Annotated in this window: 81 protein-coding genes (1 of these 81 running past the window's edge); 71 read left to right on the forward strand and 10 right to left on the reverse strand. The window is 67.5% G+C overall.

Features of this window, described 5'->3' with window-relative positions; translation table 11 throughout:
• Positions 1-137 precede the first annotated feature (137 nt).
• Positions 138-1397 (reverse strand): tyrosine-type recombinase/integrase, encoded by a 1260-nt coding sequence (locus tag HD593_RS59430; RefSeq protein WP_185112788.1) that lies wholly within the window; start codon positions 1395-1397, stop codon positions 138-140.
• 531 nt (positions 1398-1928) lie between these two features.
• On the opposite strand from HD593_RS59430, the gene HD593_RS59435 reads away from it, so the two are divergent.
• The 25 genes from HD593_RS59435 to HD593_RS59555 all read left to right on the forward strand — a co-directional run bounded on the left by HD593_RS59435 (position 1929) and on the right by HD593_RS59555 (position 18583).
• The gene (locus tag HD593_RS59435) at positions 1929-3002 is read left to right on the forward strand and encodes a hypothetical protein (protein ID WP_185112789.1); all 1074 of its coding nucleotides are present in this window, start codon (positions 1929-1931) and stop codon (positions 3000-3002) included.
• Positions 3003-3056: 54 nt separating this feature from the next.
• A complete protein-coding gene (locus HD593_RS59440) occupies positions 3057-3602 on the forward strand; it encodes a hypothetical protein (protein WP_185112790.1) in 546 nt (181 codons plus the stop codon).
• Between the two features lie 413 nt (positions 3603-4015).
• Positions 4016-5074 carry a hypothetical protein gene (locus HD593_RS59445; RefSeq protein WP_185112791.1) on the forward strand — a complete coding sequence of 353 codons (1059 nt, stop codon included), beginning with the start codon at positions 4016-4018 and terminating at the stop codon, positions 5072-5074.
• Between the two features lie 23 nt (positions 5075-5097).
• Positions 5098-5247, forward strand: coding sequence for a hypothetical protein (locus tag HD593_RS59450; protein ID WP_185112792.1), 150 nt, complete (start codon positions 5098-5100; stop codon positions 5245-5247).
• A gap of 33 nt (positions 5248-5280) precedes the next feature.
• The gene (locus HD593_RS59455) at positions 5281-5847 is read left to right on the forward strand and encodes a hypothetical protein (RefSeq protein WP_185112793.1); all 567 of its coding nucleotides are present in this window, start codon (positions 5281-5283) and stop codon (positions 5845-5847) included.
• Positions 5848-5999: 152 nt separating this feature from the next.
• Positions 6000-6164 (forward strand): hypothetical protein, encoded by a 165-nt coding sequence (locus tag HD593_RS59460; protein WP_185112794.1) that lies wholly within the window; start codon positions 6000-6002, stop codon positions 6162-6164.
• A gap of 6 nt (positions 6165-6170) precedes the next feature.
• Positions 6171-6425 carry a hypothetical protein gene (locus HD593_RS59465; RefSeq protein ID WP_185112795.1) on the forward strand — a complete coding sequence of 85 codons (255 nt, stop codon included), beginning with the start codon at positions 6171-6173 and terminating at the stop codon, positions 6423-6425.
• A 13-nt stretch (positions 6426-6438) separates the two neighbouring features.
• Positions 6439-6717 (forward strand): hypothetical protein, encoded by a 279-nt coding sequence (locus HD593_RS59470; RefSeq protein WP_185112796.1) that lies wholly within the window; start codon positions 6439-6441, stop codon positions 6715-6717.
• An 11-nt stretch (positions 6718-6728) separates the two neighbouring features.
• Complete coding sequence (locus tag HD593_RS59475) at positions 6729-7457, forward strand: protein phosphatase 2C domain-containing protein (protein ID WP_185112797.1); 729 nt, start codon at positions 6729-6731, stop codon at positions 7455-7457.
• Complete coding sequence (locus tag HD593_RS59480) at positions 7454-7858, forward strand: hypothetical protein (protein WP_185112798.1); 405 nt, start codon at positions 7454-7456, stop codon at positions 7856-7858. The genes HD593_RS59475 and HD593_RS59480 overlap by 4 nt, the downstream gene beginning before the upstream one ends.
• Entirely contained in the window at positions 7855-8304 is a 450-nt protein-coding gene (locus HD593_RS59485; protein WP_185112799.1) for a hypothetical protein, read from the forward strand. The genes HD593_RS59480 and HD593_RS59485 overlap by 4 nt, the downstream gene beginning before the upstream one ends.
• Positions 8301-8471, forward strand: a complete 171-nt coding sequence (locus HD593_RS59490; protein WP_185112800.1) for a hypothetical protein — start codon at positions 8301-8303, stop codon at positions 8469-8471. Before HD593_RS59485 ends, HD593_RS59490 begins: the two co-directional genes overlap by 4 nt.
• Positions 8449-8781: a hypothetical protein gene (locus HD593_RS59495; RefSeq protein WP_185112801.1), complete on the forward strand. Its 333-nt coding sequence runs from the start codon at positions 8449-8451 to the stop codon at positions 8779-8781. Before HD593_RS59490 ends, HD593_RS59495 begins: the two co-directional genes overlap by 23 nt.
• An 87-nt stretch (positions 8782-8868) precedes the next feature.
• Positions 8869-9519: a hypothetical protein gene (locus HD593_RS59500; RefSeq protein WP_185112802.1), complete on the forward strand. Its 651-nt coding sequence runs from the start codon at positions 8869-8871 to the stop codon at positions 9517-9519.
• Positions 9516-11117 carry a DUF3560 domain-containing protein gene (locus HD593_RS59505; protein WP_185112803.1) on the forward strand — a complete coding sequence of 534 codons (1602 nt, stop codon included), beginning with the start codon at positions 9516-9518 and terminating at the stop codon, positions 11115-11117. Before HD593_RS59500 ends, HD593_RS59505 begins: the two co-directional genes overlap by 4 nt.
• A 58-nt stretch (positions 11118-11175) precedes the next feature.
• Positions 11176-12348, forward strand: coding sequence for a hypothetical protein (locus HD593_RS59510; protein ID WP_185112804.1), 1173 nt, complete (start codon positions 11176-11178; stop codon positions 12346-12348).
• 104 nt (positions 12349-12452) lie between these two features.
• The gene (locus HD593_RS59515; protein ID WP_185112805.1) at positions 12453-12656 is read left to right on the forward strand and encodes a hypothetical protein; all 204 of its coding nucleotides are present in this window, start codon (positions 12453-12455) and stop codon (positions 12654-12656) included.
• Positions 12650-14569, forward strand: a complete 1920-nt coding sequence (locus HD593_RS59520; RefSeq protein WP_185112806.1) for a DNA cytosine methyltransferase — start codon at positions 12650-12652, stop codon at positions 14567-14569. The genes HD593_RS59515 and HD593_RS59520 overlap by 7 nt, the downstream gene beginning before the upstream one ends.
• Positions 14570-14642: 73 nt before the next feature.
• Entirely contained in the window at positions 14643-15431 is a 789-nt protein-coding gene (locus HD593_RS59525) for a hypothetical protein (RefSeq protein WP_185112807.1), read from the forward strand.
• Complete coding sequence (locus tag HD593_RS59530; protein WP_185112808.1) at positions 15431-16189, forward strand: hypothetical protein; 759 nt, start codon at positions 15431-15433, stop codon at positions 16187-16189. The genes HD593_RS59525 and HD593_RS59530 overlap by 1 nt, the downstream gene beginning before the upstream one ends.
• A 12-nt stretch (positions 16190-16201) precedes the next feature.
• Complete coding sequence (locus HD593_RS59535; protein WP_185112809.1) at positions 16202-16477, forward strand: hypothetical protein; 276 nt, start codon at positions 16202-16204, stop codon at positions 16475-16477.
• Complete coding sequence (locus HD593_RS59540) at positions 16470-17042, forward strand: hypothetical protein (RefSeq protein ID WP_185112810.1); 573 nt, start codon at positions 16470-16472, stop codon at positions 17040-17042. The genes HD593_RS59535 and HD593_RS59540 overlap by 8 nt, the downstream gene beginning before the upstream one ends.
• Complete coding sequence (locus HD593_RS59545) at positions 17039-17551, forward strand: XF1762 family protein (RefSeq protein ID WP_312904482.1); 513 nt, start codon at positions 17039-17041, stop codon at positions 17549-17551. Before HD593_RS59540 ends, HD593_RS59545 begins: the two co-directional genes overlap by 4 nt.
• A 97-nt stretch (positions 17552-17648) precedes the next feature.
• Complete coding sequence (locus HD593_RS59550) at positions 17649-17927, forward strand: HU family DNA-binding protein (RefSeq protein WP_185112811.1); 279 nt, start codon at positions 17649-17651, stop codon at positions 17925-17927.
• Between the two features lie 71 nt (positions 17928-17998).
• Complete coding sequence (locus tag HD593_RS59555; RefSeq protein WP_185112812.1) at positions 17999-18583, forward strand: YkgJ family cysteine cluster protein; 585 nt, start codon at positions 17999-18001, stop codon at positions 18581-18583.
• A gap of 10 nt (positions 18584-18593) precedes the next feature.
• Here HD593_RS59555 and tilS read toward each other — a convergent pair whose 3' ends face one another.
• A complete protein-coding gene (tilS, locus tag HD593_RS59560; protein WP_221526842.1) occupies positions 18594-19595 on the reverse strand; it encodes a tRNA lysidine(34) synthetase TilS in 1002 nt (333 codons plus the stop codon).
• Positions 19596-19616: 21 nt separating this feature from the next.
• On the reverse strand, positions 19617-20033 hold the full coding sequence (locus HD593_RS59565; RefSeq protein WP_185112814.1) for a hypothetical protein: 417 nt from the start codon (positions 20031-20033) through the stop codon (positions 19617-19619).
• Between the two features lie 356 nt (positions 20034-20389).
• Here HD593_RS59565 and HD593_RS59570 point away from each other — a divergent pair, with 356 nt between their 5' ends.
• From HD593_RS59570 to HD593_RS59600, 7 genes are all read left to right on the forward strand, one after another.
• Positions 20390-20878, forward strand: a complete 489-nt coding sequence (locus HD593_RS59570) for a hypothetical protein (RefSeq protein ID WP_185112815.1) — start codon at positions 20390-20392, stop codon at positions 20876-20878.
• Positions 20875-21249 carry a hypothetical protein gene (locus HD593_RS59575; protein WP_185112816.1) on the forward strand — a complete coding sequence of 125 codons (375 nt, stop codon included), beginning with the start codon at positions 20875-20877 and terminating at the stop codon, positions 21247-21249. The genes HD593_RS59570 and HD593_RS59575 overlap by 4 nt, the downstream gene beginning before the upstream one ends.
• A 68-nt stretch (positions 21250-21317) precedes the next feature.
• On the forward strand, positions 21318-22022 hold the full coding sequence (locus HD593_RS59580) for a hypothetical protein (RefSeq protein ID WP_185112817.1): 705 nt from the start codon (positions 21318-21320) through the stop codon (positions 22020-22022).
• On the forward strand, positions 22019-22327 hold the full coding sequence (locus HD593_RS59585) for a DUF6197 family protein (RefSeq protein ID WP_185112818.1): 309 nt from the start codon (positions 22019-22021) through the stop codon (positions 22325-22327). The genes HD593_RS59580 and HD593_RS59585 overlap by 4 nt, the downstream gene beginning before the upstream one ends.
• Positions 22324-22653, forward strand: coding sequence for a hypothetical protein (locus HD593_RS59590; RefSeq protein ID WP_185112819.1), 330 nt, complete (start codon positions 22324-22326; stop codon positions 22651-22653). The genes HD593_RS59585 and HD593_RS59590 overlap by 4 nt, the downstream gene beginning before the upstream one ends.
• A gap of 48 nt (positions 22654-22701) precedes the next feature.
• Positions 22702-22917 carry a hypothetical protein gene (locus HD593_RS59595; RefSeq protein ID WP_185112820.1) on the forward strand — a complete coding sequence of 72 codons (216 nt, stop codon included), beginning with the start codon at positions 22702-22704 and terminating at the stop codon, positions 22915-22917.
• 231 nt (positions 22918-23148) lie between these two features.
• The gene (locus HD593_RS59600; protein WP_185112821.1) at positions 23149-23607 is read left to right on the forward strand and encodes a GntR family transcriptional regulator; all 459 of its coding nucleotides are present in this window, start codon (positions 23149-23151) and stop codon (positions 23605-23607) included.
• An 80-nt stretch (positions 23608-23687) separates the two neighbouring features.
• Here HD593_RS59600 and HD593_RS59605 read toward each other — a convergent pair whose 3' ends face one another.
• Positions 23688-23936 (reverse strand): hypothetical protein, encoded by a 249-nt coding sequence (locus HD593_RS59605; protein WP_185112822.1) that lies wholly within the window; start codon positions 23934-23936, stop codon positions 23688-23690.
• 296 nt (positions 23937-24232) lie between these two features.
• Between HD593_RS59605 and HD593_RS59610 the strand changes: the two genes are divergently transcribed.
• From HD593_RS59610 to HD593_RS59620, 3 genes are read left to right on the forward strand one after another with little or no spacing between them, the layout of a single operon-like run.
• Complete coding sequence (locus tag HD593_RS59610; RefSeq protein WP_185112823.1) at positions 24233-24424, forward strand: hypothetical protein; 192 nt, start codon at positions 24233-24235, stop codon at positions 24422-24424.
• A gap of 50 nt (positions 24425-24474) precedes the next feature.
• Positions 24475-24762 (forward strand): hypothetical protein, encoded by a 288-nt coding sequence (locus HD593_RS59615; RefSeq protein WP_185112824.1) that lies wholly within the window; start codon positions 24475-24477, stop codon positions 24760-24762.
• Between the two features lie 38 nt (positions 24763-24800).
• Positions 24801-25754 carry a helix-turn-helix domain-containing protein gene (locus tag HD593_RS59620; protein ID WP_185112825.1) on the forward strand — a complete coding sequence of 318 codons (954 nt, stop codon included), beginning with the start codon at positions 24801-24803 and terminating at the stop codon, positions 25752-25754.
• Between the two features lie 3 nt (positions 25755-25757).
• Here the strand turns inward: HD593_RS59620 and HD593_RS59625 are convergent, their stop codons facing one another.
• Positions 25758-26282 (reverse strand): hypothetical protein, encoded by a 525-nt coding sequence (locus HD593_RS59625; RefSeq protein ID WP_185112826.1) that lies wholly within the window; start codon positions 26280-26282, stop codon positions 25758-25760.
• 284 nt (positions 26283-26566) lie between these two features.
• Here HD593_RS59625 and HD593_RS59630 point away from each other — a divergent pair, with 284 nt between their 5' ends.
• The 28 genes from HD593_RS59630 (at position 26567) to HD593_RS59770 (ending at position 43855) form a co-directional block, all read left to right on the forward strand.
• The gene (locus HD593_RS59630) at positions 26567-26872 is read left to right on the forward strand and encodes a hypothetical protein (RefSeq protein ID WP_185112827.1); all 306 of its coding nucleotides are present in this window, start codon (positions 26567-26569) and stop codon (positions 26870-26872) included.
• Between the two features lie 16 nt (positions 26873-26888).
• Entirely contained in the window at positions 26889-27095 is a 207-nt protein-coding gene (locus tag HD593_RS59635; protein ID WP_185112828.1) for a hypothetical protein, read from the forward strand.
• Positions 27092-27295: a hypothetical protein gene (locus HD593_RS59640; protein ID WP_185112829.1), complete on the forward strand. Its 204-nt coding sequence runs from the start codon at positions 27092-27094 to the stop codon at positions 27293-27295. The genes HD593_RS59635 and HD593_RS59640 overlap by 4 nt, the downstream gene beginning before the upstream one ends.
• Complete coding sequence (locus HD593_RS59645) at positions 27292-28269, forward strand: hypothetical protein (RefSeq protein WP_185112830.1); 978 nt, start codon at positions 27292-27294, stop codon at positions 28267-28269. Before HD593_RS59640 ends, HD593_RS59645 begins: the two co-directional genes overlap by 4 nt.
• Positions 28269-29948, forward strand: coding sequence for a recombination directionality factor (locus HD593_RS59650; protein ID WP_185112831.1), 1680 nt, complete (start codon positions 28269-28271; stop codon positions 29946-29948). The genes HD593_RS59645 and HD593_RS59650 overlap by 1 nt, the downstream gene beginning before the upstream one ends.
• Positions 29948-30367, forward strand: coding sequence for a serine/threonine-protein phosphatase 2A activator family protein (locus HD593_RS59655; RefSeq protein ID WP_185112832.1), 420 nt, complete (start codon positions 29948-29950; stop codon positions 30365-30367). The genes HD593_RS59650 and HD593_RS59655 overlap by 1 nt, the downstream gene beginning before the upstream one ends.
• A gap of 58 nt (positions 30368-30425) precedes the next feature.
• A complete protein-coding gene (locus HD593_RS59660; RefSeq protein ID WP_185112833.1) occupies positions 30426-30680 on the forward strand; it encodes a hypothetical protein in 255 nt (84 codons plus the stop codon).
• A gap of 12 nt (positions 30681-30692) precedes the next feature.
• The gene (locus tag HD593_RS59665) at positions 30693-30962 is read left to right on the forward strand and encodes a hypothetical protein (RefSeq protein ID WP_185112834.1); all 270 of its coding nucleotides are present in this window, start codon (positions 30693-30695) and stop codon (positions 30960-30962) included.
• A 7-nt stretch (positions 30963-30969) separates the two neighbouring features.
• The gene (locus HD593_RS59670) at positions 30970-31353 is read left to right on the forward strand and encodes a hypothetical protein (RefSeq protein ID WP_185112835.1); all 384 of its coding nucleotides are present in this window, start codon (positions 30970-30972) and stop codon (positions 31351-31353) included.
• On the forward strand, positions 31350-31703 hold the full coding sequence (locus tag HD593_RS59675; protein WP_185112836.1) for a hypothetical protein: 354 nt from the start codon (positions 31350-31352) through the stop codon (positions 31701-31703). The genes HD593_RS59670 and HD593_RS59675 overlap by 4 nt, the downstream gene beginning before the upstream one ends.
• Positions 31700-32083, forward strand: a complete 384-nt coding sequence (locus tag HD593_RS59680; RefSeq protein ID WP_185112837.1) for a hypothetical protein — start codon at positions 31700-31702, stop codon at positions 32081-32083. Before HD593_RS59675 ends, HD593_RS59680 begins: the two co-directional genes overlap by 4 nt.
• The gene (locus HD593_RS59685; protein WP_185112838.1) at positions 32080-32313 is read left to right on the forward strand and encodes a hypothetical protein; all 234 of its coding nucleotides are present in this window, start codon (positions 32080-32082) and stop codon (positions 32311-32313) included. Before HD593_RS59680 ends, HD593_RS59685 begins: the two co-directional genes overlap by 4 nt.
• Positions 32310-32861 carry a hypothetical protein gene (locus HD593_RS59690; RefSeq protein WP_185112839.1) on the forward strand — a complete coding sequence of 184 codons (552 nt, stop codon included), beginning with the start codon at positions 32310-32312 and terminating at the stop codon, positions 32859-32861. The genes HD593_RS59685 and HD593_RS59690 overlap by 4 nt, the downstream gene beginning before the upstream one ends.
• A complete protein-coding gene (locus tag HD593_RS59695; RefSeq protein WP_185112840.1) occupies positions 32858-33784 on the forward strand; it encodes a hypothetical protein in 927 nt (308 codons plus the stop codon). The genes HD593_RS59690 and HD593_RS59695 overlap by 4 nt, the downstream gene beginning before the upstream one ends.
• A gap of 46 nt (positions 33785-33830) precedes the next feature.
• The gene (locus HD593_RS59700; RefSeq protein ID WP_185112841.1) at positions 33831-34127 is read left to right on the forward strand and encodes a hypothetical protein; all 297 of its coding nucleotides are present in this window, start codon (positions 33831-33833) and stop codon (positions 34125-34127) included.
• Positions 34127-34420 carry a WhiB family transcriptional regulator gene (locus HD593_RS59705; RefSeq protein WP_185112842.1) on the forward strand — a complete coding sequence of 98 codons (294 nt, stop codon included), beginning with the start codon at positions 34127-34129 and terminating at the stop codon, positions 34418-34420. Before HD593_RS59700 ends, HD593_RS59705 begins: the two co-directional genes overlap by 1 nt.
• Complete coding sequence (locus HD593_RS59710) at positions 34417-34686, forward strand: hypothetical protein (RefSeq protein WP_185112843.1); 270 nt, start codon at positions 34417-34419, stop codon at positions 34684-34686. Before HD593_RS59705 ends, HD593_RS59710 begins: the two co-directional genes overlap by 4 nt.
• Positions 34676-35041 carry a hypothetical protein gene (locus tag HD593_RS59715; RefSeq protein ID WP_185112844.1) on the forward strand — a complete coding sequence of 122 codons (366 nt, stop codon included), beginning with the start codon at positions 34676-34678 and terminating at the stop codon, positions 35039-35041. Before HD593_RS59710 ends, HD593_RS59715 begins: the two co-directional genes overlap by 11 nt.
• Positions 35034-35624, forward strand: a complete 591-nt coding sequence (locus tag HD593_RS59720; RefSeq protein ID WP_185112845.1) for a hypothetical protein — start codon at positions 35034-35036, stop codon at positions 35622-35624. The genes HD593_RS59715 and HD593_RS59720 overlap by 8 nt, the downstream gene beginning before the upstream one ends.
• Positions 35624-36226: a hypothetical protein gene (locus HD593_RS59725; protein WP_185112846.1), complete on the forward strand. Its 603-nt coding sequence runs from the start codon at positions 35624-35626 to the stop codon at positions 36224-36226. The genes HD593_RS59720 and HD593_RS59725 overlap by 1 nt, the downstream gene beginning before the upstream one ends.
• Positions 36223-36645 carry a hypothetical protein gene (locus HD593_RS59730; RefSeq protein WP_185112847.1) on the forward strand — a complete coding sequence of 141 codons (423 nt, stop codon included), beginning with the start codon at positions 36223-36225 and terminating at the stop codon, positions 36643-36645. Before HD593_RS59725 ends, HD593_RS59730 begins: the two co-directional genes overlap by 4 nt.
• On the forward strand, positions 36645-37190 hold the full coding sequence (locus HD593_RS59735) for a hypothetical protein (protein ID WP_185112848.1): 546 nt from the start codon (positions 36645-36647) through the stop codon (positions 37188-37190). The genes HD593_RS59730 and HD593_RS59735 overlap by 1 nt, the downstream gene beginning before the upstream one ends.
• Positions 37187-38335, forward strand: coding sequence for a coiled-coil domain-containing protein (locus tag HD593_RS59740; RefSeq protein WP_185112849.1), 1149 nt, complete (start codon positions 37187-37189; stop codon positions 38333-38335). The genes HD593_RS59735 and HD593_RS59740 overlap by 4 nt, the downstream gene beginning before the upstream one ends.
• Before the next feature lie 33 nt (positions 38336-38368).
• On the forward strand, positions 38369-38902 hold the full coding sequence (locus tag HD593_RS64940; RefSeq protein WP_312904483.1) for a J domain-containing protein: 534 nt from the start codon (positions 38369-38371) through the stop codon (positions 38900-38902).
• A gap of 82 nt (positions 38903-38984) precedes the next feature.
• The gene (locus HD593_RS59750) at positions 38985-39986 is read left to right on the forward strand and encodes a hypothetical protein (protein ID WP_185112850.1); all 1002 of its coding nucleotides are present in this window, start codon (positions 38985-38987) and stop codon (positions 39984-39986) included.
• Positions 39987-41519: 1533 nt separating this feature from the next.
• Complete coding sequence (locus tag HD593_RS59760; RefSeq protein ID WP_185112851.1) at positions 41520-42158, forward strand: hypothetical protein; 639 nt, start codon at positions 41520-41522, stop codon at positions 42156-42158.
• 90 nt (positions 42159-42248) lie between these two features.
• Positions 42249-42935: a hypothetical protein gene (locus tag HD593_RS59765; RefSeq protein WP_185112852.1), complete on the forward strand. Its 687-nt coding sequence runs from the start codon at positions 42249-42251 to the stop codon at positions 42933-42935.
• A 527-nt stretch (positions 42936-43462) separates the two neighbouring features.
• On the forward strand, positions 43463-43855 hold the full coding sequence (locus HD593_RS59770) for a TFIIB-type zinc ribbon-containing protein (protein WP_185112853.1): 393 nt from the start codon (positions 43463-43465) through the stop codon (positions 43853-43855).
• Between the two features lie 24 nt (positions 43856-43879).
• On the opposite strand, the gene HD593_RS59775 is transcribed toward HD593_RS59770, so the two are convergent.
• A complete protein-coding gene (locus tag HD593_RS59775; protein WP_185112854.1) occupies positions 43880-44554 on the reverse strand; it encodes a hypothetical protein in 675 nt (224 codons plus the stop codon).
• A 537-nt stretch (positions 44555-45091) separates the two neighbouring features.
• On the opposite strand from HD593_RS59775, the gene HD593_RS59780 reads away from it, so the two are divergent.
• Positions 45092-45319 carry a helix-turn-helix domain-containing protein gene (locus HD593_RS59780; RefSeq protein ID WP_185112855.1) on the forward strand — a complete coding sequence of 76 codons (228 nt, stop codon included), beginning with the start codon at positions 45092-45094 and terminating at the stop codon, positions 45317-45319.
• Here the strand turns inward: HD593_RS59780 and HD593_RS59785 are convergent.
• Entirely contained in the window at positions 45312-45746 is a 435-nt protein-coding gene (locus HD593_RS59785) for a hypothetical protein (protein ID WP_185112856.1), read from the reverse strand. The genes HD593_RS59780 and HD593_RS59785 overlap by 8 nt on opposite strands.
• A gap of 175 nt (positions 45747-45921) precedes the next feature.
• Between HD593_RS59785 and HD593_RS59790 the strand changes: the two genes are divergently transcribed.
• The 3 genes from HD593_RS59790 to HD593_RS59800 all read left to right on the forward strand — a co-directional run bounded on the left by HD593_RS59790 (position 45922) and on the right by HD593_RS59800 (position 47340).
• A complete protein-coding gene (locus HD593_RS59790; protein WP_185112857.1) occupies positions 45922-46125 on the forward strand; it encodes a hypothetical protein in 204 nt (67 codons plus the stop codon).
• 72 nt (positions 46126-46197) lie between these two features.
• The gene (locus HD593_RS59795) at positions 46198-47166 is read left to right on the forward strand and encodes a tyrosine-type recombinase/integrase (protein ID WP_185112858.1); all 969 of its coding nucleotides are present in this window, start codon (positions 46198-46200) and stop codon (positions 47164-47166) included.
• A gap of 9 nt (positions 47167-47175) precedes the next feature.
• On the forward strand, positions 47176-47340 hold the full coding sequence (locus HD593_RS59800; RefSeq protein ID WP_185112859.1) for a hypothetical protein: 165 nt from the start codon (positions 47176-47178) through the stop codon (positions 47338-47340).
• Between the two features lie 248 nt (positions 47341-47588).
• Here the strand turns inward: HD593_RS59800 and HD593_RS59805 are convergent, their stop codons facing one another.
• Positions 47589-48464 (reverse strand): hypothetical protein, encoded by an 876-nt coding sequence (locus HD593_RS59805; RefSeq protein WP_185112860.1) that lies wholly within the window; start codon positions 48462-48464, stop codon positions 47589-47591.
• Positions 48461-48802: a PadR family transcriptional regulator gene (locus tag HD593_RS59810; protein WP_312904485.1), complete on the reverse strand. Its 342-nt coding sequence runs from the start codon at positions 48800-48802 to the stop codon at positions 48461-48463. Before HD593_RS59810 ends, HD593_RS59805 begins: the two co-directional genes overlap by 4 nt.
• 69 nt (positions 48803-48871) lie before the next feature.
• On the opposite strand from HD593_RS59810, the gene HD593_RS59815 reads away from it, so the two are divergent.
• Positions 48872-49501: a ParB/RepB/Spo0J family partition protein gene (locus tag HD593_RS59815; RefSeq protein ID WP_185112861.1), complete on the forward strand. Its 630-nt coding sequence runs from the start codon at positions 48872-48874 to the stop codon at positions 49499-49501.
• A 77-nt stretch (positions 49502-49578) separates the two neighbouring features.
• Positions 49579-50616, forward strand: coding sequence for a GNAT family N-acetyltransferase (locus tag HD593_RS59820; RefSeq protein WP_185112862.1), 1038 nt, complete (start codon positions 49579-49581; stop codon positions 50614-50616).
• Here the strand turns inward: HD593_RS59820 and HD593_RS59825 are convergent.
• A complete protein-coding gene (locus tag HD593_RS59825) occupies positions 50613-50981 on the reverse strand; it encodes an ASCH domain-containing protein (RefSeq protein WP_246549861.1) in 369 nt (122 codons plus the stop codon). The two genes, HD593_RS59820 and HD593_RS59825, sit on opposite strands and share 4 nt — an antisense overlap.
• Positions 50982-51019: 38 nt before the next feature.
• On the opposite strand from HD593_RS59825, the gene HD593_RS59830 reads away from it, so the two are divergent.
• Positions 51020-51505: a hypothetical protein gene (locus HD593_RS59830; RefSeq protein WP_185112864.1), complete on the forward strand. Its 486-nt coding sequence runs from the start codon at positions 51020-51022 to the stop codon at positions 51503-51505.
• Positions 51502-52586, forward strand: the 5' portion of a protein-coding gene (locus HD593_RS59835; protein WP_185112865.1) for a PBSX family phage terminase large subunit. The gene runs 202 nt beyond the window's last position; the window shows 1085 of its 1287 coding nt (coding positions 1-1085); its start codon is at positions 51502-51504; its stop codon lies beyond the right edge, outside the window. The genes HD593_RS59830 and HD593_RS59835 overlap by 4 nt, the downstream gene beginning before the upstream one ends.

Below are 52586 nucleotides of genomic sequence, written 5' to 3' on the forward strand. Positions count from 1 at the left end.
CGCCGTCACGGGGTTGCCGGTTCGCTGAGAACTCTGCACGTCAGAGGGGCAGCAGTCCGCAGAACTAGCATCGCGCCACGCCGCCCCTCATTGATCCCTCGCCACTGCGCGGACCCCAGTTCTGTCTCAGTTCTGTCTCAGCGGCCATCGGGTTGCCGGAACTGCCGATCAATGGCTTCGCGGACCCGGTCGTGAGACGAAGGCAGCATATGGGCGTAGACACGCAGAGTAAGCGCTGGATCGGCGTGACCCAAGTACTCGGACAGGTCCTTGATCGTCACACCACCTGCCAGGGTCACGCTGGCGAAGTAGTGACGGAGCTGGTGTGTGCCTTGCTGCCGCGTGGTGAGGTAGCGTCGCCGGCCTTGTGTGTCCTTGACCGGCTCTGGAATGACTCCGGCCGCGACGAGCGCGGGTTTCCAGACGGTCTCGTCGTAGTTGCGATGTCGAACGTGTAAATCGTCGGTCGCCCACCGGAACAGCAGGTCGTGAGTACGCGGCTTCCCAGCGGGTTTCTCCCAGGGCAGGGTGTATGGCCGTGGCGTGTGGGCCTCGATGTGCGCACGCAGATGCTCTGCAACCCATCGAGACATGGGAATCGTGCGCTCCTTGTCCCTTTTCGGCAGGGCGAAAACGAAGTCACTCCTCAGCTTCTTGACCTGGCGCCGCACATGAATGGTCATCTCCTCGAAATCCACGTCCTCGAGGGCGAGGCCGAACCACTCGCCTGCCCGCATGCCGCATCCAGCCCCGAGAACGGGCATGGCTCGCAGGTGCGCCGGATGGGCGGCGATGATCGCGAGAACCACCGAGTCCGCCCACGGGACCACCTTCTTGTACGCGTGCGCAGGTGCCTTGACGATGTCGGCCTTTGCTGGGTTCTTCTTAATCTTCTCGTCGGCAACGGCGAGATCGAGGATGCCCTGCAGAACGAGGAGTGCCGTAATCGGTGTTGAGGCCTCGTACCGCTCGCCGAGTTCAGCCAGGAACTCCTGGACTTCGGACGGCTTGATCGACCCAACCTTGCGTTTCCCGAACTTCGGGCCGATGTGAAGCCGGTACATCGACTCGTATCGGATGAGAGAGGCCGGGTCGATGCCGGTACGGGAGGATAGCCATCGCTGCCCGTAGGCGTCGAACTGGGCATTGCCAGCGGCGGGGTCGATGTACTCGCCTCGCTCCAGGTCCTCTTCCATCTTCCGGGCGTACTTCCTGGCGGCGTCCTTGACGCGCCGCGTGGCGGTCTTCTCCCTACCGTCCGGGCCGATCCACACGCCCTGCCACCGGTTCGCGTCCGGGTTGCCGCCGTTGTCGGGGTGCTTCGCGGTCTTCTTCCGGACGGGCTTGCCGTCAGGTCCTTTGACCGTCGTGAACCACAGGTCTCTGACACGGGCCATCGTGCATCTCCTGAAGGGGTTGTGGCGATGCGCATCGAACGGATCTACCGAGGTGTTTCGCCTGGTCCCGGACGTGCAGGCTCGCGGCGATCAGCAATTCGGAAGTCTCTCGTGATGCGTGTGGTGATCTTCGTAGACGCGTCTCGTGCAAGCGCACGCGTCGCGCTATGGTGTTTCTGACGCGTCTGACACGTCGAATAACGCTGTTTGTATCACACGATTCCGCCACGACAGGGCGAAAGCCCGCAACGGAGGCTTCGTCTTCAGGAGTAGCCCAGCCACACAACGAGAAAGGCGCCCCCCGCCGTAGCGGAGAGCGCCTCACCACATCACCAGCGACACCGCACCCCTGACCGGCTTCGAAGGTTGGTCGCCCAGACAAGCCGATCGGGTGGTGCCCCTAGATGCTTGGAGTCGAAGATATCACCTCGCCAAGCGTTCGCCCCGGCGCGCCAGGACCACCGGCGCCCGCCAGAGCCGAACGTCTTACAGCCCTCGCCCAAGCCGTCCCGCACGGCGGTCCTGTCGGCCGTGCCCGAGGGCATGCGCCGCGCCCCCTCCCAACAGGCATTCATCCGCGCCGTCAAGCAGCACGCCGACGCGCTCACCCTGAAGTGCCACGCCTACCGCAACCTCACCGAGGTCGCGGGCAAGCTCGCCGACTGGGCCGACTGGACCACCCTGACCACCCGTCCCACCGAACAGCGCATCGCAGATGACCTCGACCTGGCGCTGTCCACCGTGAAGCGCTGGATCCGGTGGCTGCGCGAACACGGCTTCCTCGGCGTCGTCGAGGAGGGCACGACCGTCCGCTTCCGCAGAGGCAACCGGTGCGGGCTCGACGACGACGGCCACGGGAACCGGGCGGCTGTCTGGGTGCTGTGCGTCCCGGCTCCCGAGCTGGACGACCACTATCTGCGTACCGACAAAACGACAACTGAACCCCCTTCTTGTACTTCCCGTAGGGGAGTACAAGAAGGTCCTACGCACGCGCGCGAGGAAAGATCAACTCCGCGCCGCCGAAACCGAATCTCGACGACGACCGAGGCCACCGCCACGCCGGGGACTCGCAAGCACGCGCTCCAGATCGCCCAGAAGATCCACGACGCGAGCACCACGCTGCGGCGGCTGTCCCCCTGGTACATCCGGCACCTGACCAGGGTCTTCGTCGCTGCTGGGTGGACCGCTGGCGACGTGCTGCACGCCCTCGACCACCAGCCGGACGGCGCGGCCTGGACCTACACCTGGACCAGTCGCGACCAGATCCGCAATGTTCCCGGCTGGGTGCGGTTCCGGCTGTCGATGTGGCTGGATGAGCACGGCCGGCCCCTGCCCGGCAAGTCGCAGCGGCTCGCGGCCGCGGCCGCCAAGCTCCGTGCTGAGCAGGCGGTCATGCGGGAGCAGTTCGAGGCGATGAACGCTCGTCGCGTTGGCGGGCCAGTCGAGCTGCCACCGAGACTGAGCAGGGCGGAAGCGCTCGCGCCGCCACCTGTGAGAGTCCGAGGAAGTGGCTCCGGTCCAAGCGCGGCTTACCGTGCGGCCCGGACGGCACTGGATGAGAAGCGGCTTGGGGAGGCTCACCGCGTTGCCGCTTCTACATCATGAGGCGCTTGGTAGACAGGGCTTTCGCCCTTGGGCGTGCTGTGGTCAACTCGGGTTGTGCAGGCAGTCCTCACCAGCTTGGTCGCCATTCTCGGCACGGTCGTGGGATCCGTCATCACCTTCATCTTTCAGCGCAAGGCGGCTGAGCGAGCGGAGATATTTGCACGGAATGAGTGGCTTCTGCAGCAGCGGATGGAGACCTACAGTACCTTCAGCCAGCTTCTGATGGATCTTCGGGCTGCTCAGTACAACCGCTGGTATCGCCTTCGTGATGATCCTGACGGAGAAGGCGGAGCTTCATTCATTGCTGCCCGAGACGAGTCCTATCGCCTCCGGGCAGCCGCTGGCCATGCCTTGTTCCGAGTTCAGCTTCTCGCTCATGACCCGCGTCTTGTGAATCTGGCCAACGAGGCGGTCCGTCTGGCCGCTGAAATGCCTAAGTGTCGGGACAAGGGTGACTTGGAGGCCCGAGGTGACGAGGTCAAGCTTGCGCTGGAAGCGTTCGTAAAGGCGGCGGCAGGCATTGTCTCGCTGGCCGGGCAGGCGTCTCATCCCCCGCTTCCTGCGGTGACGATGGGGCACCGACAAAACGACAAATCCTGATCTACGTAGTAAAGCCGGATGCTTAGGGCGGGCGACTGGTCAGAATCAGCGCTGTACGCGCGTCAGATCGACGCAGACGCGCGCATAGTTCGTGTCTGGTGCATCTGACGCGTCATGTGCATGCAACCTCTTAGAACGCGTCTGACGCGTTAACCAAATCGTTACATCGGGGGAGAGTCGTTGGACCCCCATATGTATAGGTATCCCCCCTGTATATGTTAGCGTCGAAGACGTAACTCCACGAAACACCGCACCTGACCAGCCGAAACGCCGAAGAGGGTGCCGCACCCTGGCCCCGCCCGGCTGGACAGACCCGACACCATGTGCTGATAGCGGCACCGCAATCAACAAACAGGCTCCGGCCCCGCAACCGCCACGGTCGCGGGGTCGCGGCATGTCACAAGGGAAACGACATGACCACGATGATCACCCGAACGCACGCCGAACTGCTCATCACAGTCAAGGCAATCCGCTACGCGGGCGGAACCACCAGCCAGATGCTCGCGACCATCGCCCGGATGCTGACCAACCCGGCCACCCCCGAGCAGTACGAGGACAACCTGCACACCGTCACCGCGACGGCCGCCCACCACTTCGCCTACGAGAAGGACACCGGCCCCACGTCGTACCCGGAGGACGCCACGTACGACGACCTCACCCCCGAAGGACAGATGGTCGTCATCCGGCACGTCATCTTCGACCTCGGCGAGCGCGACCAGCCGGCCGAGACGGCTGTCACCACGGCCCAAACGACAACCCCGACCACTCGCTACCTGGCCATCGCGATCGACGAGTCCGACACCTTCGCGCTCGGCCTCGACGGTGCTCCCCTCCCCGCGCACCACCTGGTGGCCATCGCCGAAGCGGAGGAGGACACCGAAGACGGCGAGACGACGCTGTTCCCCCTGCCGAAGATCGTCGCGATCCTCGACTCCGGCGTCCCCCTCGACAACGACGCCCCCGAGCTGGACGGCCTGCTCGACCGTCACGGCTGGAAGCTGATCGGCGAGAGCGACGGTTACCCCGACAACGACGAGCACGAGGTCACCCCGACCAACCCGACGACGACGCCACCCGCCATCGAGTACCACGACGGCCGCCCGATGCCGTACTACGTCGCCGGCCGGAAGAAGCTCGACGAGCGCGGCTCGCTGGTGGACGCGCTCCTCGTGACCACGTTCACCGCCGCCCAGGCCACCGACCCCGGCAAGTGGGGCCTCGACCACACCGGCGTCGAGCTGCTGCTGACCGGCGCCGTCCGCGCCGCCGTGGACGACCGGCTCGACTTCGAGCAAGTCGTCCGGGGCAACGCCGGGCATGACTGCAAGCGACGCCTGCTCATGGCCGCGTGCGCGGCGATCGACACCGCGCTCGAAGTGATCGGGGAGCGCGCCACCTGCCGCACCTGCGACGGCCCCGCCGTCTCCCGCACGACGGACGGCAAGCCCGTCTGCGCCAACACCGGCCACTGAGCCAGGACGAAAGGACCAGGAACATGCTGCGCGACCTGATCGACCTGCCCGAGGGCTGGGAGTGGAGCATCTACGGCGACACTCCTGTCTGCCCGGACGGCTACGAGATCGAGGTGGACGGCACCTGCCCGGACGGGCACGTCTCGCCCCTCCTTGACATGGGCCTCATCTGACCTTCGCTCCCGCCACCCCGAATGGAGCCCACCATGGACACCACAACCCGCGGCATCGCCGAAGACCTGCTGCTCCTCATGCGCCGCCTCAACCAGGCCGATGACCAGAAGCTCGCCCGCGACCCCGGACCGTACGGGCACGCCCAGCGCGCGCTCATCGCGATCCTGGAGACCGCCGACTGGGGGCCCGCCCACGCCAGCGAAGCCATCCAGCACGCCATGCAGGAAGGCTGCACGCTGTTCGACGCGATGATGGCCACCCGCGCAGATGAATGCGGTACCGCAATCAACGGCGCGAGCACAGTAAACGCGTCTATCGCCGAGATCAGTGACGAGCTGGCGCAGCAGATCGCTGACGCGATCGGTGAGCACTTCCACGGCGACCGCAACTACTGGCCGAAGGTCATGGACGCTGACTGGGACGACGGCGACGGCCGCGTCATCGTCTGGGAGCACGGCGTGGACGAGTGGACGTTCCTCGTCTCCCACGGCGGCCGGCCGGACTATTCGCCGATCGAGTACGAGCCGGTCCCGCTGCCCGCGGGCGTGTGGGTCGAGGCGGTCAACCACTGCGCCCTGCGGGTCATGTCCCGCGAGTAGGCCCGACAACGCCGATGGCCGGGCCCGCCACAGGCCCGGCCATCCCAACACCACAAAAAGCCCCGGACCCTCGTCGCCACAACGAAGACCCGATGCGTTTCAGCGTAACGCACCCGCCCGGCCGCGACAGACCGCCCAGAAGGGGAGCAATCGTGACCCGTCCCGCCAACAGCCACCACGACGACCTTGAGCACGAGCCGGTGAGCATTACCGACGTCTTCCCCGTCGAGATCCACGACCAGTGCAACGACTGCCCGGCCCACGCCGACGCGCCCCCGGCGCAGCACAGCTACTCCTGCTCCACCAACTGGCGGTAGATCGCCATGCGTAACGACAACCTCGACCAGGAGCGCGGCTACGCCTACATGGCCGTCAGCCCGAACGGCGGCGGCAACATCTACGTCACCGGCCGCCCCTGCATCGCCTGCGCCCCTCCTCAGCCCGACCCCAACAACCGGCACCCCGTGCCCTGCGAGTGGGCGCGAGCACACGCCTGGAACACCGTCCGCAACTGGGGCGCAGGCGCCCACGTTCGCCGCATCCCCATCACCGAGCTTCCGCCCGAGCTCCAACCCTGAAGGGAACCGTCCCATGCCCATGCAGCCCAACCGCAGCGCCTCCGGAATCATCCAGCGGCTGCGCAACGACGGATTCACCGTCAACGTCCCCGACAAGCCGTACCGCCGCATCTACCAGCTCCGGCTCAGCCGCGGCTGGTACTTCGGCACCCTCGACGTCTCCGCTGACAAGGGCCGCGCCCTGCGGATCTCCCTCACCTGGCAGCCCAACCGCAGCACCCGCAAGCGCGACGGCGCCACCCACATCATCGGCCTCCTCAACACCCTGCCTCAGCACGGCTGGGACAACTGAAAGGGAACCTCATGCCCCTCATGTACGTGCCAGGCATCGCCCGCGTCCACTACGACAGCATCCAGAATGGCCGCCACACCCAGGCCGACTACGTGGCCGTGCTCGACGGCGCGTGGGCGCTGGCCGTGGCGGTGTGCGACGGCGCTGGCGACGACTGCGACGCGGCCGACGCCGCCCAGATCAGCGCACAGATCGCCGCGGCGGTCACCGGCTCCACCAACAGCGGCGTCCAGGGCCTGCACGCTGCTCGCACCTACCTGCAGCAGCGCAACGAGGACGCTCCGCCCGGACAGGAGGGCATCACCACGGCGGTCGTAGCCGCGATCACCCCGGGCTTCCTCGACATGGCGTGGGTCGGCGACTCACCCGCCTGGGCGGCGCGCCTGGACGGCAAGGTCGTCCCCCTGACCGTCCCGTCCTGCCATCCCTGCGGCACCCCGTGCAACGTCGAGGAGAAGCACGAGGCGGAAGGCCGCTGGCCGCACCGCCTGCTCACCGACACCGGCGACTACGCCCGCCTCATCATCGCGACGGACGGTCTGACCGCGCACCTGCCCCTCGCAGGCCGGGCCGACCACATGAACGCGATGCTCGACGACCTGGCGCGCCTCGCCTCGCCTGACCTGTCCGGCGAATATGTCGCGGCATCGCTGCTCGACATGGCCAGGCAGAGCCGCGACCCCGACAACACGACAGTCGCCGTGATCGACCTCCTGACGCACGAGGGCGAGCCAGCGTGACGAGCACTCTCATCGGGCTGCTGCTCGCCGCGAGACCAGCCTGGGTCACCCGCGTGCAGCTCCGGACGGCCGAGGACGGTGACTGCTTCGACCTCCGGCACCTGACCGCCGCGCTGACCCTCGGCGATGGCGACAACGACGCCGAGATCTCCGAGGTCGAGGAGTACCCCGCCGCCCGCCTCATCGTCGGCCGGCTGTCGCACCCCGGCGACCGGCCCCGCAACGAGCTCGCCGCGGCGCTGCTCAGCCACTACTTCCCGCCCGCCGCCAACCGGTGGTGGCTCGACATCCGCGGCGGCGTCATCATCACCGGCCTGTGCCAGTGCGGCGCCCCCGCGGACCTTCCCAACCCCGTCTACGACACGGCACGCGTCGTGTCTGCACTGAGAGGAACGCGATGAGCAGGAGAACCAGGCCCGCCACCAACCCGAATACCAGCCACAGCGTCATCACTACGAAGGCGCGGGTCTGCGGGTGGGCCATCGAGCCCGGCGAGACCAGCGACGACGGCACGACGGAGCTGATCCTGACCCGCGACGACTGGAAGATCGTCGTGGCGTTCAAGGGGAGCACCGCGCTGGCGGCCGCCCTGCAGTACCCCGGCCGGTCGGAGCCCTCGGAGCTGATCGGAAGCGAGCAGTTGGCTCGCTTCCTGCGCGGCAACCGGGAGCAGATGGGGCGGTTCCGCATCGACCAGCGGGTCCTCGTCGGCGTCCAGGCCGGGACGGTGAAGGACATCAGGCCCGACGACGAGACGAAGGTTCGGCTCATCGTCCGCTACGACGGCGGCACTACGGGCGACCCGTTCACCACGCACGTCCGCGCCGAGGTCAAGGCGGCGGTGTGACCTCGCGCGCAACACCCGTCAAGGCCGCGGACGTCGTCAAGGGCCGGGACGGCTCGTACGTCGTGCTGCGTGTCCGCGAGAACGGCGGCCTCATCAAGGCTCGCCACTCGGCCACCAACACCATCTGGCACCTGGAGGTGAGGGATGGAGCCTGGGCCCGGATCTGAACTGGCCATCCCGTCCCAGGTGGTCGAGCCCGACACGATCGCACTCGAAGGCGTCCTGCTCAGCCCGGACGAGCCGAACGCCCTGGTGCGTGAGGGCGTGATGGTCTGCCCGTACCCCGACTGCGGCACGGCGGACCACATCGTCGAGCTTGACGTTGCCACCCGCACCAACCAACTGCGGATCGTCGCGCCCGGCGAGGTCACGGCGGGCACGGGCGACGGCACGTACGAGACCGACGGCTACGAGTGCGAGGTGTGCTGCCGCCGGGTGAGCCTGCCGGACGGCTACGAGATCGTCTCCTGGGACTGATCTATCCACGCTGGCCCTGCCATATGGCAGGGCCAGCACGTCAATAGCGCTACCGCAATTAGCCAACTGAACAGGGAGAATGCCACCATGGCGACCACGAAGAGGGGCCGGCGCCGCCCCGTCACGCAGGCCATAAAGGACCGCAGCGCCGCCAGCCGTACGGCGGCGCGAGAGGCGCTGCACGCCTATGCCGTGCTGTGCCTGAACGACCCGGCCGAACTGGAGCGGTTCCGCGACATCGCGGCCAGCATCGGCTGGAAGCTCGACCCCGCCAGCGACGAGCCCGGCTACTCGCTGCAGAACGCGCTGCTCCTGGCCGCGCAGCGCCGACCGCTCACCCACTGCGGCGGCTTCGACTACTGGCTCAGCCAGGGCCGTGCCGTGGCCGAGGGAGAGAAGTCGCTCGGCACCTTCCGGCACATCGGCCGGAAGAAGACCGACGAGGAGAAGGCCAAGGAGAAAGAGCTGGCCGACGACGGCTGGCAGTCCTCCAAGCGCGGGCCCCGCTACTACGTGAAGAAGGGCACGTTCGACGTCTCCCAGACCGTGCCGCGCGAGCGGTGCCCGCACTGCGGCACCATCCCGGCCAGCGAGGACGACCGCACCACGCAGTGCCCGCCGGACTGCGCCGCGTTCGCGCCCAGGCCCGGGTCCAAGCCGCCCCGCGTGATCGTCGTCGAGCTGCTGCAGGCCCAACTCCTCGACGCCGACGAGGCCGAGGGCGAGGCCAACCAGTGATCACGATCAGCCACACCCACGAGGAAGGCACCCTCGTGGACGGCACCGTCAAGGGCGACGGTGCCTGGGAGATCCTGCGCAAGCACGGCTTCCACTTCTTCCCCTCCATCAAGATGATCGGGATTCGGCAGTCCCGGGACCAGGTGGCCAAGCGGTGGAAGATCAACGGCGCGGCCCAAGCCCTGCGCGAGGCCGGGTTCGAGGTCGTCGTCGAGATCGACGACGCCCCGCGCGACCGCGCCCAGGTCCTCGCCGACCAGGCGGAACGGCTGGACGACCGGCGCGACGCGCTCGCGGCCAAGGCGCAGCGCCACGCAGGCAACGCAGCGGCGGCTGCCGACCGGGCCAACCAGATCTCGGAGCGGTTCGCGGGCGGGCAGCCGATCCTCATCGGGCACCACTCCGAGCGCGGAGCCCGGCGCGACCAGAAGCGCATGGACTCCGCCATGCGCAAGAGCGTCGAGGAGGACAGGACCGCGCAGGAGGCAGCCCGCCGCGCCAACGCGGTCGGCAGTCAGGCCGCCTACTCCGCGAGGCCGCGCGTGACCGCCCGCCGGATCAAGCGGTTGGAGGCGGACCTGCGGCGGGTGGAGCGCGGCCTCGACGGCTACACGCGAACGTTCCGCAAGCACGACGGCACGCCGTACTACGTCGAGGAGCACAAGCCCGCGACGGGCGAGTACCGCGAACAGCTCCTCGCGCAGAAGGAGCACATCGAAAACCAGCTCGCCTACGACCGGCAGCAGCTCGCCGCCGCCACCGGCCAAGGCGAGTTCGTCGAGTGGGGCAAGCACAACATCCACGTCGGCGACCGCGTGTGGGCCTGGGGGTACAACGGGCTCGCCCTCAAGACGAACCCCACCACGGTCAAGCTCGACTTCCGGGATCACTGGCAGCCGAAGGTGAACTACACCGACGTTCTGAAGGTCGAGTGCCCGCACGGCGACGAGCCCGCGGTGACCGCTCCGAACGAGCCTGCGCGCGTCCGGCCGGCGGCGTCGAAGGTGGACGTGCCGAAGCTCGACACGGACAAGCTCAAGGCCGCAGCGAACGTGGCCGACAGCGTGCGCGTCGGCCGGGGCCGGGAAGCGTTCGTGTCCCCGCCCGCCGTGGTGGACACGCTCATGGACCTGGCCGACATCTGGCCCGGCATGACGGTTCTGGAACCCTCAGCAGGCACCGGGAACATCGCACTGGCGGCCGTCGAGCGGGGCGCTGTCGTGGATTGCGTCGAGATTGATTACAACCTGGCGACCGTCCTGACCAGCCGCGTCCCCAGCGCGAACGCCACCTCTGTCCGTGACTTCCTGGACGTCGATCCGGCCGAGCGTGACGGCTATGACCGGGTTGTGATGAATCCGCCGTTCTCTGGCGGCAAGGACATCGCGCACGTCACCCACGCGCTCGGCTTCCTCAAGCCGGGCGGGCGTCTCGTCGGGGTGATGGCCGCTGGGGTGCTGCACCAGAAGTTCAAGGCCGCCGAGCGGTTCCGCGCCCTGGTCGAGGGGCGCGGCGGCTGGTTCGAGGAACTGCCCGAGGGGTCGTTCGCCCCCGCGACCGGCGTCAACACGGTCGTCGTGGTCATCCCCGCGCAGTAGCCGCCGACCGTACGCGCCCCCGCCCCGAGCGAGGGGCGGGGGCCTCCCCGGAGACCCCGTGAAGATCATATTTTCGTACGGGCTCGGCCTGGACTCGACGGCGATCCTGCTGCGGTGGCTCACCGATCCTGCGTCGCGCTGGTTCGACCTGCGTGACCTCGTGGTCGTGACGGCGCAGACCGGAGACGAATGGGTGGAGACCGCCTACCTCGTCGAGCAGCACATCTACCCGCTGCTCGCCCGCCACGGCGTCCGCACCATCCAGGTCGCCCGCACTGGCCGCCGCCAGGCGGACGGCATCGTGATCCTCGACGACACCACCCACCCGATCCTGTGCCTGACCTCAGCGCCGGGCGCCTACCGGCTCAGCGAGGAACTGCTGTCGGTGGCGACTGTGCCTCAGTCCGGCGGCATCAGGAAGTGCTCGCTGAAGTTCAAGGGCTGGGTCCTGGACCAGGTCATCGCCCAGATCGTCGGCGACGAGGAGTTCGTCCACGTCGTCGGCTTCGAGGCGGGCGAGGTCAAGCGGATGTTCCGCGACATGCCGCTCGGCCCCGGCACGCGGATCCCGTCGTACCCGCTGATCGAGTGGGGCTGGTACCGCGATGACTGCGAGCAGTACGTCCTCGACCAGCTCGGCGTGAGATGGCCCAAGTCGGCGTGCGTCCAGTGCCCTTACGCATTTTCGCTGGCAGAAGGCCGTGACCGGACCATCCCGCGCTACCTGGCCAACCCTCATGAAGCGCTGCTCGGACTGACGATGGAGCATCTGGCCGTCGCGATGAACCCGCGGCAAGGGCTCCTCGCTGGCCAGCAGTTGTACGACCTGATCGCCTCGGACCCCGACAGCGGGCCGCTGCTGGACATGTTCGACCGGCACCTTGACCGGATGCCGTGGGCGATCTACGACGTGCGCCGCGCCATGGCGGCCAAACCCGGCGACGCGATGGCGCGCGGCCAGACCCACCGGTCGCTCGAACTGCTGGTCGAGGGTTCGCGGGCCGACGTGCTCGCTCACCTTGACCGGGCCGCGTACCTGCTCGGCCGCGACGTCGAGACGGACGGCCGACACCACCGGGTGTGGCTGCGCACCCGGAACCTCTACTACCCGTGCGTCGAGCACGTTCTGACCGCCGCGCCCGCGCTGGCGCACGACAAGACCTATCGCTCCTTCGAGACGGCATGGCTGGCCGGGCTCAATGGACCCGCCCAGCTCTCGCTCTCGTTCTAACTCCTCGCTATCTGCGAAAGGCAACACCACAGATGAACCGCCACTCTGCAGTACCCCCTGCCCAGAATCACTCCGCGAGGGCGCTCAACCCCGGGCTTCGAGCCATGGGGGCTGTGTCCGTGCTCTGGACGTCCTCCGACGGCTACGAGGCGATCCTGATGTCCTCCGGCATGATCTTCCTCCGCAAGGTCGAGGAGATGATCCGGATCCCCTTCCTCACGGAGGACGAGCTGGCCAAGGCCGTCGCGCAGACTCGCGCCGCGCGGGCCGCCGCCGAGACGTCCGCCCGCGGGGAGGGCTCGTGCTGAACCGGCTCTTCCCCGACGACATCGACGTTGTCGAGATGTTCGCGGGCGGTGGCGGCTCCGGTACTGGGATCGCCGCCGTCCCCGGCACCAAGATCAAGTTCGCCGCCAACCACGCCAAGCCCGCGAAGTGGACGTACGTCCAAAACCACCCTGACGTGGACTTTTGGCTAGGAGACGTCCAGGCGGCCGACGCGATCGAGCGGTTTCCCTACGCGAGCTTTTTCTGGGCAAGTCCCGCATGCCCCGCGTTCTCCACGGCCTCGGGCGAGACGCGGTACTTCGACAAGGAAAACCAGATGGCCCTCTGGGCCGACGACCTGGACAACCTGACCGAGCACCAGAAGACCCGCATCCGGTCCCGGGCGCTCATGGAGGAGGTCGTCACCTATCTGCGCCACTGCCAGGAGAAGCACGGCAAGCCGGTGCTCGGGTTCGGCGTCGAGAACGTCGTCCAGGCGAGGTTGTGGGCGCACTGGGACCGGTGGATCCGCGAGCTGCGCAAGCTCGGCTACATCATCCAGATCCACGCCGTCAACGCCGCCCACGTCCAGGGCCGCACTACGCTGCCGACCCCGCAGTCCCGCGACCGGATGCTTATCTCCGGCATCCACGAGTCCGTGGGCCGGACGCCGAACTACCGCAAGTGGTTCGACCCGTACGCGTTCTGTCCTCGCCACGGCGGATGGGTGCAGGCCGTTCGTGCGTGGAAGAAGCGCGGCACCGACATGGGCGTCTACGGCATCAAGAACGGCCAGTACGTGTGGGTGTGCCCCGAGGTCGCCTGCCAGGGGCAGCTCATCGAACCGCCCCGTCTACCGGCCGCGTACACGATCGACTGGACCGACCTCGGCACCCCGATCGGGTCCAGGAAGAGGACCAAGAAGAAGCCCGAGGGCCTGGCCCCGAAGACGATCGCCCGCATCCGCGCCGGAGTCGAGGAGCACTGGATCAAGCCGTTCATCACGCCGGCGGGCGGCACCTGGAACGACGGGCCCAGGGGAGTGGACGAGCCGATCCCCGCGCTCACCACGCGCGAAGCCAACGCGCTCGTCGTGCCATGCGAAGGCCGGGACGGGAAGGTGGCGCGGCCGGTCAGTCTGCCGAAGCGGACCAGCACCACCCGGAATGAGGACGGCATCGCTTTCCCCCCGGACGCGCAGCCAGGCGTGTTCCCCTCGTTCCTGTCGCTGATGCGCTCGGGTAGGCCGCGTAACACTGACCCGACCACGGACACGCTGGCGACCCTCGTGTCGAACGGCTCCAACCACGGGCTGGCCACTGACCCGGCATTCAAGGACGACATGTTGCCGCTGGTGTTCCCGTTTCGAGGCGGTGGCGACGAGTTCAAGTCCAGGCCCGCGTTCGAGGACCCAGCGCACGCGGTCACGGCCGGCGGCTTCCATCACGGGCTCGGCGTCCCTCCCGGCTGGCAGCCGCCGCCAGCGCTGATCATGCGGAACAACGGCAGCCGGGGCGACGGTCGCGAGCACGTCACCCCGACGAGCGAGCACATGCGCACGGTCACCACGACCGGGCACCAGTCGCTCGTCACCGCGCCGCCCGGCCTGCCCCTACCCGAGACGCTGCTCATGGCGTACTACGGCAACGGCCGCACGCAGAGCGTGCACGAGCCGATGGGGACGGTCCCAACCCGCGACCGGTGGGCGCTGCTCACCCCGGACGGCCAGATCGACGTGTCGTCCATCCTGTTCCGGATGCTCCGGATCCCGGAGCTCCAGCGGGCCCAGTCGTTCCCGGACCGCTACGTGTTCGTCGCCGACTCCGCCCGCGACAAGGTCAAGTTGATCGGCAACGCGGTCCCACCGCCGATGGCCGAGATCCTTACCTGCGCCCTCATCGAGGCGTTCCTGGGCATCGAGCTGTCCCGCTTCGAGTACGGCCTCGCAGCCTAAGCCGCTAACTGCGGTACCGCAATTCGCTCCGCCGCACCCGTGCGGCGGGGCTCCCTCACCGAAGGAGACCGTCTTGGCCACCCGCCATGTCGTCCAGATGAGCGGCGGCATTGGGTCATTTCACGCCGCCGACCGAGTCAAGGCCAAGCACGGCACGGACAACCTTGTGCTGCTGTTCGCCGACACCCTCACCGAAGACGAAGACCTCTACCGGTTCATGGACGACGCCAGCGCACACCTGGGCGTCGCGCCGACCATCGTGAAGGACGGTCGCACGCCGTTCGAGGTGTTTTTCGACGTCAAATGGCTCGGCAACTCCCGGCTTGCGCCCTGCAGCAAGCACCTCAAGCAGGTGCCCTGCCGCCGGTGGATGACCGAGCACTGCGACCCGGCAGACACCATCGCCTACGTCGGGTTCGACCATGCAGAGAAGCGACGCCTGCCCGGCACTGTGGCTGGCTGGTCGCCGTGGCAAGTCGAGTTCCCGATGTGCGACGAGCCGCACTGGTCCAAGGACCGGATGCTCGACGAGTGCAGAGCCCTCGGCATCGCCGTGCCCCGGCTCTACGAACTGGGCTACGAGCACAACAACTGCGGCGGCCTGTGCGTGAGGGCCGGGCGCGAGCAATGGCTGCTCACGCTGGAGACCTTCCCAGAGCGGTACGCCTACGCCGAGGAACTGGAGGAGAAGTTCCGCATCACGCACGACAAGGACGTGGCGATCCTCACCGAGACCCGCGCCGGGGTGAAGTATCCGCTGACGCTCGCGGAGCTGCGCCGCCGACATGAGGCCGGCCTCGTCCGTCGTCGCAAGAAGGCCCGGCAGCCGCCCCTGTTCGACACCGCGGCGGCCTGCTACTGATGCACGCGCCGCTGTACCTGGCGCCACCGTCCACTGCCCGGATCCGAGAGCACATCCACGCGCGCCGGCTCGGCGCCATCGTCACGCCCTCCTCGGGCAACCGCGTCCCAGAGCACGGCTGGTGGGCCGCCGACTCCGGGATCTTCGGCAGCACGTACGTTGGCGACGAGGCGTACATGGACTGGCTGGAGGAACGCGCGGAGTTCGCCGACCGGTGCCTGTTCGCGACCGCCCCCGACGTCCCCTTCAACGCGTTCACCAGCATCAACCGCTCATACCCGTACCTTGACCGCATCCGGCGAATGGGATACCCGGTCGCCCTGGTCGCCCAGGACCATCTCGAATTGTGCGACTGGTGGCGCTGGGAGGACTTCGACTGCCTGTTCATCGGCGGATCGACGAGCTGGAAGCTCAGTCCCGCGGCCGCCGTGCTCGCGCGGGCCGCGTGCGCTGCCGGGCTGTGGGTGCACGTCGGCCGGGTCAACTCGTTCAAGCGGATGCGGTACGCGTCGCTCGCGATGGACGCCGACTCGGCGGACGGAACGCTCCTCACCAACGGCCCCGACAAGCACCTGCCGTCCGTCCTGCGCTGGACGTGGCAACTGCTGCTCGATGACGCCCCCGCGCTCATCGACCCGGAATACCTCACCAGCGCCTGGGACAACGGACGCTACGACCTCGCGCCCAGGCGCACCGTTCAGGCCTTACCGCGCACCCCCGCGCGTGCCTCCGAACCCTTACAACTCACCCTGATCTGAAAGGGGCTCTTGATGTCCGTCATGTGCTTCCACTGCCGTGAACCGCTCGACCAGTGCAGGCGCGCCCTGCTGCAGGACGCCACCGACAAGGCCGTGGAGGAGATCGGCTTCGCCGCGCTCGTCGCCGAGTCCGACGAGGACCAGGCCGTGCAGGTCGTCTCCGCGTGGGACGCCGCCCGCGCGGTCAACAACCTCGTGGACCTCATCGTCGCCCAGAACTACGGCATCGACGTGGACGAGGCGTATGAGCGGGCCCGCGCGCTCATCGAGGAGACCGCCTGTGCCTAACCGCAAGCCGGCCCGGACGCCGAAGCCGAAGACGTACCAGATGGGCGACCGCGTGCAGATGCGGCGCGCGTACGGCGTGGTCGGTCGAGTCGTGAAGGTGATCTACCGTAACAGGCCCGCGTTCTTCGGCTACCTCGTGGACTTCGGCGACCACCAACGCGAGCTCGCCGGGACCGATGTCGTTGAGCCGCCTCGGCTGCTGCTGGAGGAGTACCGGAAGTGGCAGGACGACTTCCTCGGCTGGGAGTTCATCGCGCTCCTCGATGACGCGCGGCTCGCCCAGCTTCGCATGGAGTGGTGCGAGGTGAACAAGACGCTGGCCAGGCTGCGGCCCGACTGGATCCCGCACCGGCGGGAGGGCGTGCAGCCGGTCCACCGGGTGACCGTCACGAAGACGACGGAGCGGCACAAGAACGTCTCGTCCAATGGGGCGTTCATCCGGACGATTGATCGGCACTTCTGGTGGCTGAAGTGCCCGTGCGGACTGCACGAGGTGGCCGAGTCGTCGCAGGAGGCCCAGCGGCGAAAAGGCGGACATGACACCCCGCTCGGGGAGGTCGAGTGAGCCTGCGCATCGTCCCCGTGAGCTTCCGCGACGCCTGCGGTTTCGTCTCGATGTGGCACCGGCACCTTCAGCCGCCCCGCGGCCACAAGTTCAGCGTCGGCATCGCGGACAGCGCCGATCGTCTCATTGGCGTCGCGATCGTCGGCCGGCCGGTCGCGCGCCGCCTCGACGACGGCATGACGCTGGAGGTCATCAGGACTGCGACGGACGGGACACGCAACGCCAACTCGATGCTGTACGGCACGGCCTGGCGGGCGGCGAAGGCTCTCGGGTATCGCCGTCTGATCACCTACAACCACACCCGCGTGTCCGGCCCGGTCTGCGGCGGCTCGTGTCTGCACTGGTCCTGCCGTTCTATACGCGCAGGTGAGAGCGGTGCCAGCCTGCGCGCGGCGGGCTGGCGCGTCATCGCGCAGCGTCGGCCCAAGCCCGGCTGGGACCGGCCCTCCCGTCCTCGGGCGGCCAACGGCAGCGAAGGGATCCCGCGCACGTTGTGGGAGGCGGTCTAGGGAAAGTTGCGCATCTGGCGCACTTGTTGTGTCATATGCGTCTGACGCGTGCCTTACCGTTCTGTACCAACAGAACCGTCACACGGGGGAGTGCAGCGTGAACAAGGCAGACGTCATCGAGGAGTTCCGCCAGCGGACGGACGCGCCGTCGCGAGCCGCCGCAGCGCGGAGCGTCGAGGCGTTCATCGACATCATCGTCGGCGCCGTAGCCGCCGGTGGAGAAGTCCGCATCGGCCGGCTCGGCGTCTTCGACCGCAACTACCACAAGGCCACGGCCCGCCGGAACCCGAACACCAACGAGGTGATCGACGTGCCCGGCAAGTGGGTCATGCGGTTCCGGCCGGCCAAGGCCGTCAAGGCCGCCGTCAACAAGTAACACCACCAGCTCGTCGGCGGTCCGCTGCGGGGGCGCGGACCGCCGACGTTTCCATTTGCGAAGGACACCACATGCGACGATCTGACATGGACGCAGCCCTCGACGAGCTGTACGCCAAGGTGCCGCAGCCCGGCTGTAAGGGATTGTGCGTCGATAGCTGCGGCCCGGTAGGGATGAACCCGCGCGAGCACCAGCGGATCCGCGAGCGGGGCGTGAACATCCCGCACCACCGGGACGCGCTCGCCCAGCTCGCCGAGACCGGCGATTACACCTGCCCGGCGTTGAAGGACGGACAGTGCAGCGTCTACGACGTGCGGCCGATGTCCTGTCACCTGTGGGGCGCGGTCGAAACGATGCCTTGCCCGTACGGCTGCCGCCCGGAGGAGGGACTACTACCGGACGCGGAAGGGCACGCGCTCCTCGCGCAGTCCCTTGACGTTGGCAAGCCGGACGCGCTCGACGCTGAGCAGTTGGGGCGTCTCAAGCAGCGGTTCGACGATCCGCAGTTCCGGCAGACCGTACGACAGTACGTGCAGGAGAACCGGCCTGCTGCGAACCCCGGACAGGCCATCGAGCACTGGCGGAGCAAGGCCGCCGGGTACGGCCTCAGCGTGCCCACTGGGCCGAAGAAGCGGCCGCGCCGCCGGCGCGGATAGGGTGCGAGGCTCACGCGGTGGGATCGGAAGCGATCACCAGAACACCACGACGCCGGACGGCCGACCGGCCCCCGGGCAAGTTCACGGCCTTCTGCCCGTGCCAGTGCGTCACCAACCGGTCCAGGGCCCGCACGTGAGTGGCCGACAGCACGCCGGACGGGGAGCCCGCGGCGATGGCCGCTCGCCGCAGTACCCGTCGTCTTACCGCGTCGGGAAGCTTCTCAAGCTCGGCCACGGCCAGCGTCACCGACTCGCCGAGGTCGCCTCGTACAGAGTGCTGGTAAGCCGAGTCGGCCCACTCGTCGAGCGCGTCGGCGTCTTCCCGCGCGAGCGCGGCGGTTCGAGCCAGCGCCTCGATCACCCCCGGCCCCAGCTCTTGCTCCAGGAGTGGAAGGATCTTGTGGCGCACTCGGACGCGTGTGTAGCGCGGGTCGGCGTTGTGTGGGTCGTCCCACAGGTCGAGGTTCTGCGCCCGGCAGGCGGCCACGGTGGTAGCCCTGGGAAGGTGCAGGAGGGGGCGCCGGTAGCGTCCCGTCGTGGCCGCCATGCCGGACAGGGACCGGGGTCCGCTGCCCCTGGCCAGCCCGAGAAGCACCGTTTCGGCCTGGTCGTCGCGGGTGTGTCCGAGCAGCACGGCCTCTGCGCCATGCCGGTCGGCTGCCTCGCTGAGCGCGGCATATCGGGCCTCTCGTGCTGCCGCCTCTGGGCCGCCCTCCCCGCCCACGGTAACGGTGAGGACTTCCGAGGGGGTGAGGCCGAGGTCCGTGCCCAGGGCTGCCACGGTTTCCGCCCTCTGGCGCGAGCCCTCTTGGAGTTGGTGATCCACGGTCAGCAGGCCGGCGCGCAAGCGGAGGCGGGGGGCGACGAAGGCCAGTGCTGCGGCCAGGGCCAGCGAGTCGGCCCCGCCGCTGCATGCGGTGAGAATGAGCGCGTCCTTCTGGACGTCGGCCAGGGCTTCGCGGACGGCTCGGCGGACGTCGGCTACGGCTGGATGCGGACCCACATGTGTCATTGTCGTGGATCCGGGTGTCGATCAGTGTGCCTGCGGCTGCTGGGCGTCGCTCTGCTCCAGGTCGAGCTCGTCCAGGTATGCCTCCATGGCGTCGTTGAGGACGGCCATGCCACCCATCTGCTCCTGGTGGCACGCGGCGACGAGCCGCGCTCGCGTGTTCCGCTTGAGCCGCACTACGGAGCCTGGTGCAACCGGACGGTCGCGGGGTGTGCCAGGCGGCGGCGGGTTGGGGTCACGGGGCACTTTGAGATTGGCCTTGTCGATGGGCTCGGGGAACACGGCCGGGATGGGCGGCTGCAGTGCGTCGCAGTAGGTGTTGATCGCCAGTTCCCACGCTTCCTGCGGGCCCATGCCCATGTCGTCGAGGGCGGTGGTGAGGCGGTCGTCGATGTCGCTGTACAGGTAGATCGTGGTGGGGACGAGGTTTGTCCAGCGCACTGCGCGGAGGCGACGTGGCCCACCTCGGCGGGTCGATTGCGGTTCCGCTGGCGGCTGTTGTCCGGCTGCGGAGTCCTCGGATGGGTTGAGCTGAGGTGGCTTCGGGGCGCGCGGCATATGGGGCTTCCTGTGTGGTGCGTGGCGTGGTTCAACGGTACGGCGTTTCTGCCGCCGTGTCGTCTTCGACGTGTACTGTAGCGGCCCGATTACTTTACGTCATTATTGGTTCCCTGATTGTTTATATCGATTCCCTGTATGTACTATCGAAGTGATCGCAGAGCTTCACGATCAACCCTTCGCCACCTGGTGGCATGCCGCTACCAGCACCAACACCACAACCCGGAAGGGCTCACCGCATGGAAACCCGGCTCTACACTCGCACCAACCCCGACAACGGGCAGATCGAGATCAAGCACTACGAGATCACTCCCGATGCCCAGCCTGACGAGCCCGGTCCGGTCTTCATGACTCACTTCTGGGGCACCGAAGCTCCGGCCGACTTCTTCACCGCCCACAGCGACTACGACGACGATGACGTGCTGTGCCTCATGGACCTCTACGGGCGCGAACTCGACGGACCGCTGGACGAATTCCTCGCGGCCACCTGGAAAGAGCACGACGCCGAAGGCTGGGTCCTCCTGCCTTCGCTCCCCGAGCCGCACGAGTACACCTGCGCAGGCTCGCCCGTCGCTGTCCTCCGCGCAGATGGCAGCAACCACATCGAGATCGCTGCCCTGCCCGGCAGTCGCACTGTCGAAGGCAGCCTCGAAAGGATCACTCTCGAAGAGGCCATGGGGCTCATCAACAGCCTCACCGACGCCATCGACGAGGAGAAATGGGCATGACCGCCCAGCAGTCCGAGCCGGCCCGGCGCCCGCGCGAGGTCTTCCGCTTCGGCTTCTACGCGTGGAATATCAGCGCCGCCCTGCGCATCGTCGAGGGTCGCGAACCTGACCGCGTCAACGTCAAGGAGGCCGCCACTCTGCTGTGGCTGATCTACGTGAACGAGTCCCACGCCGCCACCGTGGACCTCGCCCAGCCCGTGCTCCTCGCCCCCTTCGCGGGCACCGGCCACATCCCCATCGACGGCTGGCACCGCATCTGGAAGGCAAGACGTGAAGGCGTCGAGACGCTTCCCGCGCTCGCCCTCACGCCCGAGGAGGAATTCCGGGTCCGGATGCACGGAGGCGACAAAGGCCCTGGCTATCACCGCTAATAGCGGTACCACAATCAGTTTCCCCGCCCGCCCGGGCGGGGAAGCTTCCCCCTCACCTGGAGAAGCACATGAAGAAGCTCGCCTTCCTCGACCTTGAGACGACCTCCCTCGACGAACGCCACGGCGACCTCTGGGAGATCGGCCTCATCATGCGAGACCTGCGCCAGCCGATCAGGACCGACGTCGAACACTGGTGGCAGGTCCGCCCGGACCTGACGCTCGCCGACCCGAAGGCGCTGGAGGTCGGCCGCTACTACGAGCGGTGCCGGGTCAGGCGCTCGTCCATCGGTGCCGGCCGGAAGCTCTCACCCGCCATCAACCTCGGTAGCCCGTGGATCCACGAGTACACCGGCGAGCCCCCGGCCGAGGGCGACTGGTACATGAGCGCCACCGCCGGAAGCATCGCCGCCACGGTCGCCCGAGAGCTGGACGGCGCCACGATCGTCGCCAACAATCCGACCCACGACCGCAAGTTCCTGGCGAAGTTCCTGCGGGTCCACGGGCAGCTCCTCACCGCCCACCATCGCATGATCGACATCCGCGCCCTGCTGATCGGCTACGTTGACGGCCGGCTGTCCGCCTACGACGGCAAGGTGGACGAGGCGTTCGAGGCTGAGGCCGTCCCGTACGTCGATGACTGGCTGGCCGGCTACATGGACAGCCCGTCCTGGGAGATCGTCGGCATCGCCCAGGACCCGGGTACGAAGCACACCGCGCTCGGCGACGCCCGCCTCGACCGCGACGTGTACGACGCCATCCGGAGCAGCCGATGACCGCCACCGTGAGCGGCATCCTGACCGCCGCCGCGGACCGCATCGAGAGCAGCGGATGGGCCTCGCACTACCAGCAGCCAGGCGTTTCGATCTGCGACGCCATCGCGCTGGAGGTCCGTGACGTGCCTGGTCCCAACAAGCTGAAAGCAGCGCTCCTCAACGCGGCCTTCGCCGCACTCCAACACCACATCGAACCGGCAGGGATGTCCGACTGGCTTCGTGACCCCGACCGTACTCAGGCCGAGGTCGTTGCGGCTCTCCGGGAGGCCGCCGAGCGAGCCCCGGAGGAAGGACATACCCCGTGATCACAGGATGGGACGCTCTCTCCCTGATCTGGGCATGCGGCGTCGCCTACACCGCGCCGCGCATCCTCAAGCGGTGGTCGCTCATCACCACCTGCGACCCCATCGACCTGTGCCAGGGCTGCCGCGACGAGCGCAGACAGGTCATGCAGGACGCCATGGTCTACGACGTCATGGGGCCTGCGGGCGGCGCCCTGCAAGTCCTGATAGAGGCGTTCATCTGGTACCTCAAGCCGTTCGTCCCCGCCCTCCGCAAGCTCGCCGGGCGTGAGCCGCTTCCCACCTGCTCGAAGGGCCCATGCCTGGCTTACACCCGCAGGCGGGCGTAAGCCACAGCGTCACCCACTCCACCTCTCCCTACACCGAAAGGAATCATCATGAAGCCCACCATCCGCGTCGTCGTCTGCCTGATGGCGCTGCTGCTCATGCTGGCAATGTGGCTGACCTTCGCCTATCTGATGAAGGACACCGGCCTGATCACCTGGATCCTTGGCCTCGGCCTGGTCGCGGTGCTCATCATGGGCAACTGGATCACCGACCTGGCGGCCGACCAGCCGGCCGCGCGCGAGCCCGCGCAGGACGGTGAGAAGTGATGGCTGTTGACTTCAGCCCCCTCGGAGTCACCGACGACCAAGCGCGCGACCTCTTCAAGCTCGGCGCGGCGTAGGCTGGTCCCGCGTATCTGCACACATACGCGGAAAGCCCCGGCGCCTGCTGGCGCCGGGGCTTTCTTCTCTCCGGGCGGCTCGTTGAGTCCCCATGTGTCTATAAAGGTTCCCAACATGTATGCTTCGGCCATGACGAAACGAGGCCCCCGCGGGCCGGTGCCGATCTACCAGGTGATCATCAAGGCCATCAAGGACGACATCGCCGCCGGCACGCTGAGGCCCGGTCAAGCCCTGCCCACAGAGGCCGAGATGTGCACCATTCACCAGGCGTCGCGACTGACGGTGCGCAGAGCCCTGGAGGTCCTGCGCGAGGAAGACGTCATCTACACCGTTCGCGCCGAAGGGTCCTACGTGGGGCCCCGCGACGCCCCGCAGATCCGCGAGCCGTGGGAGTTCGAGAAGATCGCGTCCGAGTTCGCCGACCGCATCAAGCGGGGCGACCTCAAGCCGGATGAGGTGCTCCCCTCGCAGTCGGAGCTAATCGAGCAGTACGGCGTGGCCAAGAAGACCGCCCGTGCCGCCATGGCCTTGCTGCGAGATCAGGGGTGGGTGTACACGGTGCCCACGATCGGAACGTTCGTTGCAAGCCGCGATAAATGGCCTACGGAGAGTTGACCTTAGCGATTGCTGAGAATGGCCTCGGCGCGCGATGTAGCCAATAGGTAGACACGGCTGCGTCGCGTGCCACTTTTATGTCAGCGACCGGAGCTGACCTGCTCTAACGCTGCGGCATATATATGCGCAGGGGTCGTGACGCCATTGACACGCGGCCGCCGGCGAGCGATCAGGGCCATCGCCGCGCAGGCCGCCAGGCAAGCGCCTGCCATGACGACGATGTCGATACCGCCGAGCCTGTCGGTGAGGACGACGTGGACAACGGCTGCGCCAAACACCAGGTTGCCGACGACGAAGGCCGCCACGAGGGCCGCCACCGCTCGGTTCATGTTTCCGCCTTTCTCTCGTGATTGATTGCCAGAGCGTTCTATCATCCCCGTCCGACAAGTGCGCACATCACCCGGGGTGCCCGCCCGGCCGACGCGTCGGTAACACATCCGTAATCTGGCAAGCTCCCGTGTCATAGAAGTGCCATGTCGCCAAGATGCTGCCCGAAAATGTAGACAATCCCGCGAGAAAGGACTTTTATGGTCACTCCATGACGTGACGCCTCGGAGTGACAAAAAGTCAACTGGGCGTCCGTATCCCTTGCGTTCGTATCGTTCCAACCCCTGGGGGTTCCACCATGTCCAAGCTCATGGGAGCGCTCACGCGCCTGACCACGTACGCCATTGCCGTCGCCGCGGCCGGCCTGTTCCTGTCGGCGCCCAGCGTCGCCTACGCCGACGAGGCCATCCCGGCCGACACTCCGTCCAGCCCTCTCGTAAGCGAGACGCCCGCTGAGTCGGTGCAGTCCATCCACTTCGGCGGCATGTAGTCGCAGCACACGGCCAGGATGACGGTAAGGACCAGCCAGTACGGAGACTCATGATCTGCCACGCCATCCGCATGTGGCTTCTGAACCTGACAGCGATGTCAGTCACGGCCTGGGCAATGACCGCCTTCGCGTTGTTCATTCTGTACGCGGATAGAGCAAGCGCCGCCGTGTACGCCCTGGTGGGCCTGTGGGCAGCCGCAGTGCCCATCCCCGTCACCATCACGCTCATCCGATGGTGGCAGCGGGTGCGTGTGGCCCGCAGGGTGCACCGCCTCGCCGAAGAACACAAACGTTTGTTCGAGACCATGTGTGGGGAGATCAGCTCAGGCGTGCGCTGACTACTCACAGCCGCGCCATCATCGGGGAAGGAAACGACGTGCCACACCGGATCGCCGGCCTCAGCCTTGAGCAGGAGCGCCTCTACCGGCACCTGCTCGCCACCGGGCCCACCAGCATCCACGTGTTGGAGGGGCAGTTCGGGCGCGAGGTCTACGCGAGCCTGTACGAACTGACCGTCCGAGGCCTCGTGCACGGCAACCCCTTGATGGCGCGGCGCCCCTCGGTCGCCATGAACGGCGTCCTCATGGCGCAGGCCGCAGAGCTTCAGCGGATCCAGTCGTACGTGGAAGAACTTGATCACATCTACGAGACGGGGCACCCGCCCGAGGGGGGTGACGCGGTAACCCCGCTGGTGAGCCGTGAGCAGATCCAGCACTGGTTCGAGACGCTGACCGTCACGGCCGAACACGAGATCCAGCAGTTCATCACTCACCCGTTCCTCCCGCTCGCGCCGTCTGGGAGGACCGATTCAAATTCTCGTTTGGATCTTGTAAACCATCCGGCGAAGTGTCGCGTCATCGTTGAGTGGAAGACCTTCCAGAGCCAGCCCGCCATCAACGGCCTGCATCACTCCCTCGACCGAGGGTGCGAAATCAGGCTTGCCGACAGGCTGCCGCACAAGCTGCTGATCGGAGACCGACGCATGGCCATGACGCCCCGCTATCCGCGGGACCACACCGTCAGGCAGATGCTGCTCGTGCACCCGGGCACGCTGGTGGACTTCCTCGTCGAGGTCTTCGAGGCCGAATGGGAGCGGGCTCTCCCGCTCACGCCGGACCCTGCCAAATTCTCCGGCCTCGGCAAGCTGGAGCCCAGTGAGATGGTCATCGTGGAAATGCTGGTCGGCGGCGCACACGTCGATCGCATCGCCAGCGCTCTTGGAGTGCATCCCCGCACGGTCAATCGCAGGCTCGAAGACCTGAAGCGCAAGGCCAACGCCACCACCCTGTTCCAGCTCGGCGCCTACGCGTCGCGTCACTGGCTGAACTGAGCGCTACTCCGGCCGGAAGATCCGAAGCTGAGCTTCTGTCGCGTTCAGGGTCGCCTCGATCTGGGCCAGCATGATCGTCTCTATCTGGCGGCGCTGGTCGCCTGGAACGCCCTTCAGGCCGCGTATCTGTTGCAGCATCGCCTGAAGTCTTTGCTGCACATGTTCAGGAGTTACGTCTGCGTCGATCGCCGCCAGTGCGGGGTCCGTCTTGGTCCGCTCGCGGATCCAATCGCGGAACAGTGCGGCCGCCCCAGGCCGGCCGCGCTCGTACAGGTCGTCCGGGGTGATGGTGGCTTCGTGTGCCAGGTCGGTGATGGCGGCGGCCATGAGTACGAGTTCGCGGTCTTCCGGGACCTTCTCGCCGGACTCGATGCGTCGCCATGTCGGCTCGGACAACGCGTCGCCGGCCAACTCCTTCGCGCGTGCGGCGGCGGCGCGAGTGGAGATGCGCTTCTTGAGCCCTCCCGGGTTGTTGCGACGTTCAATGAGGAACTGAACCACTTCTGAAGGCTTGTTGAGGTCGGCCACGGCGAGTCAGAGGTCCTTTCGCGGCGTTTGATGCGTCATACGAGTCTGGCGCAACGGTATCAACTGAAGCGTCGGCTTGGGTTATGTCAGCGCAAAGACGTTGATTACGCTCCGTGACATATGCGAGGTAGCTGCGATGACGCAGAAGACGCGTCAGACGTTGCATGATGCGTCACGAAGCGATAGTGTCGGTTATGTCGGTCCGATTGTGCACACCCGAAAGGGAAACGCACTGACAAAACGCCCGACAAACCAAACCCCAAGCCACGGAGCGTCATATCGCCATGCCCAACGGCATCCTCCGCTGGGAAGACCCAGCGCCCGTCAGAACTCGCACCAACAAGGAGTACGAGCCTGTAGCCGCCGAACTGCAAGCCCGCCCCAACGAGTGGGCGGTCATCGCAGAGAACCCCGACACCCCCGAAGGCAGGCGTGACGCCAACCGCCTGTTCAACGCCGTCAAGAACGGCTACCGAGGCTGGAACAACGACGACGGCGGCACGTTCGAGGCCACCACCCGCACCGTCACCAAGAACGGCGGAGCCAAGGTCATCCTCGTTCACGTGCAGTACGTCCCCGCCAGCTCATAGCGGTACCGCAGTCAGCATGACCAACACCACGCAAGCGCCGACTCTCGACGACCTGGTGCAGCTCATCGCCACAAGAGCTGCCGCGCACTGGAACTCCGATGCCAAGTCCGCGCTCACCCGTCTGCTCGCCGACGTCCTCGGCGACTACGACGCCGCTTACCAGCTCGTCGAGGAGACCGGCCGAAAGCTCCTGGCCGCCGAATACGAAGAGGACCCCCAATGACCCCACCGAGCCCCGCGCTCCCAACCGAAGCGGAGCTGACCGACTACCTCGTCGCTCTCAAGACCGACAACCCTCAGTCCACGCCGAGCCGGCCAAGCTACCGCGGCGGGCCCGTGCTCGACCCGATGACCGAGGACGAGTACCGGTTCGGCTGGTTCGGCCAGGCCGACTATGACGGGCACCTCGGCGGTGGCGCGTGAGCATCACGATTCGCGAGGACGAGCGCGACGAGTACGACCCGAGCCACGCCGTACCGACCAGCGCGGGCCGCTACTACTGCGACCCCATGCTGGGCCCGGACGACCCGCACCGGATGAAGATCTCCGTCACCAACGCCATCGACCAGCACATGATCGAGGCGCTGGCCCCGGCCGCCGCGCGGGACACCGCGATCTGGCTGATGGACAACCTCCCCGACGCGATCCGCGCGGCCGGCGACCCAGACGACATGGAAGCGTTCATCAAGCTGGCCAAGGCGCAGTACCGGGTCCAGTGGGACAAGAAGGCCGACCTCGGAAGCCGTGTCCATAACATCGGCGAAGCGATCAACCTCGGCAAGGCGTACATCCCCGACGAGGAAGCCGAACCGTTCGTCGAGTCCTACCGACAGTTCCTGGCCGACTTCGGGGTGGACATCCGCCGCGACATCATGACGGCGGAGTGCACGGTGCTCAACCGCACGATCCCGTACGGCGGGACGAGCGACATCTGGGTCCGCTTGCAATTCCCCGGCCCGACGTCGCCGATCATGCCGAAGTTCAAGCCTCGCGCGGTTCCGGCCGCCCCGCTTCCGACGCCGTCCGGGCTGTGGCTCGTGGACATCAAGACGAGCCTCACCAAGCCGGCCAGCGCCGTCTACGAGGACCACGTGATGCAGCTCGCCGCTCTGCGGCACGCGGAAGTCGCGCTCATCTGCCCGCCCGAGTGCAGGTACGGCGAGAGCGACAACCACGACGCCAGCCACGAGTTCCCCGTCCCGGAGTTCGTCGGCACGGCGATTCTCAACCTCCGCACGAACGGCTACGGGTTCGTGCCGCTCCCGGCCGACCAGGACGCGTTCACCGCGTTCTGCGGGCTGCTCCCGCTCGCGCACTACGTCCACGGGCTCGAAATGCGCGGCTTCAAGCCCATCCAGCCCCCGAGCAAGACCACCACCAGGAAGGACGCCGCCTGATGCCCATCGACCCCTCCGTACTGCAGCGCCGCCACTGGCAGGACGGCCGGATCCGTCTCGGCATCAAGAAGATGAGCCGGAACGGCAAGGAGTACCCCAGCAAGATCGACACCTTCCGGTTCACGTCGCCGTCCGAGGACATGATCCGAGGCGTCGCCGAGAAGTACGGCGGCGAGGTCAAACCGTGGAAGTCGCCGCAGGGCCCGCAGTTCGAGGTCATCACCAACGCGCAGCGCATCCCCGTCATCGTCCCGCCCAACGGCCTGAGCCAGAACATGGAGCTCTGGGACGGCAAGCTCTGCATCCGTCGCTGCACCGGCATCGCGATGCAGGCCCCGTTCGTCGGCCCGTGCCTGTGTGGGGCGGACGTCGAGCTCAAGAAGCGGCCGTGCAAGCCGCACACCCGACTCGGTGTCTTTCTAAAGGAAGTGCCCAGCTTGGGCCTGTGGCGGCTCGACAGCAAGGGCGGCAACGCCGCGGCCGAGCTGCCCAACGCCGCCGAGTTCCTGGCCCACGCGGGGACGTACGTGGACGCCTGGCTGTACGTGGCCGAACGCACCGGCTCGTTCCTCGACCCGAAGGACAACGTGGTCAAGGCCACCACGTACATGGTGCCCGGCCTGACGATCGAAGGCATCGGCTTCGACGAGCTGATGTCGGGCGAAGTCGCCCGCCGCGCCGAGCTGGGCCGCGGCGGTGAGAGCCAGCGGGCGATCGAGGCCGCGCCCGCGACCGACTACCTCGCGATGATCGAGGCGGCCCCAGACCGAGACGCGGTCGTGGCCATCTGGAGGACGTCCAAGCTCGACCCCGCTTGGCAAGGGCGGGGCGAGGAAGTGGAGGCGGCGGCCAAGGCACGCGTTGCGAAGTTCCCCCCGGAGCAGGGCAAGGGCGCACCGCAGGGCCAGTCCGCCCCGGAGGGCACGCAGCCCAACGAGCACACGCACGAGGACGCCCCTTCGGACACCCCGCCGCCGGGCGACCCCGAAGCGGATCGGATCCGGCAGCACATCATGACCGCGTGGTCCGGCACGACGAGCCAGCTCCACACCGCGTTCCGCGACCGCACCAGCACCACCATGAAGGCCGCGACCCTGCAGCAGCTCCAAGAGTTCGCCGACCAGCTCGGCCAGCCCGCCGCAGGCGCCATCGCGGACGAACCCCGCAAGGCGTCCGAGCGCGCCGAAGCGCTCCTCGAGGCCGCCCGCGCGCAGAACACCGCGGCGGCGGCCGACGACGACATCGTGGACGGGGAGGTCGTCGAGGACGAGGAGCAGCCGAAGCCCACCGCCAAGGCGCTGCGCGACCTCGGAGTGTGGTTCGGCGAGGCCGGCGTCACCATCCACACCGGCAAGGGTTCGGCCGCGAAGAACGACGAGGCGCGGTTCGCCTGGATTGTCGAGCACCTGGGTGTCGATGTGACCTCGACGAAGGACCTCAGCGCCGAGCGGGTGGACACCGGGGTCAAGCTGCTCATGCAGCAGGCCGCCGCCCGCCGGAAGGACCTGCAGCAGCGCATCGTCAACGTCTGGTCCGACCTGGACGGCAACAACCAGCAGCTCTCCGCCGCGTTCGAGCAGCACATGGAGAAGCCGGTCGGCGAGGCCACCAACGCCGACCTCGCCGCGTTCCTGCAGAAGCTCAGCAACAGCGAGGTCACCCCTGGCGGTGGTCAGTGATGCCGCTGACGAACGAGCAACGGGCGGCACTGCGCGCTGATCGACTCGCGCGGGTCAAGCGCGAACGCGAGCGCCGCACCGCCCTGTTCGCAGAGATCGCGCGCCACGCAGGAGGGTGTGCAGACCGTCACCACTGCCTGCTCTGCAAGGCGTTCCGGCTGCTCGTCGAGTACGTGCCCGACCCCACGGTCCACGAGGAGTACGAGCGACTCCGCCACCGGCTCGACGACCTCGCGGAGCGCCTGGAGCGTATCCGCGACGTGCACCAGGACTTGTCCGAGAACGCTCGCTTCGGCGCGCCGCTGGCCCGCACGGTCCACGACGCCGCATGGGTTGTCATCGTCCGCCTCGCCAACGCCTGGCACGGCGAGGAGGTCGAAGACCCCTACGCCCCGCTGCCTCCCGACTACCACATCTAGCCGCACTGCCCGGTGCTCGTGCACCGCGCGCCGGGCTCGCCCCCCTCAAGGAGTTCCGATGAAGTCCATCACCGTCGAGTACGACGACGTCACCCCCGCCACGATCGAGCACCGGCTGGCCGCCGAGGAGACCGTCCTCGCGATGGGCAGCCGCCGCTACCCCGCCGCCCTGAACGACCGGGCCGCCCTGCTGGAGGCCCTCCAGATCGCTGACCGGCTGTCCGCCGCCGTCGTCGGCTGGCGCGGCGACATCGTGGCCGCGCTGCAGAAGCTCGACAACGACCAGTACGCCCGCGAGAACGCCACCACCTGACTCCTCGCACCCATGACCGGCACCACCGCCCCGGGAGTTCGCATGCACAGCGACCCGCACATCACCCCTGAGATCGCCGCTCACGTCCTGTTCCACCTCGGCCGGGGCGGCTGGCCCGGCTCCACGTTCGTGCAGAAGCTCCTCGCCGCGTTCGAGGCCGCCGATGCCCCCAACCGTCTCCAGCTTGCCGCGGGGTTCGCTGGCTACGCCGCCGCGTTCGAGCTGGCCAAGTCCACTGACGGCGTCGTGGTCCTCCAGGCCCACGCCGCCGCTGACCAGTAAGGAAATCATGAGCCGCTACACCATCCCCAACGCCCCTGGCGCGCCCGACAAGCGGGTGACCACGGTCGGCTGGGACGCACCCCTCAACACCTACTGGGCCACGGCGTTCGACCCTCCCGCCTCCATCGACGGGGAGGACGTCGAGGTCTTCTGGATCGGATACACCCCATGCGCGCTGCCCGACGTCGAATCCCTCGCCACCGCGCTCCGCGAGCACGGCGTCGAGATCCCGCCCTTCACCTTGGACGCGCTCCTCGGGGACAAGCCGAGGGAGGGGGAGAGCTTCGCGGGTCGGCCCGCGACCAAGCTCATCGCCGAGATGACCCGGACGCGCGTCCCCGCCGACCAGCAGGCGCGCATCGACGCCGCCCTCCGGGACGGTGGCCGATGAGGCGCGGTGACGGTGAGCTCATCGCCGGGCTCGTCTTCTTCGCGATCATCCTCGTGATCGTCGTCGGCGTCGCGGTCGTCAAGACCAGCACGGGCCGCGTCGAGACGGCCACGGTGGAGTCGAAGGAGCGGGTCTGCGACAGCCGCCGCTCGTGCAGGTACCTGATCTTCACCGACCGGGGCGTCTACGAGAACACCGATGCCTGGCTGAGCTTGAAGTTCAACAGCTCCGACATCTACGGCGCGCTCAAGGTCGGCCGCACCTACCGGCTCAAGGTCAACGGGTGGCGCGTCGAAGTCACTTCGTCCTACCCGAACATCCTCGGCATCGAGGGCGAGGTTGCGAAGTGAAGACCAGGTTCGAGGTTGCCGTCAAGAAGATCGAGCCGTACCAGACGTACTTCGTGCTCGGCGTGGCCATCGCGTTCTTCGGGGGGTTGATCATTTTCGGCGGGGTGTGGGCGCTCGTCATCGCCGTCGTCTGCATGTTCGTCGGCATCCTGCTCGGGCTGATCGTCGGCGCCGAGATGATGCGGCGCGACATCGACGTCGAGATGACCGCGCTGCGTGCCCAGTACGAAGCCGCGTCCGAGCTGGCGTACAAGCTGAACCTGGAGCTAACCGAGCAGGTGCAGCGCGCCGAATCGGCCGAGCGTGACCTGCTCGCCACCGCCGCTGAGAAGACCGCGCTGCGCGCCCAGCTTGAGGGCCGCGCGGGCAACCCCGCGTGAAGGACATCCTGGCGGCGATCGGCGCGCTCACCGTGCTGGCCGCCGCCGGGGTCGTCGTCCTCTCACTGCTCGCGCACCGCGCTGAGCGGCGACGCAGCCGAGGCAACCGCGACCAGCGGGCCGCCCGGCCGGCCGAGCAGGTCGCCGCCAATCCGGCCCTGTGGTCCGACTTCTTCCTTGACCACGATCTGCACAAGGTCCTCAAAACCCCAAAGGAATGGCAACAGTGATCCCCTTCCACGTCGTCGGCCTCGACATTTCCCTCACCAGCACCGGCATGGCGACCGGCCTCGGCTGGTGCGAGAAGACCGGACGCGACGGCATCACAAAGCTGCCCCTGCAGAGCAAGTACCGCGCGCTCAACCGGCTGGCCAGCGACATCATCGTGCTCACCAACGCTGAGAAGGCTCACCTCGTCCTGGTGGAGAAGCTGGTGTTCAACCGGCAGGACGGTGGCCGCGGCGGCGCCGGTGAGCGTTCGTACCTCTACTACCGGACGATGGGCATCATCGCGGACGCCGGGGTTCCCATCGTCGAGGTGCCGCAGGCGACGTTGAAGACGTACGCGCTCGGCAAGGGCAGCGGTGAGAAGAACGAGATCGTCGATTCGGTCGCCCGCCGCCTCCCGATGTTCCACACCGGCGGCAAGCACGACATGGCCGACGCCGCAGTGCTCGCCGCGCTGGGAGCCGACTACCTCGGGCACCCGCTCGCGGACATGCCGAAGGCGCACCGCGCTGCGATCGACAAGCTGACGTGGCCGGAGGTGGCCAAGTGACACGAGACCCCTACGCCGAAGCCCGACGCCGCTACTGGCAGAAACGCGACAAGGAGAAGAGAGCGGGCACCTGGCAGGGCCTCGTCGATGCCGAAGAAGCGCGCCAGCACGTGCGGGAGTTGCATCGAATTTGGCTGGTCAGCTACGAGGCAATCGCCGAACTCGCAGGGATCTCGCACACGACAGTAAGGCACCTCGCTGTAGGCAGTGCGACTCGGCAGCTACCGCCACCGGCTCGGGTCGGGGCGTACACAGCCGAAGTGCTTCTCACGGTCACCGTGGACGACCTGCCGGACAACTGCCTGGTCAACGCGACCGGGTCAATGCGGCGGATGCGCGCGCTATCGGTCGAGGGGTGGCCCGTGCGGTACATCGCCAACCAGATGGACGCCGCCTGGGACGGTCTCAAGCAGCTTCGGCGCGGCGAGAGAACCACGGTCGTCCTACGAACTGCCCGCCTGCTCCGGCGGACGTACGACGAACTGATCCTCCTCGACCCGTACGCGCACTGCCGCAAGACCGTCGTGACGACCCTGCGCAAGCAGGCCGCCGCCAGCGGCTGGTATCCAGCGGCAGCGTGGGCCGACGCCATCGACGACCCCGCCGCCAAACCATGGCATGTCGTCCGCTGCTCCTACCAGACCTGCATCAACGGGTCCAAGGACGAGCGCCTGCTGTGCGACACCCACCTGAAGCTGCTCAAGAAGCGGGGCACCCTCGAAGGGGCCCGCCTGATGCGGAACACCCAGGCCCTGCTGGAAGACGCCCGGTTCATCCTCGCGACGGACCCGCCGATCAACCCGCGCACGCAGGAGATCGACAAGGAGCGGCTCGCCGAACGGCTCGGCACCAACTGGGAAGCGCTGGAGCGCGTCCTGCTCCGAGCGAACATCAACCTCGGCAAGCTGCGCGAATCCGCATGAGCCAGAAGCGGAACCGCAATCAGGTAGTCGAGCAGGAGCAACGCCCATGAGCAACACGGCGACCGAGGTCATCTCCGACGCCCTTACGTCCACCTCACCCAGCGCCGACGACATCCTCGACGCCCTCGGCAACGCGGGCTACCACGTCATCCGACCCGAGGACGGGCCGGCCTGGATCCCCGTCACGCCGAGAAGCCTCGCCAAGGCGCAACGCATCGCAGCGCTGATCAACGACGGCAAGACGCTGCAGCAGATCGCCGCTGAGACGCGGATGTCGCTGCGCCAGGTCGAACGGTACAGCGCCGCCGCCCGCGACATGGGACTCATCGAGCGGAGGCGCTGATGCCCGGCCGCAAGGGGTGGCGGAACCGCGCCGCCTGCCGAGGACAGGACCTGGTCCTGTTCTTCGGACCCGGTGAGGGCGAGCCCCGCGAGAGCCCAAAGCAGAAGGAGAACCGCATCGAGCGGGCCAAGCACTTCTGCCGCACCTGCTCCGCCCAGGCCGAGTGCCTGGACTTCCATCTGCAGGCCAGCGCGGCGCAGTACGGCGTCGCCGGAGGCCTCGACGAGGACGAGCGCACGGCCTACCGGCGGCGCCTGCAACGCAAAGCAGCACGAGAAAGGAGAACCCCGTGACAAGCCTCGCCCGCGAGAACGCTATCAAGGGACTCGCGCACCGCGCCTACGACCGCGACCACACCGACGCCGGGGAACGGCCCAGCACCACGGACTTCGCGTTCGAGTACGTCACCTGGCTTCTCGCCCAGGGCTGGAGTGAGCCGCCAGAGGCTCAACCGGCACCCGCTCCCGCGTCTCCGACGCCCCCGAACGGGCTGCGTGGGGCGGCCATCGCTCGTCACGCCCTGGCCCAGATCGGCAAGGGAGGCAGCGATGACCGCTGACCTCGACGACGACAAGGCGTTGGTGCCGTACGACGAGTTCGGCAACCTGCTGCGCGCCGCATGGACACCCGAAGGAGAGATCGTGTGGCGCGCACCGGAGCCGTTCAGCGCGCGACTCCAGCTCGGCCAGTTCGCCCGCGGCCGCGCCGCCGGCTACGTCGTGTGGCTCAACGACGAAAGCCGCATGTTCCCCATGTCGATGACGGAGTTCGTCGAGACCGTACGCACGGTCGGCGTCGAGCCCGGCGGCTACGTCGAAGCGGAGTGGATCGCGCACCGCCGCGGTGGCGCGTACGGCATACAGCTGTACATGTCGCGGCGCGAGCGGCGCCAGGTACGGCGCGGCCATGACTGAGCGCCTGGTCGCGCAGGTCAACGGGTGCCGCTACTGCGGCCTTCCTCAACGCGGCAGCCGCAGGCAGCTCCCGCACGCCAGCCGGTGGACTCCCACGGCCGGCTGGCACGTCTGGACGCCGCCCACGCAAGACCAGATCAAGCAGCGCATGAAGGCCCGCCGGACCATGCAGGGCCAGCGCGCCTCTCACGTGATCATCGACGAGGCCACGAAGTGGCCCGCCCTCGAAAGGACCGACATGCCCGTCACTGAAGCCCCCTACGACGAGCGGGGCGACCTCATGCACTACCCGAAGCGCAACGCCGAGTGGCGACCCAATGAGCCGTTCACCGCCACGCTGCGCATCACCGGGTGGGAGCGCGGCCGGTCGGCAGCACGGTTCTTCCTCGCCGACCAGGACGACCACGAGTTCCCCATGTTCCTCAAGGACCTCTGCGCGATGCTCAACGCCGCCACCGTCAGCCGGGGCACGGTCACCGGCCGCTGGCACGTGGTGAAGCGAGGCGAGAACTACGGGCTGAGCTTCCTCGGGCCGGCCGACGACGATCAGGCGCCGACCACCGGACGGGAGGCTCAGGTCTGATGGCCATCGGAGTGGACTTCGACGGCGTGATCCACGCCTACAGCCGAGGCTGGTTCGACGGGACGGCCTATGACGAGTCGGTGCCCGGCGCGATCGAGGGGCTGCGCGCCCTCATGGACAAGCACGCGGTGTTCGTCCACACCAGCCGTGACGTTCGCCAGGTAGCCGGGTGGCTGGCCACGCACGGCTTCGAGACCACGACCTTCACTCCGCCGAAATTCTGGAACGAACGCGGCCGGCTGCTCGTCACGAACTGGAAGGTCCCGGCCACGGCATACCTCGACGACCGCGCTGTCCGCTTCACCACCTGGACGGCGGCGCTCGACGAGCTGCTGCACGGTGGCCGGAAGACCACGGACCTGCGGGCCGCGTTCGACCGCATCGACGCCCGCCACCAGCCCACGACGACGGAGACGTGGGTCTCCTGCAGCGACCACTGCGGGCAGTGGGTGACCGGCGTCCTGATCATGTGCGCGATGTGCGCGCCCCGGCCCGTCACCGTCTGCACCAACGACGACTGCCCCACCTGGCCCTGCCCCGACCACCTCGCCCTCCACGGAGAGACCGCCGACACCTGCACCCACAAGGGAGACAGCCGATGACCGAGCAGCAGCCGATGACGCTCACCGACTGGCGGGGCAACCCCTACACGGTCGGGACGACGATCTTCTACCCGCGCATGTCCGGCCGGTCGTGCGAGATCCAAGAAGGCGTCGTCATCGACATCTGGGACGCCGTGTACGACCGCGACGTGTACAGGTGGGTTCGGCTCAACCCGAAGAAGGCCAGCCACCAGGACGCCACCGGGAACGACCGTCAGACACGCGTCAAGGTGCAGCCGAACGGGCGCGGTTCCCGCAACTTCTACCGCAGTGACGAGCGTCTGGTCACCGATGAGCAAGGCGAGTGGGTCCGAGACGAGCAGGGCAGCCCCGTGTGGGAGTCCGTGGGCATCAAACCCGTCACCCTGATGATCACCGAGAACATCACCGTCGCCACCTGCACCCACAAGGACGGCTGATGCTCGAACACCTCAGCCCGAGCGAGCGGGCCGTCCTCCTCATCATGCTGAACCGCAGCCTCGACGACCACCGCGTACCGCCCGAAGCTGCTGACCACGTCCGGCAGCACTTCCGGGACCAGCTCGAAGCCTTCGTCAGCCCGCGCCCCGCCACCCTGGTCTACACCGGGTGGCGGGGCGCCGCCCGTCAACGCGTCCGCGCCGACCTCGAGACCACGCTGGCGCGAGCCCGCGGCCGTCTCCACGTGATCGTCGGCTACAACCCCGACACCGACGAACCCTCGGGCGGGGATCGGTGGACGTACGAATGGGCGATCCACACGCCGGGCGTGACCGTCGAGACGCACCCCGCGCCGTGGCACATCCCCGCCCTGTCGAGGTCAGCGGGGCCGTACCGGAACGGATTCATGCTCGGCGTCGCCGCCGGCCGCGGGGGCGCCTTCGAGGTCCTGGCCCACCTGCACCCGTCCAGCAGAGGCGCATCCGGTACCGCCGCGTACGCCGACCACCTTGGCCTACGCATCCGGAAGGAGCCCGCCTTATGACCAACAAGTCCGACGTCAAGAAGCTCGTCGAGACCGAGACGGAACGCCTCGGCTTCACGATGCAGCTTGCCAACGGCAAGTTCCTCATCACCAACCCGGAGAACGGCCGCACCGGCGAGATCCCGCTCCAGGCCATGGGCCGTGGCCTCGACAACTACAAGACCAAGATCCGATCCCTGCTGAACGACCACCCCACGAAACCCTCCCCCATGGTCGCCGCCACCGACCCCGCCCCCGAGAAAGCCGACACCATGCCCCGTGACACCTGGTGGAGCGTTGACGAGCTCGTCGGCGCAGCCCTCGCGAACGGCATCAAGCCGTACGTGTCAGGAGGACTCCTCCACACCCCCGGCCCCGTCGAGTCCAAGTCGTACGCGGACATGCTGCACGCCCGCGAAACCGAGGTCATCGCCTACCTCACCAAGAACACCACCACCGCCACCACCGAAGGAGACACCGACGTGCCGAAGATCGGCGACACCGCGACCGTCGTCCGGAGCAAGCCCCGCGACATCTTCGCCGACGCCGAAGCGCTCTGGGGGCTGCTCCGCGACGCCGCCCGCGACCAGGGAGACAAGCCGCTGACCAACGGCAACGTCCCGGGCGTCCAGTGGGTCGGCGCCCTCGCCGACATCATCAAGGCCACCTGCCCCGACTGGGACTCCGAGCACGAGAAGGACGTCCGCCAGTACCTGAACCGGACCGAGCACACCCGCTGCCACCGGCCCCGCGCCAACCCGCCCGTCTGGTGGATCGCGCTGGAGTGGAACGACGGCGGACTCACCGTCACCAAGACCACCCCGAAGCCCGATCCCAGGACCGTCGCAGCCGCCGCCGCGAAGGCCTCGACGAAGAAGACACCCACACCCGTCCCGGCCTCGGCCGACACCGCGCCGCCGGCCACAGCAGGCCCTGCGCTCCGGGCGCTCCTCGGGTTCGAGCAGGCCATTCAGCGGACCGAGGCCGAGCGGGACCAGGCCATCCGCGAACGCGACGACGCCCGCACCGCGCTGGAGGAGATGCGCGCCGACCGGGACAACCTCCTCGTCGAGCTGGACGAGATGAAGGCCGAACGCGACCAGGTGAAGACGGAGCTGGACGCCATCAACGCCGTGTTCGCCCGGTACAACGGAGGCACCGCGTGATCGAACTGTCCGGATCGGACATGGGGGAGTGGCGTGTTCTCTCGCGCTGACGTGAAGCCGTGCAAGGGCAGCAAGGACAAGATGCCGTGCGGGCGGTTCGTCCGCTGGACTCGCACCGTGGCCGGCGTCCCCTACGCGGTTGACCTGGCCCCGCACGAGGACGGCAACACCGCCGTCTGGAGGGACGTCCACGGGATCCTCCGGTCCCGCCGCATCACCGAGGACCTGCCGCTCGTTCCGCCGGAGAAGCGGATGATGCCGCACGCTGCGACCTGTCCCGGCAAACCGCGGGTCCAGACCCCGCCACCGCCACCGCGGCCGCCACGCAGGCCCGCACCACCACCGGCCGGACGGCTGTACGACCTGCTCGGCGTCACCAGCACCGCGCATCCGGACGACATCAGGAAGGCGTACCGCAGGCTGGCCCGCCAGCTCCACCCCGACGTCAACCCCGACCCGAAGGTGGCGGCGCGATTCCAGGAGATCGGGGAGGCATACCACGTCCTGTCCGATCCCGGCCGGCGGCGGACGTACGACCTGACGGGTCGGCCACCACGAGCCGGATGAACGCTAATAGCGGTACCGCTATCGTTGCGGGACGCCTCTTCCCTCGGTGGCTCCCTTGGAATACCAGCACGTAAGGGGCCTGATGGGTTACAAGTTGGCCGACGAGGTGGCGATCAACGCGCCTAAGAGCACGCCTCCGAGGGACCTGCTCGCGTTGATCGCCATCGCTCGCAGGATCAACGACGCGACTCGCACCGGCTGGCTGACCCGCGAGGAGATCGCGCACTGGGCGAGGATCGACGTGCGGTCGGTGAAGGCGATGCGGGAGCGGCTGGTCGAGGCTGGGCTGCTCGTCGTGCTCGAATCGGGGGGCGGCCGCCGGAAGGCGACCGTGTTCTACATCCCTCCGATGCCTGGGTATCTGCCCGGGGAGCCGCCGCGTCCGCTCGACCTGGAGCTCGAAGCGGGCCCCTCGGACTTCCCCGTTTCGGGGCCGGACGGGTCCACGGGGGACCGGAAAGGGGGAAGTCCAGACTTCCCCGTTTCTCCTGTGGATGACGCTGTGGACGACCGGGAGACCGGTGGAAAAGGGGGAAGTCCAGGCTTCCCCGTTTCCGCGACCGAAAGGGGGAAGTCTGGACCGCAAAAGGGGAAGTTTGGGGCGAAAAAGGGGAAGTTTGGGGCGAAAAAGGGGAAGTCTGGACTTCCCCCCAATCCTCTCTCCACTCCTCAACTTCAATCCTCTTCTTCTCCGTACGGGGTCGAGGAGGAACCAAGCGCCCAAGCCGCCGACCACCACCCGGAAGACGAAGACAAGATCAGCAAGGAGGAGAAGAACACCCCGGCGGCCAGCCGCGCCGCCCGGGTCATCACCAAGCGCATCGGAGTGCCGCTCGACGAAGCCGAGCGCATCGCCCAGACCATCGCCCACGAAAACCGCGTCCGCCGAGCCCTGCACGTGTACGTCGCGGGTATCCCCGCAGCGGACCTGCGCACCTGGCGCGAGACCGCCCGCAACCACGAAGCCCGCGAACAGGCCAAGGCCACACGGACCAACCGCCCCGCCGGCCGGTGCGACCTGCACTGGCAGCCCATCCCCTGCATCGGGTGCGCGGCCGACGCCAAGGCTATGCCCGACGCGTGACCCGCAGGTTGGCGGATAGAGCGACACCCCGCAAGCCTGCTACCAGCGCAAACGCGGAACGCGCCCGCAAGGCGGACCGCCGGAATCACGCGAAAACAGGCCAAAGAGCGGCCGAACCGGGCCGGAAACCCATCAGAACGAGGCTGGGCCACCTCCTCGTCGCTGATGGGTTTTCGCATGCCCGGAGACGCTTCATGACGCATCTGACGCACCATGAGAGACGCGACGCACCCCGCAGAACGCTCTGAGATGGATGCAGGGGGACGAACACCGGTCCTCCGGCATAGAGGAGTACCCCCGGGACAGAGAAGCGCTCTGCGTCGATCTGGGAGCGTTCAATCAAGATCAAGAGTTGGAAATTCGAGCCGGGGCTGGATGGCGCGTCGGCGGTCGGCGGTTCGGGTGATTCGGTGCCAACGTAGACGATCAGCCTCACTGACTATCTATCGAACGCGCGTTCGATTTGCCTTCAGGCCGGCCCGTTTTGTGACCTAACCGTTATAAATCCGCCGGAAAACCGTTACAAAAATTGGGCCCCCAAAGATCCTTACTGGTCTACCGTTTGTCATGTGCAGATACGAACAAGCGAACGGCTCGCGTGGCTCACCGCAGTTGCGGCGCTCGCGTTCCTAGTAGCCAACACGCAGGCAGGAGGGGATGTGACCACGGCAACGCTGGTAGCGGACGAACCAACCGCGACCGTCACTGTCAGCGGTCCCCCCGGCCCGCCCGGACCCCAGGGCCCCCAGGGCGACCCCGGACCGATGGGCCCCCAGGGACCGCAAGGCGAACCCGGCGCGTCCGGCCCGCCCGGACCGCAGGGCAACGCCGGACCGATGGGAACCCCCGGACCTTCCGGCCCGCCCGGTCCCCAGGGCGACCCCGGACCTACGGCAACCGTCACCGCCGTACCGGTCCCCGGGCCCAAGGGCGACAAGGGCGACAAGGGCGACGCCGGACCCCAGGGCGAGCAAGGGCCCGCCGGACCGTCCGGCCCTCCGGGACCATCCGGCCCACCCGGACCCCAGGGCGACCAGGGCGACACCGGCCCCAAGGGCGACCCCGGACCGACCGGACCGCAGGGCGACCCCGGACCCACCGGAAGCGCCGGGCCATCCGGCCCGCCCGGCACCGGCGACCCCGGACCGACTGGAGCCGCAGGGCCCGCCGGACGGGACGGCACCGCAGGGAGCCCCGGACCGTCCGGCAAGCCCCGATCGCCCGGACCCAAGGGCGACCAGGGCGACCCCGGAACGGCGGACACGCCGGAACCCGGCGAGATCGACGCGGCGAACACGGCCAACGGCGACCCCGTGACCGTGTGGGCCGCGTGGCTTGCCGCCCTGCTGGCAGTCGGAGCCGCCACGCTCGGACTGCTGATCAGGCGGCGACGCCGCAACCGCAGACCGGCCAGCGAAACCGCTGGTCAACCTGCTAACAGCGGTACCGCTATCGACGACACACAGCAGCTCTAACCAACCCGCCCGCCCGGACCGTCCGGGCGGGCACCCAACACCACGAAAGGCACGACCCATGCAGATCACCATCAACCCCGCCGAGATCTTCGACGCCATCGAGCGCGTCACCGTCGCCCACAAGGCCACGTTCTCCCGTCAGGGCATCTCCCGCCCGACCGGCAACGTCGTGATCGGTCTGGCCGCTTCCGGCCGCCTTGACGAGCTGGCGAACGCCGACTCTGAGGGCAGCGTCGCAGACCGCATCATCACCGGCGACGAGCTGAAGGACCTGCCCGCCGAGTACATCGCCACTCTCGGCACCGGCAAGAACGCGCCCAAGTTCACGACGTACGCCCTGATCGGCATGCGCGTCGCCGCACAGCTCGGGTTCGGACAGGCGACCCTCGCGGAGCTGGGCAAGGTGCCCGGCACCAGCGCCACCAAGGTGCAGAACTTCCTTGCTGAGCTTCCCGAGATGGCCGAGTACCGCAAGGAGATCGAGGCCCGTAAGAAGGCCGCCGCGAAGGTCGCCGCCGACACGGCCGCCGTCCGCCTCGTGTGGAAGTTCGCCGAGAAGTTCAAGGCCCCGCACAGCGAAGAGACGTACGCGGAGGTCATGGAGGAGCGCGGCATGTCGTTCGACCGCGTGCAGGAGATCATCCGGCTTCTGACCGCTGAGGCCGACGTCAAGGCCGCCGAGAAGGCCGACGCCTAACCCCCACCGGGCGCGCCCGTGTCGCCACCACGGGCGCGCCCGCCCCACCCCTCACTCACCAACGCCACAACGCCGCAGGAGGCCCCCAACATGATCCGCCGTGAGCAGGTAGAAGTGACCCGAGAGCACGCGCTGAACGCGCACCGGTCCGTCAGGGACCACATGAGCCGATGCCGCCCATGCACCAAGGAGCCCATCCCGTGCGAGCTGGGCAGCATGTTGCAGCGTGGCGCGGGCAAGATCTCCCGCGAGGCAGCCGACGCCCTAGCCGCCTACCTCCCGCCCGGCACCGAGGTCACCTACCAGGGCGACCGGCCCGAGTATCGGGGTAGGACGTTCGTTGTCGTGGGGCTTGCCCCGCGAACCCCGTGGATCGGCTACGTCCTCCGTGGGAGCGGCATTCGCCCGTTCTTCGCGACGCTGCCGAACGTCCAACCGAGCAGCCGCGAGGCTCAGCAGCGGAACCGGCTCGAAGCCGTCAAGCGCACGGTGGCCGTGTGCTGCGCCGTGCTGGCTCAGCACATGGTGTATCTCGACGTGAAGACGGAGCGGAGCGACACCGGCGTTATCTGTGTGACCTGGAGTAGCGCGGAGTTCGTAGGCGCGGAGAACCGCGCGACGAGCGAGAGCGGCAAGCAGTCCGGGCAGTACATCGCCGGAGCGCTCTACCTGTTGCAGGCGCTACGCGCGCACACGCAGCGCCGTTCGTGGGATGACGTGGCGCGCGTCGCCCACAACGCCCAGAAGCTAGCCGACCATGCGGGCGTTCGCGTGTAGCGCGACGCGCGACCAGCGCCGGACCGCATCGCGCGGTTCGGCGCTTCCGCATGCCCCCCGAGGGTACCCCGTTCGGGGCCGGCCAGGGCTGCATTCGGCTTGGTACCTGCGAAAAGATTTTGATCTTGTAGCCTTGTGGGCGTTTCGTCTCGGGGTCAGGGGGTGCCGTGTCTGGTCTTGCTTCTGGGGTGTCGGTGGTGTCGGGCGCGTGTGTGGGTCCGTGTAATGGCAGGTCGCGGCGGGCGTGGGCTGCTTTCGAGGCGGCTCGTGACGTGCATGCGGATCTGGTGGATGAGTGGGTGCGGGCGGGGGAGGTGGGGGAGCCGCCTGTGGAGCCGGAGGTTCCGGAGGTTCGGTGGCGTCCGGGGGAGCCGCTGGTGTGCGGTCGGTGTACGGCGTCGGTGCGGGCGGCGCTGTTGGAGGTGGATGGGTTTGCTGCGCAGCTCGCGAGGGAGGCTGATGGGTTCCGGCCGCCGTCGAAGTGGTCGAGGGTGTCGGGGTCGCGGCCGAAGCCTGCGGTGTCGCCGGTGGGGGAGCTGCTGGAGAAGCTGACGGGCGGTCTGCTCGACTTCGAGGGGCGGGCGCGGGTGTGGCTGGGCGCGGGGGCGCGTCTGGGTGGTGTCCGGTCGGCGGTTGCTCGGTCGCGGGCGGTGGGCTGGCTGACGGAGTCGGGCCGGCTGGAGAGCGTCCTGGTGCGTGAGGAGCTGGTGGGCCTCGTGGACTTCGCTCTGTCGTGGCGGCTGGTGTTGGAGCGGCTGGTCGGGGATGAGCCGCCTGCGTGGTCGCCGGCGCGGTGCCGGTGTGGTGAGCGGTCGTTCCGCTGGGACGTGAAGGCGGGCTTCTACGTGTGCGCCGCGTGTGGGACGCACGTTTCTGAGGGGGAGGCGTCGGCGCGGGTGGAGGAGGAGGCCGCACGCTGAGGCCAATGTAGAGCTGGGCGAGCGTTACGTACAGGGCGTGATCCCACGTCGAGCCACCTTGAGGGGAAGTGAATGGATGGTGAAGGCGACGTCGTCAGGCCATGTGTCTAACCCGATCCAGTCATCGAAGACGGGTATGGGCTCAGGTGGTGATGTCCGCGTGGGTCTCGTCCACGTCTGTCCCTCCGTCCATATGACGGATGCATTGGCGATGGTCAATTCTTGACTGCCGCCAGTGTCGTCCAGCTTGCTCGCCGATTCCTGGAGCACGATTTGGCCTTCGCTGCACGGTTCGACGATGACTTCCCAGAGCTCAGTCGGCAGCTTGGTGGGGCGATGCAGGACGTATACGTATGCCCGCCGAGAGTTGGCGTTGCGCACGTTCCAGGACCAGGCGTCAGGGACGGTTCCGTAGGCCTCGTCGGCGATATGGATACGGCTAGGAAACGCGATCTTGGCGATGGCGTCCGCTTCGGCCTTGGCCTGTGCTTCCCTTTTCTTGTCCTCTGCCCGCTGGGCGAGAGCGTCCGCACGCTGTTGCTGGCCGAGTTCGAGAGCGTTCAAAGAGATGATGAGCGCGGGAACGGACATGAGGCCAGCGACAACGCTGGTGAGGGCGGCCCACCATTGGACGGACCAGCGGACATCGCGGAGTCTCCGGCGCTGGCGCGGCTTGAGCCGTTGGCGTTCGGCGATCACTCTTGTGGTGCGAGCTGAGGAACGCGATGCGAGACCGCGATCTATGGACGGTCGGGGGCGTCGGCGTGCGCTCACGACTGAATATCGTGCGCGGGCGAAGCGACGTTAGGCTGCGCGGTTTCGCGGCGGACACGAGCGGAGGAGGCGGATCGTTGATTGCGGTGCCGCTGTTGGCTTGCGCCTGGCGGGGTGGGTGTGTAACACTTCCGGGCGACGGAGAGACTTGTGCCCTCGGACCGATCATGGTTCGAGGGCTTTCCGCTGTTCGGGGGGTGTTGGTGTTCCCTGCGACGGCGAAGACTGCTGCTGTCCGGCTGGGCCGGGAGGCGGTGACGATCCGGCAGTGGGCGCGCCGGTATGGCGTGCGTGTGCTGGGGCGAGCCAGCCGCGAGGTCGTGTACGACTTCGCTGATCTGGCGACGATCGAGGGCTGTATCTGGCGGGGCGACGACGTGCCTGATTCGCCGGAGGGCCGGGATGCGTTGCGGGCTCGGCTGGCGGCGGCTGCGTAGGAGCAATCAGACAGGGGTGGCTGTGATGGTTCGGAAGTATCAGCGGGTGGCGGGCGCGGAGCGCGAGGCGCTGAAGGCGGAGCTGAAGCGCCGGTACATGGACGGGGAGTCGATCCGGCGGCTGTCGATCTCGACGGGCCGCTCGTACGGGTTCGTTCACCGGCTGCTGGAGGAGGCGGGGGCGCCGCTGCGGCCGCGGGGCGGCAACCAGCGGCCGGCTCCTGTGGTTGTAGACGGGCGACCATCTAGCTGATGCTGTTCACCCAGATGCCGATTGGGATCGAAAGGATTGCGGATACAAGAACGCCCGCGAGGAAGTAGGCGAGTTGCTGTCGCCGCTCGGCGCGGATGGTGGCCTTCGTTTCGTGGGTGAGGATGCTGCGGATCTTCTCGGCCTGTTCCTCGTTCACGGCCAGCAACTCTTGCTGTCGTTTCGCCTCTTCGATCAGTGCTGTGCGGGTTGCCTGCTGGGCTTCAAGATCTTTCTGCAACTCCTGCAGCAGCATGCCCGCCTCCGAGAAGGCAGCGTTGACTAGTTCGATACGGCGCTGGAGCCGTTTCCCGGGATCTTCCTCAGCCTCCCTGATGCGTCTACGTCTCAGGAGGCTCACCAGTTCGTTCGCCGCCACGCCGATCAACGAACTGCCCAAGACTACGAAGAGGCTTCCCAGAAGATCCATGTGCATATTCGATCGTGTCGGCTCTGTGCGTGTATCGGAAGTGCCCCAATCGAAACCCTGGGCCGCCCATGATCAGAGCAATCAAGATCGATAGAAGAGGAACATAATTCAGGTTATGTTCCTCTCTCCGGTGTTACGCTCGAAGTGATCACCCCTTCCACGAAAGAAGATCATCATGAGCGTGCGAAAGTTCCCGCTGACTCTGCGCGTCGCCGTGACCGGAGCAACACCGGATGAGATCAGAGAAGCGGCCGTGGCGCAGGCCCTCGCGTTCTTCGGGTCGAGCACCGAGCTGGACGTCATCAGCGCCGAAGCCGAGCCGGAGGGGGAGCATCACAGCCGCTACCGCGCGGTCGTCGTGTTCCGGAAAGTCGCCTGATGCGCCGCGCCAGCGATAAGGCCGGGGATGCCGTCGCCGGCTTCCCGCTGCCGTTCGGCGCAGGGGACGATCGTGAACGCTGAGCTGATCGTCGTCCGGAGCGAAGACGTCGCGCTGCCGCTGGACCTGCCGCCGATCATTCTCGACCTGACCCGGGCGTGGCTGTGGTCGTTCGACTCGAAGAACACGCGGGACACGTACGAGCGGTACATTCGGCGATGGTTCGAGTTCTGCAACGAGACCGGCCTCGATCCGCTGGAGGCCCGCAAGCCGCACGGCGACGTGTTCTCCCGCTGGTTCCAGGAGACGGCCCGCCGACCACCGAAGCCGAAGACAGTGGCATTAGTCCTGTCCACGGTGTCGTCCTGGTACGAGTACCTGCACGAGACCGAAGCCCTCGACGCCAACCGGTTCAAGAAGACGCGACGACCGAAGATCCCCCGCAAGCACTCCGAGACGGTCGCGCTCACCAAGGGCGAGGCGCGGGACCTCCTCCGGGCGGCCGACGCCGACCATGGCCGGGAACGGCTGCGCACCGCGGCGCTGCTCCGGCTGCTGCTGCAGACCGGCGTCCGCATCTCCGAGGCGGTGAACGCGCAGATCGACGACCTCGGGTTCGCCCGTGGGTATCGGACGCTGCGCATCACGGTGAAGGGCGGCGACACGATTACCCGGCGGCTGCCGGTGGAGGCGACGCACGCGCTGGATGTCTACCTCGCTGAGCGGGCGCACCGCGAAGGGGTCGAGCTGCAGGACCTGCGGGGCCCGCTATTCGCGACCTCGACGGGCCAGAGCTGGAGCAGGTCGAAGGCGTTCGAGCTGGTGCGGCGCATTGCCGCCCAGGCGGGCATCACGTCGAAGGTGGGGCCGCACTCCCTGCGGCACACCTACGCATCGCTGGCGCAGGAGGCCGGCGTCGCGATGCGGCAGATCCAGCTCGACCTCAACCACGCCGACGTGTCCACGACGGAGATCTACTTGCACAGCCGGGACCGGCTGGAGAAGGACGCCTCTCAGGTGGTGGCGTCGCTGCTGGAGTAGGAGGAGCACGTGCCCAGGTCGAGAACGAGCGCGCTGGACAAGTCGGCATGGACGCACCACTGCGGCGCGATCAACCTGGGCACGTGGACCGACCGCGCGGTGTGCGGCGGCTGCCGGTACTCGGTGGGTCACGCCGAGGATGTCGAGCAGTACCGGCTTGTGCGTGTCTGGTGACGCAGCAACGCGCAATCTTCGCATTGGTCGCGTTTCTGGACATTAGAAACGTCGATCACCCGAGATGTGTGCGTCTCAGCTGCACGCTGATGCGTAATTGGGGCTGTCTGAAGGCCATTTGGATGCGTCTGAATGTCGATCTTGTTAGCGTTGCTCTGAGACGTTTTCGCGGGTCACCGACATAACGGCAAGTGCAAAGGCTGGTGACCCTCGCAAATAGGTCACCGGCGGGCGGATGGTCGAGTCAATCAACCGGTAGGGGGAAACTCCTCATCGTCCTCTTGATTGCCACTGATCACTGTGATGTCCAGCTTCGTGCGCAGCCAGCAGGCGCCTCGATGGAAGACCCAGGCGGTAGGAACCGCGAGTAGAGCTGAACCCCACCCCTGTTCCATCACAACGTCAATCAAGGCTGACAGGGTCACAGTACCGATGACCAGCCAGGTGCGGATCTCGGAGGAGAGTGCCCAGCAGGTGGCACGGATAAGCGGTTCCAGCGGGTGTGCGGCAGGGTTCGCCAAGGTGCGACGCAGCGCCCAGATGCGGCTGAGTTGGCGAAGCGCGTAGTAAATCTGCATGCTTCCGGTGGCCTTCGCCTTAGCAAGCTCGTGAAGCTCGCTAAGGATCTCTTCTCCGTAACGGCTTCGGTGCCTAGCGGGCAGAACGTGCATAGTGAGATTGACGATGGTGCTGGCCTTGCGAGCAACGGGACTCGTCTTGTCCCGTTGTCTCAGAGCGTCCAGGTGGGCCGCTGCGGATGCCCTCACTAGACTCCTGGTCTCGAATATGACCTCGGTAGCCAGATCCAAGGCTGCGATCAGCTCAAGGCGAGACGGCTCATAGGAAGACTCGAATGCGGCTTGCAGCTGATCGAGGACGGAGAGGCGCGTTTCCAAAATGTCGGAGGCGTGAATATCTGCCCTGGTAAGGGCGACATGAAGATCAAAATGATGATCGCTGATAGTCGACAGGGTCAGCCTGACTTCGGAATCGGTGCCACTCAGCGCGGGCTTGTGCTGAAGTACTTTTCGCAGGTGCACGATGGCGTCGGTCAGCTTGCCGAGGAGGGCGTGAGCATGGCCTAGGGCCTCGCTTCGCGAGGATTCTTCGGCGGTTTGGATCACGCCGTTCCTCCGGACAATCCCCGGGAGAGGCCGGATAGACGGCTGCGCTTGGCTTCCGCATGAGCGAGCGATTGCCTTGCCTGCTCGATCCCGTCTCGCGTCAGGCGATAGTAGCGGCGCCGAGGTCGGCCCTGCTGATGGGGGTCTGTTTCTTCCCAGCGCGACTCCAGCCAGCCGAGGCCCTCGAAGCGGGCGAGAATGGGATGAATCGTCCCCGTGGGGAGACTAGCGGCGGCGCAAATCTCCAGACCATACATCTCTTGTGTGGGGTCTTCGAGCAGTGCTCGAAGCACGAGTTGCGTGGGCAGCGTCATGCGCGGCCTGGACTGCTCGTACACGGTCGTATTCTACCTAGCCCCTAGGTAGAGAACGGCCAACCTCGCCATTTCCATCGAGCTGGAGGTGCTGTGCCCGCTATCGTGTCGCAGACCTATCGAATGGTCTCGGTCGCCGACCTCGAACCGCACCCCGACAACCCTCACCAGGGCGACGTGGACGTGATCGCCGAGTCGATCAAGAAGAACGGCTTCTACGGCACGGTCCTGGTCCAGAAGTCGCAGATGCGGATCATCGCTGGTGAGCACCGCTGGCGCGGCGCGAAGGCCAACCACTTGCGGCAGGTGCCGGCCCTGATCATCGACGTTGACGACGACACCGCCACCCGGATCATGCTCGCCGACAACCGGACCGCCGAGTTCGGCGCGTACGACGACCACGCCCTTGCCGACCTGCTGCACGGCCTGGACGACCTCGACGGCACCGGCTGGACGGAGCAGGACCTCGACGACCTGGCCGACGCCATCGCCGCCGACAACGCGGTAGCCCTCGGCCCCGAACGCGCTCCGGTCCCGGGCGGTGGCCGCGCCGACCAGGCCGGCGCCGACGACGAAGAAGAGCTGCCGGAACCGGGCGACGCTGAGACGCATACGCGGCCCGTTGTCTGGGGCGTCGTGGTCACCTGCGACAGCGAGGCCGAGCAGGTGCAGCTCCTCAACCAGCTCACGGGCCAGGGCTGGAACGTCCGCGCCCTGATGTAGCCCCTGCTACCCCCTCGAAAGGTCGTGTTGTGCGAGCCGAGATCACCGTATCGGCACCGGTCCACAGGACTGCCCGAGTGCTGCAGCTCCAGGGCCTGTTCGACGTGCCCGTGGAGGAGCGGCTGAGCAACACCTGGGCCATGGACCTGCCGATCGAGGACCAGCCGTGGAGCGTAGGGCTGATCGTCGGCCCCTCCGGGGCTGGCAAGACGACCATCGCGCGGCACCTGTGGCCCGACCACGTCACCGGCCCGCACACCTGGTCCGAGGACCGGTCGCTCGTGGACGACTTCCCGGCCGACATGTCCATCAAGGACATCGTGGCCCTGCTGGGCGCGGTCGGACTGTCCTCGCCGCCGGCCTGGCTCCGGCCGCACCGAACGCTGAGCACCGGGGAGGCGTTCCGCGCATCCATCGCACGGGCCCTGGCCGAGTCCGGCGACCTGGTCGTCATCGACGAGTTCACGTCGGTCGTGGACCGCCAGGTCGCGCGGGTCGCCAGCCACACGATCCAGAAGACCGTACGGCGCGGTGGCCGCCAGTTCGTCGCCGTGACCTGCCATTACGACGTGCTGGAGTGGCTGCAGCCGGATTGGGTGCTGGACGTCTCGACAGGCTCGTTCGAGTGGAGGTCGGTTCAACCCCGCCCCCAGCTCCAGCTCGAAATCCGGCCGGTCGATGGACAGCTCTGGCCTGTCTTCGCACGTCATCACTATCTGAGCTCGGACCTCCACCGCTCCAGCAAGAAGTTCGCCGGGTTCATCAACGGTGAGCCGGTCGCGTTCCTGGCCTACCGGCACTTCCAGCACCCGGCGACGCGGAACCTGAAGATGGAGCACCGGCTGGTGGTTCTGCCGGACTATCAGGGGCTCGGCATCGGGAGCCGCTTCTCCGAGTGGATGGGGCAGCGGCTGTACGAGCAGGGGTTCCGCTACCGGTCGGTGTCGTCACATCCGGCGCTGATCGCCTACCGAAGCGCGTCGCCGCGGTGGCGGATGATCCAGGGCCAGAAGAAGCTCGGCACCCGGTCCAAGCACCAGTGGATGCACGCGCAGACGCTCGACCCGCGCCGTCTCGGTGTCGTGTCGTTCGAGTACGTGGCACCGCGAATCTAGGCGGCGAACGCCTTTGTCCACCCGGCCGGAGCTGGCCGTAGCCCCAGCGCCCCAGCCGCGGGCATTGGCGTGACGGCCGGTCGGGCGTCGGTGACCAGCCAGTGATTCACCCCGGCGCGGGCCCACAGCGAGCTGCTGTCCTGGCGGATGTCCACGAGGTTCACCGACCCGAGGATCATGCCGCGCAGCATCGGCCCGTCGAGGACGATCCCTAGTTGATCCATGAGCTCGAACCCCTCGGCGTCGATCTTGAGGCCCGAATGGATCAGGAGCCTGCCCCGATACGGCGTGCCCCAGCTCCGGTTCTCCACGTCCTTGATGCCCGCGACGAGCAACGCCGCCCATGGCTGCCGGACGGTCAGCATCCGCACCCGAGAAGCGTAGTAGATCAGGAGCTGCCCTCATGGTCGTCAGCAAGGCCCGTCAGGTCGAGATCTCCCAGCGGCGCTACCAGGCGGTCCAGATGCGGATCGCTGGAGTGTCGCCCACGGTCATCGCCGAGCGGCTGGGCTACTCGGGCGCGGCCTCGGTGTCGAAGGACATCGACAGGGCGCTGCAGAAGGCCGCCAAGCAGGAGCAGATGGCGAGCGAGCAGCTTCTCAAGCTGGAGATCGACCGGCTCGACCGCATCATGGCCTCGCTGTGGCCGAAGGTCGTCAAGGGCGAGGTTCAGGCCTGCGAGACGGCGCTGAAGTGCATCAACCGGCGGTCGGCTCTGCTGGGCCTGGACCTGATCAACAGGAACGGCATCGCGGACGGCGACATGGCGTCTCTGCTGGGCAACCTGCTGCTCCAGATCCAGCAACGGCACACCATCCCCGACCCCGACACGGACACCATCCTCGAGGCCGAGGTGATCGGTGAGATCGAGTCGGGGGACGGCCTGTGAGCACGCCGGCGCCGACGCCGCTGAACCTGTCGCCCAAGCAGCTCCGGTCGATCGGCGAGTCCACAGCTCGCCTGAACATCTGGTCGGGCGCGATCCGGTCGGGCAAGACGATCGCCTCGCTGCTGCGGTGGGTTATGTACGTCGCGAACGCGCCGCGCGGGGGCTCGTTGGTGATCGTGGGCAAGACATCGGACACGATCGCCCGGAACGTCTTTGACGTGCTGCAAGACCCGGCGATCACCGGCCCGATCGCGCGGCGGATCATCTACACCCGTGGCGCTCCCACGGCGAACATCCTCGGGCGACGCATTGAGATCATCTCGTCGAACGACGCCCGGTCGGAGAACCGGCTGCGAGGCATGACCTGTGCTGGTGCTTACGTCGATGAGATCACGCTGATCGAGCGGGAGTTCTGGGACCAGCTCTTGGCCCGGCTCAGCGTCACGGGCGCCAAACTGTTCGGGACCACGAATCCCGATGCTCCGAACCACTGGTTGAAGCGCCAGTTCCTTGACCGCAAGTACGAGCTTGACCTGCGGCATTGGCACTTCAGGTTGGACGACAACACCGCGTTGGACCCGGCGTACGTCAAGGCGCTCAAGGCTGAGTACACCGGGCTCTGGTTCAAGAGATTCATCTTGGGCCAGTGGGTCATGGCCGAGGGCGCGATCTACGACATGTTCGACCCGGACCGGCACGTCGTGGACATCCTGCCGCCCATGGAGCGATGGCTGGCCTGCGGCGTTGACTATGGCACCGTCAATCCGTTCGATGCCATCCTCATCGGCGTATCCACTCCGGACGACACTGGCCAGCGGCGCATCTATCTCGCCAGCGAGTTCCGCTGGGACTCCCGCGCCGAGCGGAAGCAACTCACCGACGCCGAGTACAGCCTGAAGCTCGGGGCGTGGCTGGACAACATCCCCGACACCTACGGCCCCGGCACCCGCGGGGTACGGCCGCAGTGGGTCGTGGTGGATCCATCCGCCGCGTCGTTCATCACGCAACTCCAGCGCGACGGCTTCACCCCGACCATGGGCGACAACTCCGTCAACGACGGCATCCGCACCGTCAGCAATCT

It is taken from the genome of Nonomuraea rubra, assembly GCF_014207985.1.
GTDB classification, from domain to species: Bacteria; Actinomycetota; Actinomycetes; order Streptosporangiales; family Streptosporangiaceae; genus Nonomuraea; species Nonomuraea rubra.

Coding starts and splice junctions, on each gene's coding strand:
- HD593_RS59430 (WP_185112788.1), bottom strand. CDS start 1,397: ATGGCCCGTGTCAGAGACCTGTGGTTCACGACGGTCAAAGGACCTGAC.
- HD593_RS59445 (WP_185112791.1), top strand. CDS start 4,016: ATGACCACGATGATCACCCGAACGCACGCCGAACTGCTCATCACAGTC.
- HD593_RS59450 (WP_185112792.1), top strand. CDS start 5,098: ATGCTGCGCGACCTGATCGACCTGCCCGAGGGCTGGGAGTGGAGCATC.
- HD593_RS59455 (WP_185112793.1), top strand. CDS start 5,281: ATGGACACCACAACCCGCGGCATCGCCGAAGACCTGCTGCTCCTCATG.
- HD593_RS59465 (WP_185112795.1), top strand. CDS start 6,171: ATGCGTAACGACAACCTCGACCAGGAGCGCGGCTACGCCTACATGGCC.
- HD593_RS59470 (WP_185112796.1), top strand. CDS start 6,439: ATGCCCATGCAGCCCAACCGCAGCGCCTCCGGAATCATCCAGCGGCTG.
- HD593_RS59475 (WP_185112797.1), top strand. CDS start 6,729: ATGCCCCTCATGTACGTGCCAGGCATCGCCCGCGTCCACTACGACAGC.
- HD593_RS59485 (WP_185112799.1), top strand. CDS start 7,855: ATGAGCAGGAGAACCAGGCCCGCCACCAACCCGAATACCAGCCACAGC.
- HD593_RS59495 (WP_185112801.1), top strand. CDS start 8,449: ATGGAGCCTGGGCCCGGATCTGAACTGGCCATCCCGTCCCAGGTGGTC.
- HD593_RS59500 (WP_185112802.1), top strand. CDS start 8,869: ATGGCGACCACGAAGAGGGGCCGGCGCCGCCCCGTCACGCAGGCCATA.
- HD593_RS59515 (WP_185112805.1), top strand. CDS start 12,453: ATGGGGGCTGTGTCCGTGCTCTGGACGTCCTCCGACGGCTACGAGGCG.
- HD593_RS59530 (WP_185112808.1), top strand. CDS start 15,431: ATGCACGCGCCGCTGTACCTGGCGCCACCGTCCACTGCCCGGATCCGA.
- HD593_RS59535 (WP_185112809.1), top strand. CDS start 16,202: ATGTCCGTCATGTGCTTCCACTGCCGTGAACCGCTCGACCAGTGCAGG.
- HD593_RS59555 (WP_185112812.1), top strand. CDS start 17,999: ATGCGACGATCTGACATGGACGCAGCCCTCGACGAGCTGTACGCCAAG.
- tilS (WP_221526842.1), bottom strand. CDS start 19,595: ATGACACATGTGGGTCCGCATCCAGCCGTAGCCGACGTCCGCCGAGCC.
- HD593_RS59570 (WP_185112815.1), top strand. CDS start 20,390: ATGGAAACCCGGCTCTACACTCGCACCAACCCCGACAACGGGCAGATC.
- HD593_RS59575 (WP_185112816.1), top strand. CDS start 20,875: ATGACCGCCCAGCAGTCCGAGCCGGCCCGGCGCCCGCGCGAGGTCTTC.
- HD593_RS59580 (WP_185112817.1), top strand. CDS start 21,318: ATGAAGAAGCTCGCCTTCCTCGACCTTGAGACGACCTCCCTCGACGAA.
- HD593_RS59585 (WP_185112818.1), top strand. CDS start 22,019: ATGACCGCCACCGTGAGCGGCATCCTGACCGCCGCCGCGGACCGCATC.
- HD593_RS59595 (WP_185112820.1), top strand. CDS start 22,702: ATGAAGCCCACCATCCGCGTCGTCGTCTGCCTGATGGCGCTGCTGCTC.
- HD593_RS59605 (WP_185112822.1), bottom strand. CDS start 23,936: ATGAACCGAGCGGTGGCGGCCCTCGTGGCGGCCTTCGTCGTCGGCAAC.
- HD593_RS59610 (WP_185112823.1), top strand. CDS start 24,233: ATGTCCAAGCTCATGGGAGCGCTCACGCGCCTGACCACGTACGCCATT.
- HD593_RS59615 (WP_185112824.1), top strand. CDS start 24,475: ATGATCTGCCACGCCATCCGCATGTGGCTTCTGAACCTGACAGCGATG.
- HD593_RS59630 (WP_185112827.1), top strand. CDS start 26,567: ATGCCCAACGGCATCCTCCGCTGGGAAGACCCAGCGCCCGTCAGAACT.
- HD593_RS59635 (WP_185112828.1), top strand. CDS start 26,889: ATGACCAACACCACGCAAGCGCCGACTCTCGACGACCTGGTGCAGCTC.
- HD593_RS59640 (WP_185112829.1), top strand. CDS start 27,092: ATGACCCCACCGAGCCCCGCGCTCCCAACCGAAGCGGAGCTGACCGAC.
- HD593_RS59650 (WP_185112831.1), top strand. CDS start 28,269: ATGCCCATCGACCCCTCCGTACTGCAGCGCCGCCACTGGCAGGACGGC.
- HD593_RS59655 (WP_185112832.1), top strand. CDS start 29,948: ATGCCGCTGACGAACGAGCAACGGGCGGCACTGCGCGCTGATCGACTC.
- HD593_RS59660 (WP_185112833.1), top strand. CDS start 30,426: ATGAAGTCCATCACCGTCGAGTACGACGACGTCACCCCCGCCACGATC.
- HD593_RS59665 (WP_185112834.1), top strand. CDS start 30,693: ATGACCGGCACCACCGCCCCGGGAGTTCGCATGCACAGCGACCCGCAC.
- HD593_RS59670 (WP_185112835.1), top strand. CDS start 30,970: ATGAGCCGCTACACCATCCCCAACGCCCCTGGCGCGCCCGACAAGCGG.
- HD593_RS59675 (WP_185112836.1), top strand. CDS start 31,350: ATGAGGCGCGGTGACGGTGAGCTCATCGCCGGGCTCGTCTTCTTCGCG.
- HD593_RS59700 (WP_185112841.1), top strand. CDS start 33,831: ATGAGCAACACGGCGACCGAGGTCATCTCCGACGCCCTTACGTCCACC.
- HD593_RS59705 (WP_185112842.1), top strand. CDS start 34,127: ATGCCCGGCCGCAAGGGGTGGCGGAACCGCGCCGCCTGCCGAGGACAG.
- HD593_RS59715 (WP_185112844.1), top strand. CDS start 34,676: ATGACCGCTGACCTCGACGACGACAAGGCGTTGGTGCCGTACGACGAG.
- HD593_RS59720 (WP_185112845.1), top strand. CDS start 35,034: ATGACTGAGCGCCTGGTCGCGCAGGTCAACGGGTGCCGCTACTGCGGC.
- HD593_RS59725 (WP_185112846.1), top strand. CDS start 35,624: ATGGCCATCGGAGTGGACTTCGACGGCGTGATCCACGCCTACAGCCGA.
- HD593_RS59730 (WP_185112847.1), top strand. CDS start 36,223: ATGACCGAGCAGCAGCCGATGACGCTCACCGACTGGCGGGGCAACCCC.
- HD593_RS59735 (WP_185112848.1), top strand. CDS start 36,645: ATGCTCGAACACCTCAGCCCGAGCGAGCGGGCCGTCCTCCTCATCATG.
- HD593_RS59740 (WP_185112849.1), top strand. CDS start 37,187: ATGACCAACAAGTCCGACGTCAAGAAGCTCGTCGAGACCGAGACGGAA.
- HD593_RS59750 (WP_185112850.1), top strand. CDS start 38,985: ATGGGTTACAAGTTGGCCGACGAGGTGGCGATCAACGCGCCTAAGAGC.
- HD593_RS59760 (WP_185112851.1), top strand. CDS start 41,520: ATGCAGATCACCATCAACCCCGCCGAGATCTTCGACGCCATCGAGCGC.
- HD593_RS59765 (WP_185112852.1), top strand. CDS start 42,249: ATGATCCGCCGTGAGCAGGTAGAAGTGACCCGAGAGCACGCGCTGAAC.
- HD593_RS59780 (WP_185112855.1), top strand. CDS start 45,092: ATGGTTCGGAAGTATCAGCGGGTGGCGGGCGCGGAGCGCGAGGCGCTG.
- HD593_RS59785 (WP_185112856.1), bottom strand. CDS start 45,746: ATGGATCTTCTGGGAAGCCTCTTCGTAGTCTTGGGCAGTTCGTTGATC.
- HD593_RS59790 (WP_185112857.1), top strand. CDS start 45,922: ATGAGCGTGCGAAAGTTCCCGCTGACTCTGCGCGTCGCCGTGACCGGA.
- HD593_RS59825 (WP_246549861.1), bottom strand. CDS start 50,981: ATGCTGACCGTCCGGCAGCCATGGGCGGCGTTGCTCGTCGCGGGCATC.
- HD593_RS59830 (WP_185112864.1), top strand. CDS start 51,020: ATGGTCGTCAGCAAGGCCCGTCAGGTCGAGATCTCCCAGCGGCGCTAC.